Raw genomic sequence first — 55178 nt, forward strand, 5'->3', positions numbered from 1 at the left:
CCCTGCCCCGGGCGTCGTGAAGAAAGCCCCCGCACGCGTGCCCCACGCTTCGCACGAGCGGCGTGCCGGCCGGCACGCGGTCAGCTTGTTCATGGCGGCGGCCTGTCTGGGCTTGCTGGGCGCAGCGATGCTCCCGGCGGGCACCGGCAGGCCCGGGCCCTCGACGACCGACGCGTCCCGATGGGACCAGATCAAGCACGCCGTCGCCTCCGGCGCGGCGCTGGTCCGCGACGATCTTCATCATCTTCTGCACCACGGCTGACGCAGATGAGCATCCGGCTCTAAAAGCCGCGGAGTTCGTGCTCTAAAGTCGCCCCATTCGCATCCGGAGGTCAACCCATGGCAAAGCCAACCGACAAGCCCGACGACAAGACTGACGACAAGACCGACCGCATCAAGGACTCCGCCCAACAAATCTGGCTCGCCGGCCTTGGCGCCTTCGCCAAGATGCAGCAGGAAGGCAGCAAGGCCTTCGAGGCGCTGGTGAAGGACGGTGTCGGCGTCCAGAAAAAAACCCAGCAAGCCGCCGAGGAAACCCTGGCCCAGGCCCAGGCCCGCATGACCGGCTTCGCCAGCGATTTCGGCAACCGGGCCGCGGGAGGCTGGGGCAAGCTGGAATCCATCTTCGAGGACCGCGTGGCGCGCGCGCTCGAAAAACTCGGCATCCCCTCGGCGGAGGAGGTCGCGGCGCTGCAGGCGCGCGTCGAGGCGCTCGAAGCCCAACTCAAGCACAAGGAGGGCGCCGCCCGCCCCGCGCGCACCCCGCGCAAGACGGCCGCTCGCCATCCGGCCGAAGCCGCGGCGAAGCCTTCGCGGCGACGCAAGCCGAGCGGCGACGCCTGACCCCTGGCGCCCCGATGGGGCCGCCGGCGATCCCGCCGCAGTGCAGCAATCCCCCGCGGCCCGGGACTTGCGCTAGAGTCGCCTGCAGAGACAAACCGGGGGCTACGAGCACATGGCCAAGAAAGCGCCACGGCGCACCGCGCAACGCATCCTCGAAGCCGCATTGGACCTGTTCAACCGGTTCGGGGAGCCGAACGTTTCGACCACGCTCGTGGCGGGCGAGCTCAACATCAGCCCCGGCAACCTCTACTACCACTACCCCGCCAAGGACGAGCTGATCAACCGGCTCTACGAGGGCTACGAGACCGAGCTCAACGAGCTGCTCCACGCCAGCGAAGGCGTGCACGACGTGGAGGACGCCTGGTTCTTCATGCACAGCCTGTTCGAGCTGATCTGGCGCTACCGCTTCCTGTACCGCGACCTCAACGACCTGCTGTCCAAGAACCGGCGCCTGGAGACGCAGTTCCAGCTGGTGCTGCAGAACAAGGCGCGCGCCATCCGGACCCTGCTCGCCGGCATGAGCCGGGCCGGCCACCTGGACATCGACACGCGCGAGGTCGACCCGCTGGCCCAGAGCATGGTGGTGGTGCTGACCTACTGGCTGAGCTACGAGTACGTGCGCAATCCGCGGGAGGCGCTGGAGCCCGGCCATGCCCAGGGTGCCCTGTTGCGCGGCGCGCACCACACGCTGCATCTGCTCGCTCCCTACCTCGCCGCCGAACAACGGCGGCATTTGCTGACACTGAGCAACGCCTATGCAGGCGAAGATCAAGCGGCAACCGTCTGAACACCGCATGGCCCATCCCGACCTTCAACCTTTCTCGCTGTTGTCCTCCGACACGGTGCCGGGCCTGGAACCCTGGGCTGCAATGCCCTATCGGGACACGCCGCGCTTCGATGCTGCCACGGTGCTGCAGCAGTGGCGGCGACTGCATGTCGGCCACGGGATGCCGCCGCCGGCACCCGGCCCGCTGGCCGAGGGCTGGGCGCTCTACCACAGCGGCGAGTTCGAGCGGGCCGCCAACCTGGGCTTGCGGCATGGCCGCGAAGGCCTGGTGCTGGCGAACCAGGCCACGGCCATCTATGCCAACTACCTGGAGCCGCGCGAGGCATGCCGGCAGGCCCTGTTCAAGCAGGTCGCCGAGCGCGCGGCCGCCCAGGTCGAAGACGAACCGGAGAACTGGCAGGCCTTGTACTGGCAGGCCTACGCCCTGGGCCGCTACAGCCAGGGGATCAGCGTGGCAAGGGCGCTGGCGCAGGGCCTGGGCTCGAAGGTCAAGGGTGCGCTCGAGCGCGTGATCGCACTCCAGCCACGGCATGCCGCCGCCCATGTGGCGCTGGCGGCCTTCCATGCGGAGGTGATCGACAAGGTCGGGGCGCTGGTCGGGCGCATGACCTACGGCGTGCGGGCCGAAACCGCGATCGAGCTGTTCCAGCACGGCCTGGAACTCCACCCGAACTCGCCCGGCGCGCTGATGGAATACGCCCGCGGCCTGCTGATGCTGGAAGGCGAGGCACGCACGGCCGAGGCCACCGGCCTCTACGAACGGGCCGCGGCCATCGAGCCGGTCGACGCGCGCGAGCGGCTCGATGTCGAGCTGGCGCGTGCAGGCCTGTCCGACTGAATCCTGGCCGCTTTATCGACGGCATCGTCACTTAAGATGCGGGCCCCAGCCACACGATCGCCGCCATGTCCGACCTGAACGCCCTCTTCGAAGCCGCCCAAGCCAACTCCAAACTGCTCGCCGAGCGTCCGGACAACCCGACGCTGCTCAAGATCTACGGCCTGTTCAAGCAGGCGACGCAGGGCGACAACACCGAGAAGAAGCCCAGCTTCAGCGACATCGTCGCGCGCGCCAAGTGGGACGCCTGGACCGCCCAGAAGGGCCTGGGCGCCGACGAGGCCAAGCAGAAGTACATCGACCTGATCGAGTCGCTGCGCTGAGCAGCAGGCGTCGCGGCCTTACAACCAGTCCTTGTCGTTGTAGGCGTCGTCGTCTTCGTCTTCGTCGTCTTTGCGCTGGCCCAGCAGGTCGTCCAGCTTCTGCCGCAAGCGCTGCTCGATCTGCCCGCTGAAGCCGGCGAACAGTCCGGCCAGTGTCGCCTGCAGCCTGAAGCTGTCGCCGCTGACCTCGACGCTGCCATCGATGCCCGCGCGGCTGAAGCGGCCGAGGTCGCGGGCGGGGCCCTCCTCGTAGCTGCACTCCAGCCCGTACTCCTGCTCGACCTGGCGGACCCATTTGCGCGCGATGGCGCGCGCGGCGTCGATGCCGAGTTGATGGCTGCGTTCGATATGGATATCAGGCACCGGGCCCTCCCTGTCGGCTTGGCTGATGGGGTTCTTCGATCGGCTTGCGGGCCGCGGGCGCCGCGACGTCCCCGGGCCGCAGCGCCGACATTCTCTCGTCCTTGGGCAGCGCAGCCAGGCGCTTGACGGCTGCATAGAAGCGCGGCCAATCCCGGCCCTCGCGCTCGAACAGCGCCTCGAAGCCCGGCACCAGTTCGTCGTATGCGGCCTGCGCGCCGAACAGTGCATTGTTGGCGCGCGCCACCCAGCCGTCGTAGGCGCCCTGCCGCGGGCCGCTCCAGCCGGCGCGCATGGCAGCGTAGCGCTGGCGGAAGTCTTCCATCGCGGCCTTCTTTTGCGCATCGACCGCGGCCCAGTCCTGGGCCTGCGCCTCCTTCGAGGCGTAGATGTCCTTCAGCACCTGGCGCGTTTGCGCCGTGAGGGCGCGGAACTGCTGGCGCCGGCCGTCGAACTGGGCGTACTCGAGCCGCGCCGGCTCGCCGGCCTGGGACTGCAGCCAACGGGCCCCGCCGATGCGCTCCACCGCGGTCGCGAAGGACTCGTTGAACATGGTGTCCCCGGCCACGTACAGCACCTGGTGCGCCAGCTCGTGGAACACGATGCGGGCCAGCTCGCCTTCCGGATAGCCGATGAAGGTGGACAGCAGCGGGTCCCCGCCCGCCCAGTTCATCCAGCCCAGCGTGGAATAGGCCGGCACCGGGTAGGCCACCGTTTCCAGGCCCTGGGCGCTCAGGGCGGCCGCCTCTGCCCGGGCCGCGGCCTCGTCGTAGTAGCCGCGGTAGCCGACGCAGCCGGCGACCGGGAAGCACCGGGTCTTGAGGGTGAGCGAATGAGCGGGCGCCGCCACCACGTTCCAGATCGCGGCGGGCCGGTGCAGGTCGGCGTAGGCCTTGTAGCTCGGGTTGTCGGGCAGGCCCAGCTCGGCGACCGCGAAGCGGCGGATGCGCTGCGTGAGCTCCAGCTTGGCCTTGAGCGCGTCGGAGGCGGCCGGGTCCTGCAGCCACTCGGGCACCGGCCGCGCCGCGCGCATGAGCGCCAGGTGGCCGCTGGCCGACTGCCAGTAGTAGCCCAGGTCGGCGCAGCCGGCCAGGGCGAACACGGCCGTGGCCGCGAAGACCGCGCGCCTCGAGCTCATGCCGGCGCCTCAGGCATCAGGGGCCACCTCGATCAGGCAGTCGTAGAAGGTGGGCCCTCGGCCGATGTCGGTCAGCCGCTGGCTGGTGAGCTGGTTGACGTTGGTGCCGTCCACCCCGAGCTTGCGCCACCAGATGCCCAGGCCATGCACCACGCCGGGTCGGGCGCGGCGCGAGACCTCGGCGCGGCAGCGGTGCTCGCCGCGACGGTTGAAGACGCGCACCATCGCGCCGTCGACGATGCCGCGCGCGGCAGCATCGGCCTCGTGGATCTCCAGCAGCGGCTCGCCCTCGATCGCGCGCAGGCTCCTGACGTTGACGAAGCTCGAGTTGAGGAAGTTGCGCGCCGGCGGCGAGATCATCGCCAGCGGAAACTCCGTCGAGCTGCCGGCCGGCTCGTAGTTGGGCAGGTGGTCGGGCAGCCCGTCCTGGCCTTGCGCGGCGAGGCGCGTGCTGAAGAACTCGCAGCGGCCCGAGGGCGTGGGGAAGCCGCCTTCGGCGAAAGGCGCGTCGGGCAGCTCCAGGGTGCTGAAGCCCTGCGCCTGGAGCTCCTCGACATCGATCGTGCCGGGGGCGAAGGCGCTGCGGCACAAGGTCTCGTCGTCGTCGGAGAAGCACGGCTCGTCGAAGCCCATGCGGCGGGCGAGCTCGCGGAACACCCAGGCATTGCTGCGCGCCTCGCCGCGCGGCGCCAGCGCCGGCCGGTTCAGCAGCACGTCGGTGTGGCCGTAGCTGGTGTGGATGTCCCAATGCTCCAGCTGGGTGGTGGCCGGCAGCACGTAGTCGGCATAGTCGGCGGTGTCGGTCTGGAACTGCTCCAGCACCACGGTGAACAGGTCCTCGCGCGCGAAGCCGGCCACCACCTTGCCCGACTCGGGCGCGACCGCCACCGGGTTGCTGTTGTAGACCACCAGCGCTCGGACCGGATTCGCCGTGTCGAGCAAGGCATCGCCGATGGTGCTCATGTTGATGGTGCGCGGGCGCCGGCCGGCCAGCAGGTCGGGCCGCTGCAGCGCGGCGCGGTCCACCGGGAACTGGCCCGAGCTGCTCAGCAGTAGCCCGCCCGCGCGCTCCCGCCAGGCGCCGACCAGCGCGGGCAGGCAGGCGATGGCCCGCGCCGCGTTGCCGCCGCCGCGCACCCGCTGCATGCCGTAGTTGAGGCGGATCGCCGCCGGCCGGGTGGTGCCGTAGGCGCGCGCCAGCGCCACGATCTGCGCCTCGGGCACGCCGCAGACCGCGGCCGCGCGCGCCGGCGGCCATTGCAGGGCGCGCTCGCGCAGCGGCTCCCAGCCCAGGGTGTGGCGCTCGATGTAGTCGTGGTCCAGCCAGTCGTTGACGATCAGCTCGTGCATCAGGGCGAAGGCCAGGGCCGCGTCGGTGCCCGGCAGCAGCGCGATGTGCTCGTCGCACTTGTCGGCGGTCTCGGTCCGGCGCGGGTCGATGCACACCAGCCTGGCGCCGGCGCGCTTGGCAGCCTGCGCATGGCGCCAGAAATGCAGGTTGCTCGCGATCGAGTTGCTGCCCCAGATCAGGATCAGCTTCGCCTCGGCGAAGAATTGGACGCGCATGCCGACCTTAGCGCCCAAGGTAAAACTTAAGGCCTCACTCCCTGCCGTCGAGCAAATGGTGCGGTCCAGCAACGAGGCACCCATCTTGTGGAAAAAGCGACGATCCATCGACTCGCCCTGCACCAAACCCATGGTTCCGGCATAGCTGTAGGGCAGAATCGATTCTGACGAATTGTTACGCAGTAACACGTTCAGGCGTTCGGCGATGTCGGACAGGGCCGCATCCCAGCTCACCGGCTCGAAGCGGCCGCTGCCCTTGGGGCCGACCCGCTTCAGGGGCTGCAGCAGGCGCTCGGGATGGTCATTGCGCTCGATGTAGCGCGAGACCTTCGTGCACAGCACGCCGGCCGTGTGCGGATGGGCCGGGTTGCCCTGCAGCTTGACGGCCTTGCCGTCCTGCACGGTGGTCACGAGGGAGCAGGTGTCGGGGCAGTCGTGGGGACAGGCGCCGAGCACCTGGGTCGGGGAGTTCATGGGATGAGCGGGCCGGAAACGAGAAGACCGGTCAAGTCTAAGTTCTGCGCCGCAGCGGCGCTCTGGAGTTTTCACGATGATCCATCGCAGGCATTTTTCGATAGCGGCCGGTGCCGCGGCACTCGGTGGCTTCAACCTTGCGAGGGCCCAGAGCGAAGCGCCCATCGTGCTCGGCCAGTCGGCGCCCTTCAGCGGGCCGGCGGCGCAGCTGGGTATCCAGTTCCACCAGGGCGCCAAGCTGTACCTCGACCAGTACAACGCGTTGCCCGGCCACCGCGACGTGCAGATCAAGTTCCTGGACGACGGCTACGAGCCCGATCGCTGCGCCGCCAACACGAAGAAGCTGATCGACGACGACGCGTTCGCGCTCTTCGGCTACATCGGTACGCCCACCAGCCTGGCGGCCCTGCCGCTGGCGGTGAATGCGAAAGTGCCGTTCATCGCGCCCTTCACCGGGGCCATGGCGCTGCGCGAGCCCTTCCACCGCAACGTGTTCCATCTGCGCGCCTCGTACAACGACGAGACGGCGCTGATCGTGAAGCAGCTCACCCACCTGGGCCTGAAGAAGATCGCGGTCTTCTATCAGAACGACGCCTACGGCAAGGCCGGCCTGGACGGCGTGACCTTGGCACTCTCGCAGCTCGACCTGAAGCCGGCCGCCCTGGCCACGGTGGAGCGCAACACGGTCGACGTTGCCGCGGCGGTGAAGACCATCGTGGCTGCCAGGCCCGACGCCGTGGTCCAGGTCAGCGCCTACAAGTCCTGCGCCGCCTTCATCCGCGAGGCGCGCAAGGCGGGCTACGGCGGCACCTTCTACAACGTGTCCTTCGTCGGCACGCAGGCCCTGGCCGACGAGCTGGGCAAGGACGGCGCCGGGGTGGTCGTCACCCAGGTCGTGCCCTCCCCCTACTACGCCGCGAACGGGATCACGCGCGAGTTCAACGAGGCGGTGAAGAAGAGCGGCGGCTCGGTCCAGTCCAACTTCTCCAGCATGGAGGGCTACCTGGCCGCGAAGGTGCTGACCGAAGGCCTGCGCCGTGCGCCCGGCAAGCTCACGCGCGAGAGCCTGATCGCGGGGCTGGAGAGCATCGACCGGCAGCAGTTCGGCGGCTTCGAAGTCTCTTTCTCGCCGCGCAACCACGTGGGATCGAAGTTCGTGGAGCTGTCGATGATCACCGGGGATGGCCGCATCCGGACCTGAGGGACGTTAGTCCAGGCCGTCGACCGCCTGGAACATCGCCTGCCGCGCCTGGCTGATCACCTGCCCGCGCCAGGCATCGGTGTCGCTGTAGAAGGCTGCGAACATGCGCGCGCGAATGGCCTCGGCCAGCTCGGCCGGCGCCTGGGGGTGCCGGTGCAGCCAGTGGTCGCCGCGCAGCGCGGCCGTCACTTCCAGCATGGGCTCGGTGCCGTACTCCAGCGCGATCGAGGTGTGCTCGGCCTGGGGGCATTCGTCGTCCAGGGCGTAGCACATCAGCCCGGTCAGGAAGGCCGAGGTCGAGGAGCCGTCGTACATCGAAGTCACCGGCGCCGCTGAGTTGCCCCACCAGGCATTGGCCCGCGCATAGGCGGCCTTGTCGTCCCGGCCGGCGAAGATGCGCTCGCCGATGCCGTTGGGCCCGAGGCCGGTGTGCAGGTCGATCCAGCCAACGCGACTCGCCCGGCCTGCATGGGTGCGCAGCACCTCGCGCACGGTGCTGTTGCTCCAGGTCGGCGCGTTGCCGCCGTAGAACAGGCCATCGGCGAACTGGTACTGGCCGCGCGATACGGCGGCCTGGTAGAAGCCCAGGCCCTCGCGCGCGATAAGGCTGTCGATGGCGGCCTGGTTGGCCGCGGAGGGCGGCCATTGCTCGGGCAGCAGCAGCGCATGCAGGCTGGCATAGGCCTCGTTCACCGGCGGCGGCTTCGAGAAGTCGAGGAAGTTGCGGTTCAGGTCCACGTTCTCGTGCGTGACGCGCCGCCCGTGCGAGAAGCCGTGCGGATTGAGCGCATGCACGTACAGCACCGCCACGCCCTGGTCCCGCGCCTTCTCGCGCCACTCGGCGTCGTACAGCGCGAACACCTGCGCGCCGCTGCCGCAATGGCCCTCGACGCCGTGGCAGCCGCTGCTCACGATCAGCAGGCTTGCGGCATTCGCGTCGCCATCGAGCGCCACGTCCATCGCCAGCTCCTCGCCGTCGCGGCCCCGCAGCGGATGCACATGGGACTGCACAGCCAGGCCCGCGCTCGCGCACCCCTCGAGAAACTTGCGGCGGGCCTGTGCGTAGCGCGGCGCAAAAGCCTCGCCGACGCCGATCATGCGGCGCTTCCTTCGGCAAGCTTCGGACTCTTCAGGAACTCCTCGGCCAGCCGCACCCAGCAGGTCGCGCCCAGCGGGATCAGCTCGTCGTTGAAGTCGTAGCTGGCGTTGTGCAGCATGCAGGGCCCGCCGCCGTGGTGCAGTTCGCGGTGGCTGCCGTCGCCGTTGCCGATGAAGGCATAGGCGCCGGGCCGGGCCAGCAGCATGAAGGCGAAGTCCTCGGCCGTCATCGCCGGCTCCTGCACCAGCACGTTCTCCTCCCCGACGATGCCGGCCATCACGCGGCGCGCGAAGTTGGCCTCGGCCGCGGTGTTGATGGTGGGCGGGTAGTTGCGGTGGAAGTGGAAGTCGCACTCGGCGTCGTGCGCCGCGCTCACGTGCTCGGCGATTTTCTTCATGCGCGCCTCGATCAAGTCCAGCACCTCCAGCGTGAAGGTGCGCACCGTGCCCTTGAGCTCGCAGCAATCGGGGATCACGTTGCTCGCCTCGCCGCCGTGGATCATGGTGACCGAGATCACGCCGGCCTCGGTCGGCTTCTTGTTGCGGGTGATGATGGTCTGGAAGGCCTGGACCATCTCGCAGGCGATCGGCACCGGGTCGATGCCCGTGTGCGGCAGCGCCGCATGCCCGCCCTTGCCCCGGATGGTGATGGTGAACTCGTTGCTCGAGGCCATCGCCGGCCCGGGGCTGACGGCGAACTGGCCGGCCTTCATGCCGGGCCAGTTGTGCATGCCGAACACGGCCTCCATCGGGAACTGCTCGAAGAGGCCCTCCTTGACCATCTCGCGCGCCCCGCCGCCGCCCTCCTCGGCCGGCTGGAAGATCAGGTAGACCGTGCCGTCGAAGTTGCGGTTTTTCGCCAGGTGCTGTGCGGCCGCCAGCAGCATCGCGGTGTGGCCGTCGTGGCCGCAGGCGTGCATCTTGCCGGGGTGCTTGCTGGCATGGGCGAAGGTGTTGAGCTCGGTGACCGGCAGCGCGTCCATGTCGGCGCGCAGGCCGACGGCGCGGGGGCTGCTGCCGTTCTTCACGATGCCGATCACGCCGGTGGTGGCCAGGCCGCGGTGGATGGGGATGCCCCATTCAGTGAGCTTGGCCGCCACCACGTCGGCGGTGCGCTGCTCCTGGAAGCAGAGTTCGGGATGGGCATGCAGGTCACGTCGGACGGTGGCGATGCCGCCCGCCTGGGTAACCAGGGAGTCGATGAGTTTCATGGGGAAGAGTCTAGGCTTAGCAGGAAGTACTCGCAAAGCCCGTGCCTCTGGCAAAGCAGAGGCCAATTTCCTTACGGCCGCAGCACAAGTTCCGAGACAATCGCCCGCATGCCGTCCCACCACCTCTCCACCCGCAGCCTGGAGTTCGCGCAGACCCTGGTGCGCATGAATACCGTGAGCACCCACAGCAACCTGGAGCTGATCGACTTCGCCCGCGACCACCTGGCCGGCCTGGGCGTGCGCAGCCGCCTCACCTACAACGCCGACAAGACCAAGGCCAACCTGTTTGCCACCCTGGGCGCGGGCAAGCCGGGCGGCGTGATCGTCTCGGGCCACACCGACACCGTGCCCTGGGACGGACAGGCCTGGAGCGTGGACCCGCTGTCGGCCCTGGTCCAGGACTGGCCGCAGGACGAGCACGACGGCGAGGCGATGCAGGTCGAGCCCCGCCTCTACGGCCGCGGCTCGGCGGACATGAAGAGCTTCATCGCCATCGCGCTGGCCAACGCCGAGCGCTTCATCGAGAGCGACTCGCCTTTCGCGGTGCACTTCGCCTTCAGCTACGACGAGGAGGTGGGCTGCTTCGGCGTGCGCGAGCTGATCGCCGACATGAAGGACCAGGGCATCCGGCCGCTGGCCTGCATCGTCGGCGAGCCCACGATGATGGTGCCGGCCATCGCGCACAAGGGCGTCTACCGCTACCGCTGCTGCGTGCGCGGCAAGGAGGCGCATTCCTCGCTCACGCCGCGCTCCGTCAACGCGATCGAGATGGCGGCGCGCCTGGTCGGCAAGCTGCGCGACATGGCCGAGGGCTTCGAGCGCGACGAGCCCCGCTACGCCGGCTTCGACGTGCCCTTCAGCACCGCCAGCGTCGGCCAGTTCCACGGCGGCATCGCCGACAACGTGGTGCCGCGCGACGCCGAATTCCGCTACGAGTTCCGCGACCTGCCCACCGCCGACGCCCAGAAGATGCAGCGGGAGATGCGGCTGCATGCCAACCGCCTCGAGGCCGGCATGAAGAAGATCGCGCCCGAGGCCGGCTTCAGCTTCGAGACCATCTGCGAAATCCCCAGCTTCCTGACCACGGCCGACGACCCCGTCACCCGCCTCGCCCAGCGCCTGGCCGGCGAAGCGGGCACCACCCTGGTCGCCTTCGGCACCGAGGCGGGCCTCTTCAAGCAGGCCGGCATCCCGACCGTGGTGTGCGGGCCCGGCAGCATCACCCAGGCGCACCAGCCCGACGAGTACGTCACGCTGGCCCAACTCGCACGCTGCGAGCAGTTCCTGCAGGGGCTCGCGGCGACCCGGGAGATCCGCTGAAGCGCGTCGCCCTCGGCCTGCTCGGCGCCGCTGCCCTGCTCTACGCGGCGGCGACGGCGCTGGCGGCGCGTCACCCGGCCTGGGGGTACGTGGCGGCCTTTGCCGAAGCCGCGATGGTGGGCGCGATCGCCGATTGGTTCGCGGTGGTCGCGCTGTTCCGGCATCCGATGGGGCTGCCCATCCCGCACACCGCGATCATCCCGTCCAACAAGGACCGCATCGGCGCCCGGCTGGCCGGCTTCATCTGCAACAACTTCCTGAGCACGCCGCAGGTGCTGGCCAAGCTCGAGCAGCTCGATCCTGCCGCGCGGCTGGCCCACTGGCTGGCACAGCCCGCGCATGCCGCCACCCTGGGCGGCCACTTGGCGGCCGCGGCGCGCTACGGCCTGGTGGCCTTCGACGACGCGCGCGTGCGCGAATTCCTGGGCCGCGCGGCGGCGGCCGGCCTGGCCCAGCTCGACATGGCGCGGCTGGCGGGGCAGGCGCTGGATGCGCTGACCGCCCACGGACGGCACCAGGCCCTGCTCGACGACCTGCTGGCCCAGGTCGCGGCTGCGGTCGAAGGCGAGGAAGTGCAGGTGCAGATCACCGAGGCGATCGCGCGCGAGGTCCGGGCGCTGCGCTACGTCGGCCTGGACCAGGTCACGGCCCGGCTGGCCACGCGCAAGATTGTGGCCGCCGCCGCGCGCACCGTGGCCGAGATGGCGGGCGATCCCGCGCATCCGATGCGGCAGCGCTTCGACGCGTACATGCAGGAGTTCGTCCACAAGCTCAAGACCGACCCCGAGTTCCAGCGCCGCGGCGAGGCGATACGCGCGGAGCTGCAGGCGCACCCGGCCATCGGCGAGTACCTGCACGGGCTGTGGAGCGAGCTGCTGGGCTGGCTGCATGAAGACCTGGCGAAGAGCGACTCGGCGATCCGGCAGCGCATCGTCGCGATGGCGGGGACGCTGGGCGCGCGCCTGGAAGCCGACGAGGCGATGCGGCGCTGGATCAACGAGCAGATCATGGATGCGGCGCCGCGGACGATCGAGCGCTATCGGGAAGACATCCGGCGCTACATCGTGGAGCGCGTGGGGCAGTGGAACGCCGAGGAGATGAGCGTGGAGCTGGAGAAGCACATCGGGCGGGATCTGCAGTTCATCCGGGTCAATGGGACGCTGGTGGGTGGGTTGGTGGGGCTGGCGATCCACGCCGCGACCCAGGCCCTGGCTTGACTCCCTGCCATTACGCGCGGAACCGTTTGCGCGTCAACCCCAGCGCCACCCAGAACGCCGCCACCGTGTAGACCCCCAGCACGATCGCAGGCCGCCACCAGTCCTGCGGCCACTGGTCCATGAAGAGCGGCCGCACCAGCGCTACTGCATTCGCGAGCGGCAGCCAGTTCGCGATCCGGTGCACCACATCCGGCAGCTGCTCCAGCGGAAAGAACACGCCCGAGAGGAACATCATCGGCGTCATGAACAGCGTGAAGTAGTAGGTGAAGAAGTCGTAGCCCTTCGCCAACGCATTGAAGATCAGCGCGATGCACGAGAAAGTCACGCCCACCCCGGCCAGCACGAACCACGCGACCAGCAGCTTGGGGCTGTGGCTGATGCCCAGCCCCAGCATCACGAACAGGATGGCGGTGGTGGTGAAGATGGCCTTGAAGGCGGCCCACAGCATTTCGGCCAGCACCACGTCGTCCAGCCCCACCGGCGCGTTCATGATGCCGTCCCAGGTCTTCTGCACATGCATGCGCGAGAAGGCCGAATAAAGCGCCTCGAAGGAGGCGGCGTTCATCGAGCTCATGCAGATCGAGCCGCTGGCGAGGAACAGGATGTAGGGCACCTGCGTGCCTTCCACCGACACCTGCCCCACCAGCGCCCCCATGCCATAGCCGAAAGCCACCAGCCAGATCAGCGGCTCGGCGATGTTGCCGATCAGGCTGGGGATCGCAAGCTTGCGCCACACCAGCAGGTTGCGCAGGAACACCGGCCACCAGCGCATCGAGAGCTCGGGCGGCCGCCACACGGAAGGCGCGGGCGGCGGCAGGGGGCTGGAAGTAACCGGCAAGGAAGAAGATGAATTCGCCATGGCTGTTGCCCTTAACCGTCTTCCCGAATCTGGCGACCCGTCAGCTTGAGGAACAGGTCCTCCAGGTTCGCAGGCCGATGAAAGGTGCGCAGGCCCTTGTGGCCATCGAGCGCGTTCAGCAGGCCGCGCGCATCCTGCGTGTAGAAAAACACCGTCTCGCCGCTGACCTCGACGCGCGCGGCGTAGTCCTTGAGCGGCGACTGCGCCAGCCCCAGCGCGCCGTTGCCGTAGACCTCGACCACGTCGGGCTCGAGATGCTCGGCGATCAAATCGCGCGGCCTGCCTTCCGCGATCTTGCGACCGTGGTCGATCACGATCAGCCGCGAGCACAGCCGCTCGGCTTCGTCCATGAAGTGCGTGGTCAGCAGGATCGACTTGCCCTGCTGCAGCAGCAGTTGCAGGCGCTCCCACATCAGGTGGCGCGCCTGCGGGTCCAGGCCGGTGGTGGGCTCGTCGAGCATCAGGAGCTTCGGGTCGTTGACCAGCGCGCGCGCCAGCGACAGCCGCCGCCGCATGCCGCCGGACAGCTCGCCCGGCCGGACGTCGGCCTTGTGCGACAGCGAAGCGAACTCCAGCAGCTGCGGAATGCGCGGCGTGATCTCGCGCCGGCTCATGCCGAAGTAGCGCGCATAGACCATCAGGTTCTCGGCGCAGCTGAAGTCGGGGTCGAGCGTGTCGAACTGGCTCACCACGCCGAGCTGCGCCTTGATCGCGCGCGCGTCGCGCGGCATCGAGAGCCCGCCCAGCGCCTCGATGCTGCCGCCGTCGGCCGCGGTGAGCCCCAGGCACATGCGGATGGTCGTGGTCTTGCCCGCGCCGTTGGGGCCGATCACGCCCAGGCATTCGCCGGGCGCGATGGTGAACGAGAGGTCGTCGACCACGGTGGTCGCACCGTAGCGCTTATGGAGGTGATTCGCTTGGAAAAGAGGGGCGGGAGGGCTGGGCACCGGGGCATTGTGGCGCAAGGGGTTCAGCCCTGCGGTCTCAGAGGTGGAGGCCCTGGAATTCGGTCTTCATCCAGTCGATGAAGGCCCGCGTGCGCGCCGGCAGCAGGCGCGCATGCGGGTAGATCACACTCACCGGCCGCGGCGCCAGCTCGAAGTCCTCGAGCACGATGCGAAGCCGCCCCGCCCGCACCAGCGGCAGCACCTGGTAGGAAAAGAAGAAGCCGAAGCCCATGCCCGCGGCGCAGGCTTCCACCGCGGGCGCGATGTGGTTGAACTCCAGGTTGCCGCGCGCCGCGACCGCGAAGTTGCGGCCGTTCTCGCGGAAATGCACCGGTGCGCCCGGATGGATGCGCACGCAGTTGGCCTCGAGCAGTTCGCGCGGGTGCTGCGGCGTGCCGTGGGCGCGCAGGTAGTCCGGACTCGCGACGGCCACGCGGCGGATGGTGCCGAGCTGCTGGGCCACGAGCGACGAGTCCTCCAGCGGGCTGATGCGGATGCCGACGTCGATGCCCTCTTCCAGCAGGTTCACCGTGCGGTCGTGCAGCAGCACGCTGCAGCGCATCTTGTCGTAGCGCTGGAGGAAACGCACGATCGCCGGCGCCACGTACATGTGGCCGAAGAGCACCGGCGCGGTGACGGTGAGCTGCCCGGCGGGCTCGGCCGACTCCAGCGTGAGCGCGCGGTCGGCCGCGTCGGCCGCGGCCAGCACCTCGCGCGCGCTCTGCAGATACTGGCGGCCCTCCTCGGTCAGCGAGATGCGCCGCGTGGTGCGGTGGAACAGCCGCACGCCCAGGTGTGCCTCCAACGCGGCCAGCGAGCGCACCACCGCGGGCAGCGAGCTCTCGAGCGCATCGGCGGCCTTGGTCAGGCTGCCCTGCTCCGCGATCTGCACGAAGGTCTGCATGGCTTTGAGGCGGTCCATGGAAGCAATTAGACCGCAATTAGACCGATTTTCGCAGCAGTGAAATGCAGATTGCGCCATTACTCCGGAAGCCGGATCAAAGAACAATCATCCGCATTCCACCCCACCAGGAGAACATCGATGCCTGCCGCCCGCCCCATCACCGTCTATAACTCGTCCATCTCCGGCCACTGCCATCGCGTGCGGCTGTTCCTTTCGCTGCTGGACCAGCCCTTCGAGACCGTCGAGGTCGACCTGCGCGCCGGCGAACAGCGCCGCCCCGAGTTCCTGCGCCGCAACGCCTTCGGCCAGGTCCCGGTGATCGAGGACGGCGAGGTGACGCTGGCCGACTCCAACGCCATCCTGCTGTACCTCAACGAGCGCTACGCAGCCGACCCTGCACGCTGGATGCCGCGCGACGCGCTGGGCGCGGCGCGCGTGCAGCGCTGGCTCTCGGTGGCGGCCGGCCCGCTGGCGCAGGGGCCCTCGATGGCGCGCGTGATCGTGCTCCTCGGCCTGGCCACCGACCCGTCCGACGTGATCGCGCGCTCGCACAACCTGCTGCGGGTGATGGAGGCGGAACTCGCCGAGCGGCCCTTCCTCGCGGGCGACAGCGTGACGCTGGCCGATATCGCGAACTACAGCTACGTGGCCCACGTTCCCGAAGGCAACGTGTCGCTGGAGCCCTACCCGCAGGTGCGCCAGTGGCTGCGCCGCATCGAGGCGTTGCCCGGCTTCGTGCCGATGGTCGCCTCGCCGATCGGGTTGGCCGCATGAACACGCCCGCCTGGCATGAAGGCGAGCGTGCGTTGCAAGCGCGCGCGGGCATCGCCGAACGCATGGCCGAGATCGGGCCGCGCGTGCTGCGCGACCACATGCCGGAGCAGCACCGCAGCTTCTTCGCGCAGTTGCCCTTCCTCATCGCGGGCAGCCTGGATGAGAAAGGCCGGCCCTGGGCCAGCGTGCTGGCCGCCCCGCCCGGCTTTGCGCACTCGCCCGACCCGCGGCATCTGCGCGTCGATGCACTGCCCCTGGCCAACGATCCGCTGGCGGCAGCGCTGGCGGTCGGCGCGCCGCTCGGGCTGCTCGGCATCGAGCCGCATACGCGGCGGCGCAACCGGATGAACGGCACGGTCGAGGCGCTCGATGCGCGCGGCTTCTCCGTGGAGGTGGGTCAGAGCTTCGGCAACTGCCCGAAGTACATCCAGGCGCGCGAGCCGGTGTTCGTCGGCGGCGCGCCAGCCGCGGGCTTCGGGCCGCGCTTGGAGGGCCTGGACGCGGGAGCCCGGCGCATGGTGCGCGCGGCCGATACCTTCTTCATCGCGACAGCGCATCCTTCGGCGGGCAATGCACGCTCGCCGGCAGAAGGCGTGGACGTCTCGCACCGCGGTGGGCGGCCTGGCTTCGTGCGGGTCGAAGGCGAAGGCACGCTGACCGTGCCGGACTTCACCGGCAACACCTTCTTCAACACGCTGGGCAACATCGCACTGAATCCGGTGGCCGGCCTGCTCTTCGTCGACTTCGAGACGGGCGACCTGCTGCAGCTGTCTGTGAAGGCCGAGGTGCTGTGGGATGGGCCGGAAGTCGATGCATTCGAGGGTGCCGAACGCCTGCTGCGCATGGAGGTGCTGGCTGCGCAGCATGCGCCGGCCGCGCTGCCGCTGCGCTTCAGGGCGGGCAGCCTCTCGCCCTTTCTCGAAGCCACCGGGCGCTGGCCCGATGTGGGTTGAGTCTTGCTCCCTCTCCCTCCGGGAGAGGGGACAAGCCCTGTTCTACCGAAAAACAGGAATCCGGGCGTTGACCGAAGCCCGATAGTCCCAGCCGCGCTGGCGTAGTCTCGCCAAGTCCAGCCCACGCCCCAACAAGACCTCGACACCGGCCGCGGCCAGCGCGCAGGCCAGCGCCTGGCCTGGACAGCCATGGGGGCCGTGCCCGAAGCCGAGCATGCGGCGATCGCTGCGCTCGAGCATGAATCGCTCCGGCTGCGCGTTCAGCAGCGGATCGCGGTTCGCCGCGCCCATCACCAGCAGCACCGCATCGCCCGCTTCGAGCCGCGTACCCGCCACGGTGGCCGCCTCGGCGACGAAGCGGCGGGTGTTCTGGACCGAGGGGTCGTGGCGCGCCGTTTCCTCCACCAGAGCCACGACCCATTCCGCGCGCGCGGCGATTGCATCTGCCAGACCCGGCTCGCGCGCCAGCGCGACCAGGCTGTTGCCCATCAGCCCGGCCGTGGCCTCGCAGGTCTGCGACAACAGGCCGGCGAGGTTGGCCCGCAGCGCGCGCGACACATCCCCGGGTGCCTGCACGCGCACCGCTGCCAGCAGGCTGCCCTCGCGCGCCGGCCGCGCCGCCACCAGGGCTTCGAAGCGCGCCATCAGCGCGGCCGCGGCCTCGCTGGCGGCGTGCAGCTGGGCTTCGGTGGACAGCGGCGAGAGGCAGGCGACGAAATCGCGCGTCCAGTCCGCAAGCAGCGGCAGCGCCTCGTCGGCAAATCCCAACAGGTGGCCCACGCCCGCGACCGGCCAGGCAAAGCAGGCCTCGTCCAGGGTGGGCGCCGGGAGTTGCGCCGCGATGCGCGGCATGGCCGCGCGCACGCCGCCGAGATCGAGCCCACCCAGCGCGCGCTGCAGCACCGGCTTGTGGGCGGCGTGCGCCGCGCCATCGTTCATGCGCACCAGCCGGCCGAAGACTTCGCCGGCCGGCGTTCCCGCGATGGCCCGCGGCACCGGCTCGGCCGCCGGACGCACGCGCAGCGCTGGGTGGGCGAAGGCCTCCTGCAGCACCTCGGCGCGGCTCGCGACCCAGAGGCGCAGGCCCTCGTCGCGCGCAAGCGCCGGGCCCTCGCGCAGGCGCGCGTACCAGGGATAGGGGTCGGGGTGGGTGACGGCCGCGATGGCGTCGGCGGGCGGGTCGATGTGCGCTTGGTCCATGCCCGCAGTGTCGCCCTTCGCGCGCGCCCACACTTCGCTTAGCATCGAATCATGGATGCACCGAGCGCCGACACCCACCTCGCGCGCCTGGCCGGCGCGATCGCCGAGCCGGCCCGCGCCCGCATGCTGTGCTGCCTGCTGGACGGCCATGCCCGCACCGCGACCGAGCTGGCGGCCGTCGGCGAGGTCGCCGCCTCGACCGCCAGCGCGCACCTGGCCCGGCTCAAGGAGCAGCGGCTGGTGGAATCCGTCGCGCAGGGCAAGCACCGCTACTTCCGCCTCGCCGGCAACGAGGTCGCCGCGGTGCTCGAAGGACTGCTGGTGGTGGCCGGCGCGCCGCGCGGCGAGTTCCAGCCCAGCACCCCGAGCCGATTGCGCGCCGCGCGCACCTGCTACGACCACATGGCCGGCACGGCCGGCGTCGCACTGCACGACCGGCTGCACGCCCAGGGCTGGCTCGAGACCGAGGGCGATGCCTACGAACTCACCGCGGAGGGCGCGGTGGCGCTGGAAAGCCTGGGTCTGGACATCGAGAGCGCGCGCCGTTCGCGCCGCCGCTTCGCCTGCGCCTGTCTCGACTGGAGCGAGCGGCGGCCGCACCTGGGCGGCGCGCTGGGCGCGGCCTGGCTGCAGCTGTCGCTGCGCCGCGGCTGGGTGCGCCAGGCGCTGGACGGCCGCGCGCTCACGCTCACGCCCAAGGCGCAGCGCGAGATGCCGGAGCTCTTCGGGCTGGCCTGAGCGGCTGAGCGCGCCGCGCTGATTCAGGTCTTGAGCTTGAGGATGTAGGTCAGCACGCCCGCCATGGACTGATCCAGCTCGAGGAAGGACTTGAAGTCCTTGCCCTCCATCCAGTAGTTGTCCCAGTTGCTGCGCTTGAGGGCCTTCTGCCACGCCTCGGTGGCCACCCCGCGCCGCACGGCTTCGAGCAGCACGGCCTGGCGCGCTGCGGGCACGGCCTTGCCGGTGAAGACGCCGCGCCAGTTGGCGAGATCGGCATCGACGCCCTGCTGCCGCACCGAGGGCACTCCCATGAAGGCATTCCTCGAGGACACGCCAATCGCACGCAGCTTGCCGCTGGCAATGTGTTCGCTGAACTCGCTGTAGCCGGAGATGCCGGCAATGGCCTTGCCCGACTCGACGGCCGACACCACCTGCGCGCCGCCCGCGAAGGGCTGGTAGACCAGCGCGGCGGTATTGCCGGTTGCGCGCGACAAGATGCCGGCGAACATGTGGTCGATTCCGCCCGCAGAACCGCCCGCAATGGCGGCATTGGCCGGGTCGCTGCGCATCTTCGCGACCAGGTCCTTCGCGGTCATGATCGGCGAGTCGGCCTTGACCACCACGACTTCATAGTCGCTGGTCAGGCGCGCGACGGGCGCGATGCGGCTCATGTCGACCGCGGGCTTCTGCAGCGCGACGGCGCCGACCATGACCATGCCGCTCATCAACAGGGTGTCGGGGTCGGCGTCGTACTTCTCGACGTAGCGCGCCAGGCCGATGGTGCCGCCCTTGCCGCCGATGTTCTCGTACTCGATTTGCCCCACCGCGCCGGCGGCCACCATGGCGGCGCCGAGGGCACGGCCGGTCTGGTCCCAGCCGCCGCCCTCGTTGGCGGGGATGACGATGCGCAGCTTCGGCAGGGTCGCCGCTGCGGCCGGGGCCGGACGTGTCGCCTGGGCCGAGGCCACGGCCGGCAAGACGCCGGCGGCCGTGGCGGCGAGCCAGGAGGTGAAAAGGCGCCGCGTCGTCTGGACCATGATGTCTCCCGAAGTTTCGATCGTGGAAATCGTAGCCACGCATCTCTGCGTCCGGCCGGCGCCTGTGGCCGGAAAACGTCGCTCGGGGTTCAGGAAGTCACGAAACCGCGTGCCGGCAGCTACTGGAACGCCACCTCGGCAAAGCTGCGCAGCTTGCGGCTGTGCAGCCGGCTCGATCCCTCGCGCCGCAGCACCTCGATCGCGGCCATGCCGATGCGCAGGTGCTGCTCGACGCGCTCGCGGTAGAAGTGGTTGGCCATGCCCGGCAGCTTGATCTCGCCGTGCAGCGGCTTGTCGCTCACGCACAGCAGGGTGCCGTAGGGCACGCGGAAGCGGAATCCGTTGGCCGCGATGGTGGCGCTCTCCATGTCCAGTGCCACCGCCCGGCTCTGGCTGAAGCGGCGCTGCGGCTGGTTGCCGGGCAGCAGCTCCCAGTTGCGGTTGTCGGTGCTCGCCACCGTGCCCGTGCGCATGATCTTCTTGAGCTGGGTGCCCTGCATGCCGGTGACATCGGCCACCGCCTTCTCGAGCGCGAGCTGGATCTCCGACAGGGCCGGGATCGGCACCCACAGCGGCAGCTCCTCGTCGAGCACATGGTCCTCGCGCACGTAGGCATGGGCCAGCACGTAGTCGCCCAGTTGCTGCCCCTGGCGCAGGCCGGCGCAGTGGCCCAGCATCATCCAGGCGTGCGGCCGCAGCACGGCCACGTGGTCGGTGATGGTCTTGGCGTTGGCCGGGCCGACGCCGATGTTGACCATGGTGATCCCGCTGCAATCCTCCCGCACCAGGTGGTAGGCGGGCATCTGCGGCAGGCGCCCGGGCGGCGTGCCCTGGCTGCCGTCGAGCATCGAGCCGTAGAAGGTGCTCGAGCCCGCCGCCAGCCCGCGCCGACGCGTGACCACGTTGCCGGGCTCGATGAAGGCGATGTATTCGCTGCTCTCGTCGGCCATGGCCTCGCGGCCCAGGCGCACGAACTCGTCGATGTAGAACTGGTAGTTGGTGAAGAGCACGAAGTTCTGGAACCACTCGGGCGCGGTGCCGGTGTAGTGGCGCAGCCGGTGCAGCGAGTAGTCCACCCGCGCCGCGGTGAAGAGCGACAGGGGCTGCGCCTCGCCCGGCCGGGCCTCGAAGGTGCCGTTGGCGATGCCGTCGTCCATCGCGCCCAGGTCGGGCAGGTCGAAGACGTCGCGCATCAGGGCGCGCCGCTCCGGGCTCAGGTCGCCCTCGATGTGCTCGTTCTCGGCGAAGGAGAAGTGGATCGGGATCGGCTGGGTGCTGGTGCCGACCTCGAGCTCGACCTCGTGGTTCTCCAGCAGCAGGCGGAATTGCTCGCGGTAGTAGCGCTCGAAGAGGTCGGGCCGCGTCAGCGTGGTCTCATAGCGGCCCGGGCCGGCCACGAAGCCGTAGCTGAGCCAGGCGTTGGCCACCGGGGTGCGGCGCGAGACGGTGTGCGTGTGCACCCGCACGAAGGGGTAGCAGGCCCGCACCCGGCCCGGCATGCTCTCGCCGGCGACGAAGCGCTGCATTGCGTCGCGCAGGTGCGTGAGGCCGCTGTCGTAGATCAGCCGCACCTGCTCGAGCGCGGCAACGGGGTCGGTGAAGCGGGCCGGGGCGATGAAGGTGGGCATGTAGGGCATTCAGCGATTGTGCAGCTTGCCGCCGATGCCCGACGCGACAGCCGGCCTACCCTGGCATGGGTTCCCGCATGGTCACGAACTCCTCCGCCACCGTTGGATGGATGCCGATGGTGCTGTCGAACACCCGCTTGGTCGCGCCCGCGCGCATCGCGACCGCGAAGCCCTGCACCACCTCGCCGGCATCGGGCCCCACCATGTGCAGGCCCACCACGCGGTCGGTGTCGCGCTCGACCACCAGCTTCATGAAGGTGCGCTCGCCGCTTTGCGAGAGCGTGTGGCGCAGGGCCTTGAACTCGCTCGAGAACACCCGGACCTTGCCGAACTTCGCGCGCGCCTCGGCCTCGGTGTAGCCGCAGGTGCCGATATTGGGGTGAGTGAAGACGGCCGTGGGCGTGAACTCGTAGTCGAGCTCGCGCGGCCCCTGGCCGAACAGGGTGTCCACCACCACCATGGCCTCGGCCAGCGCCACCGGCGTCAGCTGCTGCTTCGTCGACACGTCGCCCACGGCGTAGACCGAGGGCACCGAGCTGCGGTAGTGCGCGTCGACCACCACACCGCCGCGCTCGTCGAGCGCCACACCGGCGGCCTGCAGGCCCAGGCCTTCCGTGTTGGGCGCGCGGCCGGTGGCATAGAGGATGACGTCGGCCTCCACGCGCTGGCCGCGCGAGAGCAACGCGCACAGGCCGCTGTCCAGGCGCGTGATCATGTCGATCTCGCTGTTGAAGCGGATGTCGACGCCGGCGCGGCCCATCTCCCTGGCCAGGAACTGGCGCAGGTCCTCGTCGAAGCCGTTGAGCAGGTGCGGCCCGCGGTACAGCTGCGTGACCTGCGCGCCCAGGCCTTTGAAGATGGAGGCGAACTCGCAGGCGATGTAGCCGCCGCCCACCACCAGCAGGCGCTTGGGAAAGGGGTCGAGGTCGAACATCGCGTCCGACACCACCACGTGCTCGCGCCCCTTGAATTCAGGCACGAAGGGCATGCCGCCGGTGGCCACCAGGATGTGGCGCGCCGTGTGCTTCTTCTGGCCGACCTGAACCGTGTGGGCATCGGCCAGGCACGCCCAGCCCTGGATCAGCGTGACGCCCGCGCCTTCGAGGAGGCTGCGGTAGACGCCGTTGAGGCGCGCGATCTCCCTGGCACGATTGGCCTTGAGCCGGCTCCAGTCGAAGCGCGGCGGGCCGTCGAGCGTCCAGCCGTAGCCGGCCGCCTCCTCGAAGGACTCCGCATAGCCGGCCGCGTAGCTGTAGAGCTTCTTGGGAATGCAGCCGACGTTGACGCAGGTGCCGCCCAGCTCGGCGCATTCCGCGAGCGCCACGCGGGCGCCGCGCTGGGCCGCCATGCGTGCCGCGCGCACCCCGCCGCTGCCGCCGCCGATCACGAAAAGGTCGAAGTCGAATGTGCGCATGGAAGGCCCGCTCCTTGCGGCCGACTGTAGCCGGCCGCGGGAAGGGCTGCTGCGCGCCGCGATCCAGCGTCAGGGCCGGTCGTTCTGCTGGGCGGAATCCCTCGACATCATGCGCTGCTGCTGCTGGGCCCGCGCATCGGCGCCACGCTGCTGCATCTGCTGGATCTGCTGCTGCGCGCGCTGCTGCTGGTTCTCCTGCGCCTGGCGCACTGCGTTGTGCTGCTGCATCTGAAGCTGCTGGGCCTGTTGCTGGGCCTGCTGTTGCGCCTGCATCTGCTGCTGCCGCAGCGTCTGTTGCTGCTGCATCTGCTGCATCTGCTGCATTTGCTGGATCTGCTGCAGCTGCTGGGCCTGCGCCGCTTGCGCCGCCCGTTGCTGCATCTCCTGCTGGGCGCGCAGGGTCTGTTGTTGCTGTTGCAGCTGGAGTTGCTGCTGGGCCTGGGCCTGCGCGGCGCGTTGCTGCTGCTGGGCTTGCTGCAGCTGCTGGGCTTGCGCCGCCTGGGCTGCGCGCTGCTGCAGCTCCTGCTGCGCACGCACGCCCTGCTGCTGCTGCTGTTGCAGCTGGAGCTGCTGCTGTTGCTGGGCCTGGACGGCTCGCTGCTGGAACTGCAACTGCTGCTGAACCTGCTGGGCCTGTTGTGCCTGCTGCAGCTGCCGCGCCTGCAGCTCCTGAATCTGCCGTGGCCGCAGGTCGGGCGGCGGCAGCGCCGCGGCCGAGCGCCCGACGCCGCCGAAGTGCCGCTCGCCGCGCGGCGAGATCGGCACGGCCGTGGTGATCGGCAGCTGTGCGACGCGATCCTCGGGCACGCGCAGGAAGTCGCGGCGGGCGATCGGCCCGCGGCCGAAGATGTCGACCGGCACCAGCGAAAGCGCCCCGGGGGTGTTGCGGTTCAGGTAGTCGGCGCGCGCGAGTTGCCGCTGGTGGGCGATGGCGCGGTTGACTGCATCGATGTAGTGCTGGCTGGCACGATAACCCGGCCGCCAGGGCTCGCCGGGCGCAAGCGGAAACCAGCCCACGCCCGGACGGCCGCCGGCCACCACATTCGCATGGCCGCCGCCGCCCACGAAGCCGACCAGCGCCGGCGCATACACCGGCCGCGCGGTCGACCGCCCCGGCACCCAGCCCCAGCGCGGCCCGATGCGCGCCCAGCGGCCGTAGTGCGAAGTCGCGAAACCCCAGGGCGCCGCGTCGATCCAGGTCCAGCCCCAGGGCTGGATGTCGGCCCACTGGCCGTCGCGGTAAGGGGCCCAGTCGGCATCGACGCTGCGCGGAACCCAGACGCTGCCGTAGGTGGGGTCGTTCTGCCACTCGCCGTAGCGGTCGAGCTGCTGGTAGCCGAGCATGTCGCGCGAGACATAGCGCGCCGAGATCGACTGGTCTTCCAGCCGGTCGCGCTCCGCCACCCAGCGGTCGAAGGCGTTGTCGCCGGCGCGCACCGCCGCGCCGCTCACGGCCGCCAGCTGACGCCCCGAGACGGTGAGCTGCTGATGGGCGCCCAGCGCCACCGATTCCCCGTTCTCGCCGAAGAGCGTGACTCCGCCGGCAGCGACCGCCACGCGCGTGGTGCCGGCGGCCGGGTCGACCTCGATGCGATAGTCGCCGGCGGCGTCGACCACCATCGCGAGGTTGGCGGTGCCGATCTCCAGGCGCTGCCCGGCCGGGGCCTCGCGCACGCGCAGCTGCAGGCGGCCCTGGGTGGCGGTGAAGCGGGCGCTGTCGTCGTCGAGCTCGTTGACCACCAGCTGCGTCTGATCGTCCAGGCGCAGGGCGGTCGAATCGACGTAGAGCTCGGCGCGGGCGTTGCGGTCGGTCCAGAGGCGGTCGCCGGTGGTGATCGGCCGGTTGGGCACCGCGTCGTACCAGCTGTCGTCGCCGGCCGGCGAGAAGCTGACGGTGCCCTGCTGCTCGTTGATGCGGGCCACGCGGCCCGGCGGGTCCTGCTGCGCCCAGGCCGCGGCGCCGGCGGCGAACAGCAGCACCAGGCCCAGCAGCCAGCCGGCAGCGCGGCGGATGGCGTGTGGATGGGTGCGATGTTTCATGATCGGTCCTCGTGTCCAGACCCTGCAACGCGCCAGCGGGGGCCGGCGCTGGCATCTGCTTTGCAAAGCTTTGGAACTACTTTGGAACTATCCTGCGTACCGCGCAACCGCGTGTAAGCAAGGGACTTATCGCAGCCTCGGATGGCTGAGGAAGAAGCGCAGCATCTCGGCGCTGGCGTCCGGCCCCGCGGGGTCGGTGAAGGAGCCGTCGGCGCTGCCTCCGGCCCAGGCATGACCGGCACCGTGCAGCAGCCAATGTTCGACCGCGATGCCGCCGCGGGTATCGGCATAGGTCCAGCGGGTGAAGGCGCGACCGCCCTCGGAGCGACCGCGCATCTCGTGCGCGGGCGGATGCTCGCCCCCCGCCAGCAGCCCCGCCACCGCATCCGCCGCCACCTGCTCCCCGTTGCGCGGATGCACCGTCTCGTCGGCATCGCCGTGGAAGACGATGGTCGGGCACATCGGAAGCACCGGGCCGTTGGCCGTGGGCTTGCCGGGGCCGTTCTTCATTGCGCCCATGGCGGAGACGAGGTTATGCGCCGCGCCGCCCGGCAGACCCGAGTGCACGCCGACAGCGGCGAACAGTTCGGGATGAACGCGCCCCAGGATATCGGCCATCGAGCCGCCGGCGGACAGCCCGGCCACGTAGACGCGCACCGGATCGGCGCCGTGCTCGCGCATCACCGCCTGCGTAAGCGCGGCCAGCAGCGCGGGCTCGCCGCGCCCGGCCTGCTGGTGCTGCGGCAGGAACCAGTTCCAGCATTTGCCCGCGTTGTGCTTCTGGGTCTGCGTCGGATAGAGCACGAGGAAGCCGAGCTCGGCGGCGAGCCGGTTCATCTGCGTGCCGGTGGCGAAGTCCTCCGGGTCCTGGGTGCAGCCGTGCAGCATCAGCAGCAAGGGGCGGGGCCTGCCCGTGCCGCGCCCGGGCACGAAGAGCTTGTAGTCCACGCTGCGGTGCTGGTGCTCGAAACGGCCGTCGAGCCACTGGTCCGGCGCCACGGGCGGCAGCAAGCCGAGGCGCCGGAAGGCGCGCGGCACGGCGCGCATCCAGCGCGCCAGTCGTTCGAGCAAGGTTGTCACGTCGGGTATGCGCAAAAGGGGCCGATTGTCGGCCCTCGCCTCCGCCCCGCCGGCCTACTTGTAGAGCAGCTGCGGCAGCCACAGCCCGATCTGCGGCCAGATGTACAGCAGCAGGATCGCCAGCACCTGGATGCCCATGAAGGGCAGCATGCCGAGGAAGATCTGGTTGAGCGTCACATGCGGCGGGCTCACGCCCTTCAGGTAGAAGGCCGCCATGGCCACCGGCGGCGACAAAAAGGCCGTCTGCAGGTTCATGGCCACCAGCAGCCCGAAGAACAGCGGATCGACGCCGAAATTGTCCAGGAGCGGGATGAAGATCGGCATGAAGATCACGATGATCTCGGTCCACTCGAGCGGCCAGCCCAGGATGAAGATGATCACCTGGCTCAGCACCAGGAACTGCACCTTCGAGAGGTTCATGCTCAGCACCCACTCCTCGACCAGCTGCTGGCCGCCGAGCAGCGCGAAGGCCGCCGAAAAGATGGCCGAGCCCACGAACAGCCAGCACACCATGGCCGAGGTCTTGGCCGTGAGGAACACCGATTCCTTGAGCACGCCCAGCGTCAGCCGGCGGTAGGCAGCCGCCAGCAGAAAGCCTCCGAGGGCGCCCATGGCGGCGGCCTCCGTGGGCGTGGCCAGGCCCAGCACGATGGACCCGAGCACGGCCAGGATCATGATCATCAGCGGGAAGAACGAGGCCAGCAGCATCTTGAAGATCTCGAGCCGCGCGAAGCTCAGGAACAGATAGAACAGCGCGACGATGGCGCCGATCACCGCGAAGCAGACCCACCACCAGGTGGGCGCCGGCCGAATGGAGGCGCCATCCGCGGCTGGCGCGGCACCAGGCTCCGCGGCGGGCTCGGCGACAGCGCTGCCGGGCGGCACCTGCGCGGCGCTCTCGGCCGCTCCCGGGGGCTCCTGCACACCACCCGCGCCGGGAGGCTCGGCGAGCCCGCCTTCGCCCTCGCTCGGCGGCTCCTGCAAGCCACCTTGGTTCTCGGCCGGCGGCTCCTGCAGGCCGCCCGAGGCCGCCTCGGGCGCGCTGCGCCCGGCGCCGATCTCCTGGATGTCGTACTTCGCCGCCGCCGCCACCGTCGTCACGGCTTCGTAGCTGGTGACGGCCAGCAGCGCGAAGAGCAGGCCGGGCAGCAGCACGATGCCGAGCTGCCGCAGCAGGAAGCCGGTGGGCACCTCGGCATTGCGGCGGCCCTTGAGCGCACCGACCAGGCCGGCGAGCGCATGGCGATCGGAATCGGCGGTGAGCCGCTGCGTCAACGGCGGCAGCGCCACCGCGCGGTCGGCGGCCGACAGCGGCGGCGCCCAGGCCGGCTTGAGCTTGGCCACCAGGATCACGTAGACCACGTAGAGCGAGGCCAGCATCAACCCCGGAAAGAAAGCGCCCGCGTAAAGCTGCACCACCGACACGCCGGCGGTCGCGCCATAGACGATCAGCAGCACCGAGGGCGGGATCAGGATGCCGAGGCAGCCGCCCGCCGTGATCGAGCCCGCGGCCAAGGGGATGCTGTAGCCCGCGCGCAGCATGGCCGGCAGCGCCAGCAGGCCCATCAGCGTCACGACTGCGCCGACGATGCCGGTGGCGGTGGCGAAGATGGTGCAGGTCACCAGCGTGGCCACCGCCAGCGCGCCGGGGAGCCGCGCCAGCGCGAGGTGCAAGCTCCTGAACAGCGTCTCGATCAGGTTGGCCCGCTCCACCAGGTAGCCCATGAAGACGAACAGCGGCACCGCGATGAGCACGTCGTTCGCCATCGTCTTGTAGGCCGCCTGGACCATCAGGTCGAGCGTGTGCGTGGTGTTCCGGTCGTAGGCGAACCAGGTGAAGATCATGCCCATGCCCATCAGCGTGAAGGCCGTGGGAAAGCCCAGCATGATCGCGACCACGACCAGCGACAGCATCAGCAGGCCGAGGTGGCCGTTGGTGATGGTCTCCACGCGCAGCAGCATGATCCCCGCCGCGGCAACGATCAGCACCATGAAGGACAGGCCGAACCAGAGCTCGCGGCGGATCATGGCTTCGCCTCCTTCGAGACGACCACTTCGTCCAGGGCGCGGATGTCGGCATCGTCGACGTGCACCATCTCCTTGAGCTTCTCGACGTCCACTTCCTCGACGTCCTGCTCGCGCGAGGGCCACTCGCCGTCGCGGATGCATTGCACGCAGCGCACGATCTCGACGATGCCCTGCAGCAGCAGGGTGAGGCCGGCGAGCGGGATCACGTACTTGAAGGGATAAAGCGGGATCGGATCGGCGGAGAAGGTCTGCTCGCGGATCGACAGCGACTCGCCGGCGTAGACCCAGCCGGCCCAGGTCAGCGCGACGATGCCCGGCAGGAAGAAGAGGATGTAGAGCGTCAAGTCGATGATCGCCTGCGTGCGCGGCCGGAAGAAGCCGTAGAGCACGTCACCGCGCACATGGCCGTTCTTGGCGAGCGTGTAGGCGCCGGCGGTCATGAACAGCGTGCCGTACAGCATGATCTGCAGATCGAGCACCCAGGCGTGCGGCCGGTTGAGCGCGTAGCGGCAGAACACCTCCCAGCTGATCAGCACGGTGAGCAGCACCGCGCACCAGGCGAAGGTCTTGCCGATCCAGGTCGAGAAGCGATCGACCCCCAACAGAATGGATTGCATGAAGATTCCTGCAGAGCCTCGAAAAAAGAGGGGCACCCCTGGTGCCCCTCGCTGGTGGAACCTGGATCTCAGGACTTCTTGGTCTGGCGGCCGAAGTAATGGTTGTAGGCCATCTTGAAGTCGACGGTGTAGTCGTTGTACCACTGGCCCGCGCGCTCCGCGAAGGACTTCTGCGAATCGAGCACCTTCTTGAACATCGGGTTCTCGGTCGCCTTCTTGGCCACCGTCTTGTCCCACGAGGCCAGCTGCGCGCGCAGGATCGCGTCGGGCGTCTTGTAGAACTTGACGCCGGCCTTCTTGAGCTCGATGTAGTCCGCCGAATTGCGCTCGATCGCCTTCCAGCTCATGTCGGCGCTGGCCGCCTGCACGCCGTATTCGATGATCGCCTTCAGTTCGGGCGGCAGCGCATTGAGCTTGGCCCGGTTGAACAGGATCTCGAACTGCTCGCCCGACTGGTGGAAGCTCTGCAGCATGCAGTTCTTGGCGACGTCGGGGAAGCCGAGCACACGGTCGCTGGAGGCGTTGTTGAACTCGGCCGCGTCGATCAGCCCGCGGTCCAATGCCGGCACGATCTCCCCGCCCGGCAGCGGATTGACGGCCGTGCCCATGTCGGTGAAGACATCCACCGCCAGGCCCACGGTGCGGAACTTCAGGCCCTTCATGTCCTCGGCCTTGGCGACCGGCTTCTTGAACCAGCCCAGCGGCTGGGTCGGCATCGGGCCGTAAAGATAGGAAGCGACGTCGAGGTTGAGGCCCTTGTAGATCTCGTCCAGAAGCGCCTTGCCGCCGCCGTAGTTGTGCCAGGCGAGCACCATGTTGGCGTCCATCCCGTAGCCCGGGCCCGAGCCCCACAGCGCGAGGGCCGAGTTCTTGCCGTACCAGTAAGCCACCACGCCGTGGCCGCCATCGAGCGTGCCCTTGGCCACGGCATCCAGCAGCTGGAAGGCCGGCACCACGGAGCCGGCCGGCAGCACCTCGATCTTGAGACGGCCGCCCGCCATGTCATTGACCTTCTTGGCGAAGTCCTGTGCGTATTCGTGGAAGATATCCTTCGCTGGCCAGGTGCTCTGGAAGCGGAACGACGTGGTCTGCGCCATGCTGATCATGGGCGCGGACATGGCGCCGGCCGCCACGGCGGCGCCCTTGAGCAGGCTGCGGCGGCGGTTCGGTTTGGTGTCTGTCATTGCGTGTGACTCCGTAGGTGGACTGGAAAAACCCCAGACTTCCATCTTTGGACATGTGAACAAGCGTGACAAAGAGGGTTTTCACGAACTGGTGAAAAATCATCGATCGGGCCGGGCGCACCCCTACGCACTAACCCTGAAACCCTAGCGACTTGAAGGAAAGAAGCCTTATGACTCAAGCAGTCCAGATCCCGGCGGGCGCGGGCAACGCACCGGCCGGTGAACAGCAGGCCGTCCGGCCCGCCGAGGGCTATGCCGGCGACGTGCTGCCCGAGCTGGCCCATGCCTGGATGACGAACGGCGAGGCCGTCGTGGTCGACGTGCGCAGCGACGCCGAGCGCGAGTGGGTGGGCTATGTGCCCGGCGCCATCGGCCTGGCCTGGAAGCAATGGCCTGGCATGGCCTTCAACCCCGGCTTCGACACCGGCCTGCGCACCGCCGTGCCGGCCGGCAAGAAGGCGCTGATGCTGTGCCGCAGCGGCGTGCGCTCGATCGCGGCCGCCCGGCGCGCCACCGAGCTGGGCTTCGAGGCCTACAACATCCTCGAGGGCTTCGAGGGCGATGCCGACGCGGAAGGCCACCGCGGCCGCAAGGGCGGCTGGCGCTTGCGCGGGCTGCCGTGGAAGCAGAACTAGCGGCTCAGGCTGCGGCGGCAGCGTGAACCCTGGGATCCGATCCTTCGAGGCTACTTCTGGGGCGGAATCCTGAGCTTCTGCCCCGGATAGATCTTGTCCGGATGCGTCAGCATCGGCTTGTTGGCCTCGAAGATCGCGTTGTACTTGTTGGCGTCGCCGTAGTACTTTTTCGAAATGGCCGAGAGCGTGTCGCCCTTCACCACGTCGTGGAACTGCGCCGGATCGGCCGCGGGCGCGACCAGCTGGTTGTCGACCTTGGTCACGTTGGACACGTTGCCGGCCGCGAGCGAGGCCTTCTCGCTGGCTTCCTGCGAGGGCGCGTTGCCCTTGAGCGTTACCAGCCCCTCGGCAGCGACGTAGCTCACTTCGAGGCCGGTCAGGCCGAGGTTCTGGGTCTCGATGTAGGTCTTGATGGCGTCACCCGCCACCTTGTTGGCATCGGGCTCTGCGGCCTGCGCGGAAGAGCCTCCGAACAGTTTTTCGCCCGCTTCCTTGATGAAACTCAGCAATCCCATGGGGTTCTCCTTGTGCCGGTTGAGGGAAGGCCACTGTAATGGCAGGACGTGACGGCCACGCGTAGGCCGCGGTCGCGATTGCAACCATCCGGGAAGACAAATCGCAATAATCCCGCGCATGGCATTCCTCGCGATCGACATCGGCAACACCCGGCTCAAGTGGTCGCTCTACGATGCGGCCCGGCCGGGCGCATCGCTGCTGGCCCACGGCGCCGAGTTCCTGGACCACATCGAACGGCTGGCCGACGGGCCCTGGGCCGACCTGCCCGCCCCCGCCTCGATGCTGGGCTGCGTGGTGGCCGGCGATGCCGTTCGACGACGGGCGGAAGAACAACTGACCGAGCGCTTCGACTGCGCCGCGCGCTGGGTGGTGTCCAGCGTCGCCGAGGCCGGAATCGTCAACGGCTACGACCACCCCACGCGGCTGGGCGCCGACCGCTGGGTCGCGATGATCGGCGCTCGCCACCGCATGCTCGCCGAGGGCCCGGCGCGGCCGATGGTGGTGGTGATGATCGGCACCGCGGTCACGGTGGAGGCGGTGGACGTGCATGGCAAGTTCCTGGGCGGCCTGATCCTGCCCGGCCACGGCATCATGCTGCGCGCGCTCGAGTCGGGCACGGCGGGCCTGCATGTGCCGACCGGCGATGTGCGCGAATTCCCCACCAACACCAGCGATGCGCTGACCAGCGGCGGCACCTATGCGATCGCCGGCGCGATCGAGCGCATGGTCCAGCATGTGCGCGCCCATGGCGGCGCCGAGCCGGCCTGCTACATGACAGGCGGCGCGGCGTGGAAGATGGCGCCGAGCATGAACGGGAACTTCGAGCAGGTGGACAGCCTGATCATGGATGGGTTGCTGGTGATCGCGCAGGAGCGTTTGCTGGCGTCTTGAGCAATACAAGGAGTCCAGAGTGCCACGTGCCTTCGCCGCTGCCCTGCTCTCTTGCGTGCTCGCCCTCGGCGCCTGCACCGCCCCGGCTCCTTTGCGCACCGCTGCCGCCCCGCCCGCCCGCCCAGCGGCCTGGGGCCCGCCCGAGGCGCTGGTCGCGCCCTCCTCCTTCTCCGGCGTCCACGGCCTCGCCGTCGACCGCCAGGGCCGGCTGCTCGCCGGCACGGTGGTCGGCAACCAGCTGTGGCAAGTCGACCGCAGCACCGGCGCCGCGCGGGTGCTGATCGATGCGCCCGACGGCCAGTCCGACGACATCGCGATCGGCCCCAGGGGCGAACTGGCCTGGACCAACTACCTGATGGGCCAGGTGCGCCTGCGCGAGAACGACAGCGCGCCCATGCGCGTGCTCGCCAAGGACCTGCCCGGCATCAACTCGCTCGACTTCGACCGCCGCAACGGCAAGCTCTACGCCTCGCAGGTCTTCCTCGGCGACGCGCTGTGGGAGATCGACGTGGCCGGCCAGAAGCCGCCGCGCCTGATCAAGAAGGACATGGGCGGCTTCAACGGCTTCGAGGTCGGGCCGGACGGCCTGCTCTACGGCCCGCTGTGGTTCAAGGGCCAGGTGGTGAAGATCGACCCGGCGGACGGCCGGCTCACGGTGATCGCCGAGGGCTTCCAGATCCCGGCCGCGGCCAACCTGGACGGCAAGGGCAACCTGTGGGTGATCGACACCCGCAGCGGCGAGCTGGTGCGCGTCGAGCTGGCCAGCGGCCGCAAGACCATCGCCAAGCAGTTCAAGCCCTCCATCGACAACCTCGCGATCGCGCCCGAGGGGACGATCTACGTCTCGAACATGGCCGACAACTCGGTCGAGGCCTTCGAGCCGGAGACCGGCACCTCGCGCCTGCTGACCGGTGGCAAGCTCGCCGTGCCGGCCGGCCTCAAGATCGACGGCGACACGCTTTTCGTGGCCGACATCTTCGGCTTCCGCCAGGTCGACGCGCAGACCGGCGAGGTGCGCGACATCTTCCGCATGCAGCGCGACCCGGAGCTCGACTACCCCTTCGGCGTGGGCCTGTCGGCATCGACGATTGCGCTGTCCTCCTGGTTCACCGGCTCGGTGCAGCTGGTGGATCGCAAGAGCTTCAAGACCACCGCGGTGCTGCACGGCCTGAAGGCCCCGGTGGATGCGATCCCGATGCCCGACGGCAGCCTGGTCTACGCCGAGATCGCCACCGGCAGCGTGACGCGCGCGAGCGGCCCGAAGTTCGAGAACCGCCAGCTGATCGCCAGCGGCCTGGGCGGGCCGGTGCAGATGGTGCTCGGCCGCGACGGCGCGCTGTACCTCACCGAGGCCGCGGGCAAGCTCACGCGCATCCCGCTGGATGCCAGCGCGCCGCTGCGCGTCGTCGCCGACGGGTTGGCGCTGCCCGAAGGCCTGGCCCAGACGCCCTGGGGCAGCTTCATCGTCGCGGAGAGCGCGGCGCGGCGGCTGGTCGAGATCGATCTTGCGAACGGCACGCGCCGCACCGTGGCCGAGAACCTGCCGATCGGCCTGCCCGGCGGCCCGGGAATGCCGCCGCCCTATGTGCCGACCGGCGTGGCGGTGGGCGCCGACGGCACCATCTACCTCTCGGCCGACCGCAACAACGGGCTGTACAGGATCCGGCCGCAGCGCTGACCGCTGGCCCGAAAAAGCGGAACAAAGTCACACCTGCACCCGCCTTTGAGTAACAAGCGCTTAATTTACTTGCGGCAACGTATGTAACAGACTCGTGACGCCTCCGGGCATCACGCCGGCCCCGTCCAGGCGGCCGGTCTTTTTCTCCACTCGTCGGAAAGGAAAGAAGTCATGGACCCTCTCGTCGGTCAAGTGCTGAATCCCACCTACGCCATCGGCACCGTCTTGCTGTCGTACGTGATCTCCTTCTTCGGCTCGCTGCTCGCGCTGCTGTGCACGCGCAAGATGGTGCGCAGCGACGGCAGCGTGGACTTCGCGATGCTCGCCGGCGGCGCGGTGGCGCTGGGCGGCATCGGCATCTGGTCGATGCACTTCATCGGCATGGTGGCCTATCGCCTGCCGGTGCCCGTCGCCTACAACCTGCCGCTGACGGTGGTGTCGCTGGTGGCGGCGATCGTCATTTCCGGCCTGGCGCTCTACCTCGCGGGCGGCAAGCGCTTCAACAGCAAGGGCTGGGTCATGGGCAGCCTGCTCGCCGGGCTGGGCGTTTGCGTGATGCACTACATGGGCATGTACGCGATGAGCCTGCGCGCGACGATGAGCCTGGACTGGGGCATCGTGGCCGGTTCGGTGGCCATCGCGATCATCGCGGCGGCCTCCGCGCTGTGGCTGGCCTTCAACCTGACCGAGCTGACGCACCAGGTGGTCGCCGCCGCCGTGATGGGCGTGGCGGTCTGTTCGATGCACTACGTGGGCATGACGGCGGCCACCATGGTCTGCACCGCGCCCACGCCGCCCGGCAGCCTGAGCTTCGGCGGCAGCAACCTCGGCCTGGGCGTTTTCGGCACGGCCGGCGCGGTGCTGATCTTCATCCTCTGGGTGGTGACCGGGCGCGCGCTGGACGAGCCCAAGGTCGTCACGCCCCGCCACGTAGCCACTTGGCGCAAGCGGCGCGCCGCAGGGCACGCCTAGAGTCGGGCATGCAGTACACGCATGAGCACCTCGAGATCCAGAAGACGCTGCGGCGCTTCATCGACGAGGAGATCAATCCGCACGTCGACGAATGGGAGGCGGCGGAAAGCTTCCCCGCGCACGAGGTGTTCGGAAAGCTCGGCGCGCTCGGCCTGCTGGGGCTCAACAAGCCCGAGGACTACGGCGGCGCCGGCCTCGACTACTCCTACGCGATGGCGATGGCCGAGGCCCTGGGCCATGTGCGCTGCGGCGGCGTGCCGATGGCCATCGGCGTGCAGACCGACATGTGTACGCCGGCGCTGGCGCGCTTCGGCAGCGACGCGCTCCGGCGCGAGTTCCTGGCCCCGGCGATCGCGGGCCAGACCGTGGGCTGCATCGGCGTCAGCGAGCCCGGCGCCGGCAGCGACGTGGCAGGCCTCAAGAGCCGCGCGCGCAAGGACGGCGACGACTACCTCATCAGCGGCCAGAAGATGTGGATCACCAACAGCCTGCAGGCCGACTGGATGTGCATGCTGGTGAACACCGGCGACGGACCGAGCGCAGCGGGCGAGAGTCCTCATCGCAACAAGTCGCTGGTCATCGTGCCGATGGACAGCCCCGGCATCGAACGCGCGAAGAAGATCCGCAAGATCGGTATGCATTCGAGCGACACCGGCCTGATCTACTTCGACGAGGTGCGCGTGCCGCAGCGCTATCGCATCGGCGAGGAGGGCCAGGGCTTCGTCTACCAGATGCAGCAGTTCCAGGAGGAGCGCCTGTGGTGCGCCGCCAGCTCACTCGAGCCGATGGAGGACTGCATCCGCGAGACCATCGCATGGGCGCAGGAGCGCCGTCTCTTCGGCGGCACCCTGGCCGACCAGCAGTGGGTGCAGTTCAAGCTGGCCGAGCTGCAGACCGAGGTCGAGGCGCTGCGCGCGCTGACCTACCGCGCCTGCGACCTGCATGTGCAGGGCGAAGACGTGACCGCGCTGGCCTCGATGGCCAAGCTCAAGTGCGGCCGCCTCACGCGCGAGGTGGCCGACACCTGCCTTCAGTTCTGGGGCGGCATGGGCTTCACCTGGGAGAACCGGGTGTCGCGGCTGTACCGGGATGGGCGGCTGGGGTCGATCGGCGGCGGGGCGGATGAGGTGATGCTGGGGATCCTGGCGAAGACGATGGGGATCGCGAAGCGGCCGCCCGTTTGACTCCCTCTCCCTTTGGGAGACCTCGCCCCCCGCTACGTGGAAGTCCGTACAGCACTGGTCAGCCAGCAGTCAGCCGGCGCGAACGACCCTCGAAGGCTCCAAAACGAGGGTAGAGACAATGCGTATCAAGAGTCAGGCCGACTTCTATTCGGGAGTCATGTTCACGGCGGTGGGCGGCGCGTTCGCCATCGGCTCCACCAGTTACAACATCGGAGACGGCGCCCGCATGGGTCCCGGCTATTTCCCGCTCATGCTGGGAATCCTGCTGGCGATCCTCGGGGCCGCCATCATGTTCGAGGCGCTCGTGGTCGAAACCGTCGACGGCGAGAAGATCGGCAAGTGGGCCTGGAAGCCGCTCGCCTACGTGCTCGGCGCCAACCTCGCCTTCGGCGTGCTGCTCGGCGGTCTGCCTTCCATCGGGCTGCCGGCCATGGGCATGATCCTCGCGATCTATGCGCTGACCATCATCTCCAGCATGGCCGGCGCGCATTTCAAGCTGCGCGACGTGCTGGTCCTCGCGACCATCCTGGCGGCCGGCAGCTATGTGGCCTTCATCTGGGCGCTCAAGCTTCAGATCCAGGTCTGGCCCACCTTCATTTCGGGCTGAGGACGAGAACGCCATGGACCTGATCCACAACCTGGCGACCGGCTTCGGCGTCGCCTTCACCTTCACCAACCTGCTCTATTGCCTGGTCGGCTGCATCCTGGGCACGCTGATCGGCGTGCTGCCGGGCATCGGCCCGGTCGCCACCATCGCCATGCTGCTGCCGGCCACCTACGCGCTGCCGCCGGTGTCGGCGCTGATCATGCTGGCGGGCATCTACTACGGGGCCCAGTACGGCGGCTCCACCACCGCCATCCTGGTCAACCTGCCGGGCGAATCGTCCTCGGTGGTGACTTGTATCGACGGCTACCAGATGGCAAGGCAGGGACGCGCCGGCCCCGCCCTCGCGGCCGCCGGCCTGGGCTCCTTCTTCGCCGGCTGCGTGGGCACGCTGATCCTGGCCGCCTTCGCGCCGCCGCTGACCGAGCTGGCCTTCAAGTTCGGCCCGGCCGAGTACTTCTCGCTGATGATCCTGGGCCTGATCGGCGCGGTGGTGCTGGCTTCCGGCTCGCTGCTCAAGGCGGTGGCGATGATCGTGCTGGGCCTGCTGCTGGGCATCGTCGGCACCGACGTGAACTCGGGCGTGGCGCGCTTCAGCTTCGACATCCCGGAGCTGACCGACGGCATCGGCTTCGTGGTGATCGCCATGGGCGTGTTCGGCTACGGCGAGATCATCGGCAACCTCTCGCAGCCCGATGACGAGCGAGAAGTGTTCACCAACAAGGTCAAGGGCCTGTGGCCGACGAAGGAGGACTTCAAGAACATGGCGCCCGCGGTTCTGCGCGGCACCACGCTGGGCTCGGCGCTGGGCATCCTGCCCGGCGGCGGCGCGCTGCTGGCGGCCTTCGCGGCCTATGCGCTGGAGAAGAAGATCAAGATGCGCCCCGGCGAGATCGCCTTCGGCAAGGGCAATATCCGCGGCGTGGCCTCGCCCGAGTCGGCCAACAACGCCGGCGCGCAGACCTCCTTCATCCCGCTGCTGACGCTGGGCATCCCGCCCAACGCCGTGATGGCGCTGATGGTCGGCGCGATGACCATCCACAACATCCAGCCGGGCCCGCAGGTGATGACCAGCAACCCGGAACTGTTCTGGGGCCTGATCGCCTCCATGTGGATCGGCAACGCGATGCTGATCATCCTGAACCTGCCGCTGATCGGCATGTGGATCAAGCTGCTGACGGTGCCCTACAAGTTCCTGTTCCCGGCCATCGTGCTGTTCTGCGCGATCGGCGTGTACTCGACCAACAACAACACCTTCGACGTCTGGATGGTCGCGATCTTCGGCTTCATCGGCTACCTCTTCCTCAAGCTGCGCACCGAGCCGGCGCCGCTGCTGCTGGGCTTCATCCTGGGGCCGATGATGGAAGAGAACCTGCGCCGCGCGCTGCTGCTGTCGCGCGGGACCTGGAGCGTGTTCGTCACGCGGCCGCTGTCGGCCGGCCTGCTGGTCGCGGCGGCGCTGCTGCTGGGGATCGTGCTGCTGCCTTCGATCAAGGCGAAGCGCGAGGAGGCGTTCGTCGAAGACTGAGCGCATGCACGCATGCTTCCGACAAGCCGCCTATCCAGCGAAGGTCGTTGGGTTGGCTTCGCGCACATCGCTTCATGCTTCATCATGGTTGCTCCAGCCCTAGGAGGCGCCGGGCCAGCGCATGGGTTCGTGAACCCGGGTCAGCCAACTCGTGCAGCACGTCCATGTGGTTGCGCGCGGGCACGCGTTCCGCCGCAGTGACGCGCGGCCCCCAGGCACGTCCGATCAGCTCAACCTGGCGAAGGAACTCCTCGCTTTCATCGCCGCCGACCACTGTAACGAGCGAGCCTTGCAAAGGCGCGGGCATGCCCGCGGGGCTGAGCCGCAGCGCCGTCGCAGCAGTCAGGCCGATGTCGGCGGCCAGGAAGGGCGCGTGCCGCAGCGGTTCGAGCTCGTACAGGCCGGAAATCGACAGCGCCGATTTGACGAGGTCCGCAGGCAAATCCGGCGCTACCGCCCTCCAGTCGCAGGCCAGCAGCATCGTCGCGAGGTGCCCGCCCGCGGAATGGCCGGCCACCACGATGCGCTCGGGGTCGCCGCCATGCGCGCGCGCATGGCGATGGACCCAGGCCAGGGCCTGCACCAGCTGCAGCACGATGCGCTCGATCGTCACCGCCGGGCACAGCGCGTAGTTGGCCAGCACGACCATCGCCCCCGCGTTGGCAAAGGGCGGCGCCACGAAGCTCTGGTCGCGCTTGTCGAGCGCGCGCCAGTAGCCGCCGTGGATATAGACCAGCACCGGGGCGCCAGACCGCCTTGCAGGCAGCACGTCGAGGCGCTCGCTGGGGTCCTCGCCGTACGCGAGATCGAGCACCCAGCCCGGCCGCTCGTAGGCCCGGGCCGAGGCCTCGGCCCAGTGCGCAAGGATCTCCGGATGCTCGGGAATGCGCGCGCGGTTGTTGTACTGCGCGTCGTACCAGGCGGGCGGCGGCGTGGCTTCGGTCATCTTCAGGCGCAACTCCGGCCGAACTTCGGCCGCGTTCAGCGTCGCTTCGCGGCGGCCGCCGCCGGGACCCGCGCGCCGTTGGGCTTCGGCCTGCCGCGCGGCGCGGGCTTCTGCTCCGATTCGCGCAGCGCCGCGTCGATCAGCGCGTCGGCCATCCACAGCGCAGTGCGCTCCACTTCGCGATCGCGCAGGCCCCAGATGTCCTTGAGGATCACGTAGGGCTCGATGCCGTAGACCACCGAGAGGGCATGGTGCAGGCGCTTGCGCACATCCGGCCGCAGCTGTGGCACCAGCGGCTCGATGGCATGCTCGAGGATGCGCACACGGTGCCCACGCCGGTACGGCTCCTCCTCCAGCAGCCCGGCGCGCTCCAGCCCCCACTGCTCCAGCGACAGCTGCGCCGCGGCGCGCAGCTGCGCCTCGAACTCCTTGAAGCGCGGGAAGGTCTGCAGGAACAGTTCGTGCACCCGCTCGCGGCCGCTGGGGTTGTCGGAAGCGAGCTTGCGCACCGGCCCCAGCGAGCTGTCGATGACGGCGGTGACCAGCGCGCTGCGGCTCGGGAAATAGCGGTACGCGGTCGCGCGAGAGACCTTCGAGCGCGCCGCGGCCTCCGCCACCGACGGGATGTGGCCGCTCTGCCGGATGATCTCCATGGCGGTGTCGAGCAACAGCTTGAAGGTGGCGGCCTTGACGCCGCGCTCGGGCGGCACCGGCGGTTCGCTCAGCTTGTGCTTCAGTCGCGCCATGGGGTTATTACGGAGTGCCGAAGGGCCGGGCTTGCTTGTGAAGGTCCGAGGTCGGCACGTATGATGCACCGATCCCGATTTGAGACGCAAGTCTCAAAAACGACAGTTCCCTGATCTCGCGGCAGCCGGCACGAGCGGCATGACCACGAGACGAGCCGGAGACAAAGGCGATGCGCTTGGCCAGCTGGAGTTGGGGTGGACGCGAGCACGTGGGCACGATCTCTGCCGACGGGCGCGAAGCCACGCCGCTCGCGCTGCGCGACGCCTCGCTCGGCGCCCTGCCCTTGATCCAGGCGCTGGCGCGCGGCGAAGCCCTGCCCTCGCCCGCCGGCGCGCGGCTGCCGGTCGAAGTCCTCACGCTGCGCGCGCCGTTGCCGCGCCCGCTGCGCAGCCTGTTCTGCATCGGCCGCAACTACCACGCGCACGCCAGCGAGCTGGCCGGCACCGTGTTCCGCGAGACCATGCCGCAGAGCGACCCGTGGCCCATCGTCTTCGGCAAGCTGGGCGACTGCGTGATCGGCCCGCGCGACGTGGTGCGCCTGCCCTCGCCCGCCACCTCGGTACAGATCGATTACGAGTCGGAACTGGCCGTGGTCATCGGCCGCGGCGGGCGCGACATCCCGTGCTCGCGCGCCATGGACCACGTGTTCGGCTACACCGTGGTCAACGACGTGACCGCGCGCGACGTGCAGATGCGCCACCAGCAATGGGAGCTGGGCAAGAGCTTCGACACCTTCTGCCCGATGGGGCCGTGGATCGTCACGGCCGACGAGCTCGACGGCCGCGCCACCCGCGTGCGCGGCTGGGTCAACGGCGCGCTGCGCCAGGACGGCCAGACGAAGGACATGATCTTCGACATCCCCACGCTGATCGAGACCTGCTCGCGCGGCATCACGCTCTACCCCGGCGACGTGATCGCCACCGGCACGCCGGCCGGCGTGGGCATGGGGCAGACGCCGCCGCAGTGGCTGAAGTCCGGCGACGTGGTGCGCATCGAGGTCGATGGCGTTGGCGTCATCGAGAACCCCTTCGAGTAGGCCGATCCGACGATGTCATTCCAACTGATCGACCGTGTCGCGGTGGAAGAAGAAGGCGATGGCCCGGCCGTGGTCTGCGTGCATGGCTTGGGCGGCAGCTCCAACAGCTTCACGCCGCTGATGCCGGCGCTGGCGCGGCACCGCGTGGTGCGCGTGGACCTGCCCGGCAGCGGCCGTTCGCAGCGGGCCGAGGGCGAGCTCTCGATCGAGCGCTACGTCGAGGCGCTGCTGCGGGTCTGCGATCGCCTGGGCATCGCGCGCGCCCACTGGGTGGGGCATTCGATGGGCACCATCGTCTGCCAGCACATCGCCGCAGCCCATCCGAAGCTGGCGGCCAGCGTGGCGCTCTTCGGCCCGCTGATCGCCCCGCCGGAGGCCGCGCGCACGGCGATGAAGGCACGCGCCGCCAAGGCCCGCGAAGGCGCGGCCGGCATGCACGAGATCACGCAAGGGCTGCTCCAGGCCGCGATCTCCGCCGACACGCGCCGGCGCCTGCCGCTCGCCGTGGCCTTCGTGCGCGAGAGCCTGATGCGGCAGGACGGCGAGGCCTACGCGCGCAGCTGCGAGGCGCTGGCCGGCGCGCAGGGCGCGGCGGTGGATCGCATCGAGGCGCCGGTACTGCTGGTCACCGGCGACGAGGACGGCGTGGCACCCCCGCAGTCGGTGCGCGCCATGGCCGACCGCCTGCACAACGCGGCCAGCAAGCGCGTGGTGGTGCTGTCGCGCTGCGGCCACTGGACGCCGGTCGAGCGGCCCGAGGAATGCCAGCGCGAGCTGAGCGACTTCCTGGCCGCTCACGCAAGGAGCTGAACCGATGGCCGATGTGATGTTCACCAACGTCCGCATCTTCGACGGCGGCGGCGAAGCGCCCTTCACCGGCGACGTGCTGGTGCAGGGCAACCGCATCGCGCGCGTCGTCAAGACCGGCTACGGCCAGCACGCGGCGCCGGTGATGGGCGCGCAGCTGATCGACGGCGCCGGCGCCTTCCTGATGCCCGGCATGGTGGAGGCGCACACGCACTTCTCGTGGAACGACCAGCCCAGCCTGGACGCCATCCAGCGCATGCCGCCGGAGGAGCACATCCTGTGGTGCGCCGAGGTCGCGAAGCGCTATTTGGACATGGGCTGGACCAGCTGCGTCGGCGCCGCGGCGGCCAAGCCGCGGCTGGACGTGGTGATCCGCAACGCGATCAACGACGGCACCATCGTCGGCCCGCGCTACCTCGCGGCCAGCCAGGAGATCACCGTGCCCGGCGGCCTGGGCGACACCACGCAGCCGCACCTGCCGCAGCCCGAGTTCGCCTTCGGCGCGGTGGTGAGCGGCGCCGAGGAGATGCGCCGCTGCGTGCGCATGTTCGCCAAGTACGGCGTCGATTCGCTGAAGATCAACCTCTCGGGTGAGTCGATCACCGGCATGCCCAGCGAGATGAGCCAGTTCACCGAGGAAGAGGTCACGGTGTGCGTGCAGGAGGCCAAGGCCTGGGGCAAGCGGGTGGCGGCGCATGCGCGCTCGACCTGGTCGATCAAGCAGTGCGTGAAGCAGGGCATCGAGGTGATCTACCACGCCAGCTTCACGGACGAAGAGGCGCTGGACCTGCTCGAGGAGCACAAGTTCGAGCACTTCATCGCGCCGGGCCTGGCCTGGCTCATCAACACCTGCCACCACGCGAGCGAATGGGGGCTGACGCCGGAGGTGACGCGGCGCATGGGCTACCACCGCGAGCTCGAAGCCGCGGTCGAGAGCATGCGGGCGATGCGCAAGCGGGGCATTCGCATCCTGCCGGGTGGCGACTACGGCTTTGCGTGGACGCCGCATGGGACCAATGCGAAGGACCTGGAGTACTTCGTCAAATACGTGGGCATGAGCACGATGGAGGCGCTGCTGTCGGCCACGGCGTGGGGCGGGCCGATGATGCGCATGGGCAAGGTGCTGGGCTACGTGCGCGAAGGGTACCTGGCCGACCTGCTGCTGGTCGATGGCGATCCGCTGGCGGACATCACGGTGCTGCAGGACAAGGCGCGGATCCTGGCGGTGATGAAGGATGGGGAGTTCCACCGTGCGCCGCCCGTGCGGCGGTCGCACATGACACGCTGGGCCGCCTAGGAGAAGTTCATGAGCGACGTCGTCTTCACCAACGTCCGGATCCTCGACGGCACCGGCCAGAACCCCTACACCGGCAGCGTGCTGGTGCGCGGCAACCGCATCCGCCAGGTGGGCCGCAGCACGGCGCCGATCGCACCCGGCGGCGCGATGGTGGTCGACGGCGCCGGCGCCACGCTGATGCCGGGGATGTGCGAGGCCCACACGCACTTCTCCTGGAACGACGCGGCCACGCTCTCGGCGATCCAGCGCATGCCGCTGGAGGAGCACGTGCTCTGGTGCGCCAAGGTCGCCAGGCGCTACCTCGAAGCCGGCTTCACCTCCTGCGTCGGCGCCGCCTGCGCCAAGCCGCGGCTGGACGTGGTGATCCGCAACGCCATCAACGCCGGCCAGATCCCCGGCCCGCGCTACCTGGCCGCGAGCCAGGAGATCACCGTCCCCGGCGGCCTGGGCGACGAGACCCTGCCGCACCTGCCCTTCCCCGAGTTCAGCTTCGGCGTCAACGTGAACTGCGCGGACGAGATGCGCAAGGTCGTGCGCATGTTCCTCAAGTACGGCGTCGACTCCATCAAGCTCAACCTCTCGGGCGACAACTTCACGCCCGACTCGCCGGCCGACACCACCTGGATGAGCGACGCCGAAGTGGCCGCCGCGATGGAGGAGGTCCGCGTGCGCGGCAAGCGCGGCACCGCGCACGCCCGCTCGGCGGCCTCGGTCAAGCAGGCGCTGCGCCACGGCATCGAGGTGATCTACCACGCCAGCTTCACCGACGAGGAAACGCTGGACATGCTGGAGGCCGCCAAGGACCGCGTCTTCGTCGCTCCGGGCATCGCCATCCTCTACGCCATGCTGCACGAGGCTGAGCCCTACGGCATCACGCACGAGAAGGCGGTGGCGATGGGCTACCAGATCGAGTGGGACGCCGCCCTCGAATCGCTCAAGGCCATGCACCGCCGCGGCGTGCGCGTGCTGCCCGGCGGCGACTACGGCTTTGCCTTCACCCCGCATTGCCAGAACGCGCGCGACCTGGAGTTCTTCGTGCGCTACCTGGGCTTTACGCCGATGGAGGCGATCCGCTGTGCCACGCTCTACGGCGGCCAGATCATGAAGCGCGGCGACGAGTTGGGCACCATCCAGGACGGCTACCTGGCCGACCTGCTGCTGGTGGACGGCGATCCGCTGGCCAACCTCGCGATCCTGCGCGACCCGAAGCGCATCCTCGCGGTGATGAAGGACGGCGAGTTCGCCAAGGCGCCGGAGATCGCGTCGCAGCGGGCGTGGGAGCGGGCCGCATGAGGCGCCGGGCCGCTCCCAAGGCGAATAGCACCGCAGCCGAAGGCGAAGGTACTCCAATGAGGCGCCGGGCCGCTCCCAAGGCGAATAGCACCGCAGCGCGTAGCGCGGAGGCTACCCAATGAGCCGAGAGGCGCGCTGGCTCGTGTGGCTGCTCGTCGGCGGCCCCATCCTCGCGTTCTCGCTCTGGGCGCTGTTCGACAACGCCCGCCTCTACCTGGTCACGCTGCTCAACGGCATCACCCTCGCCTCGCTCTACTTCATCGTGGCCAGCGGCTTCACGCTGGTCTTCGGGCTGATGCGCAACGTCAACCTCGCGCACGGCTCGCTGTACCTCCTCGGCGGCTATGTGGGCTACGTGGTCGCGAACCACACCGGCTGGTGGATCCTCGCGGTGGCGGCCGGCTTCGCCGCGGCGGCCGTCGCCGGGCTGCTGATCCAGTGGCTGATCCTGCGCCACATGCAGGGCGAGGAGCTGCGCCAGACGCTGGTGACCATCGGACTGTCGATCGTGATCGCGGACGTGCTGCTGTGGATCTTCACCGGCCAGGTGCACCAGATGGAGGCGCCGACCTGGCTGCAGGGGCCGATCCGCGACATCCCGCTGATCCGCGCGTTCTCCGCCTACCGACTCAGCCTGCTCGGCTTCGGCCTGCTGATTGGCTTCGGGCTCTGGTGGCTGCTGAACCGCACACGCGTGGGCGCGATGATCCGGGCCGGCGTGGACGACCGCGCGATGCTCTCCGCCGCCGGCGTCAACGTGAACCGCGTGTTCGCCATCACCTTCATGCTGGGCGCCGGGCTGGCCGGCTTCGGCGGCGTGATCGGCGCGGTCGAGCTGTCGATGGTGCCGGGCGAGGACATCCGGCTGCTGCTCGCCTCGCTGATCGTGGTGATCGTCGGCGGCATGGGCAGCGTGGTCGGCGCCGCCATCGGCGCGGTGATCCTCGGCCTCGCGGAGACCTACGGGCTCGCCTACGCGCCGACCTACAGCGTCGTCTTCACCTTCGGCATCCTGATCCTGGTGCTGGCCTTCCGGCCGCGCGGGATCATGGGGAGGGCGACATGAGCGCAGCCAAGTGGCGAAGGGCAATGAATGGGCGCGGCGCGTCCGCGGCGGCACCACCGCTGCGCCCGGTGCCGGCCACGGCCGCAAGGGTGGCTCCCTCGCAACCCGCGCGCCTCGCGCTGCGCTGGTTCGATTCGCTGCGAGCGCACCTCGGCCCGCATCACATCGTCGTGCTCGCCGCCCTGCTGGTGCTCCCCTTCGTCGCCTCGCCCTTCCTCACCTTCCAGGTCGCGGCCCAGTCGCTGGTGCTCGGGCTGATCGCGCTGTCCCTCAGCTTCCTCGCCGGCTACGGCGGCATGGTGTCGCTCGCGCAAATGACGGTGGCCGGCATCGCCGGCTATGCGCTCGCGGTGCTCGGCACCAGCAGCAGCGCCGACATCAGCCTGGGCTGGCCGTGGTGGGCCGCGGTGCCCTTCGCGCTCCTGATCGCGACGCTGGCGGCGACGCTGATCGGCTGGCTGTCGGTGCGCACCGAGGGCATCTACACCATCATGATCACGCTGGCGATCGGCGTCGCCTTCTACTACCTCGTGCTGCAGAACTACAGCCTCTTCAACGGCTTCCAGGGCCTGCGCGAGCTGAAGGCGCCGACCGTGCTCGGCATCGCCTGGCGCGACCCGGTTCCCTTCTACTTCCTGGCGCTGACCTGCTCGCTCGGCGGCTACCTGGGGGTGCACTGGATCGTGCGCACGCCCTTCGGCATCGCGCTGCAGGGCATCCGCGACAACCCGCGGCGCATGCGGGCGCTGGGCTTCCACGTCGTCGCACACCGCGTGGCCGCCTATGCACTGGCCGGCGCGATCGCGGCCGTCGGCGGCATCCTGCTCGCCTGGTACAACGCGCTGATGTCGCCGGGCTCGGTCGGCACCTCCTGGCTGATCAACATCCTGGTGATCGCGGTGCTCGGCGGCCTGCGGCGCCCGATCGGCGCCTTCCTCGGCGCGCTCGTCTTCGTGCTGCTGCAGACCTTCGCGATCGACCTGATCGACCGCGAGCGCTTCAACCTCGTGATCGGCGGCGTGTTCCTCGCCATCGTGCTGTTTTCCCCCGACGGCCTGCTCGGACTGTGGGCGATGCTGCGCGCGCGCCTCGGCCCGAAGCCAGGCTTGATTTCCAACCAAAGGAGACAACCGTGAACGTGAACAAGCGACTCTGGGTTCGTTCGATGGTGGGTGCGGCCGCGGTGGCGGCGCTGGCGGGCGGCGCATGGGCGCAGGGCCAGCCGGTGAAGATCGGCCTGCTGGCCACGCTCGAGGGGCCGTTCGCGGCCGGCGGCGCGGACGGCATGCGCGGCGCCGAGCTGGCGGTCAAGCAGCGCGGCGGCGTGGTGGCGGGCCGCAAGATCGAGGTCATCAAGGCCAGTTCGGACGCCAAGCCCGACGTCGCGGTCAACGCGACGCGCAAGCTGGTGGAGCAGGACAAGGTCGACATCATGGTCGGCCCGCTGTCGGGCGGCGAGGGCATCGCGGTCAAGGACTACTCCAAGACCCAGCCGCAGGTGACCTTCATCAACGGCGGCTCGGGCGCGCAGGCGACCACGCTGGTCAACCCCAGCCCGAACTTCTTCCGCTTCAACACCGAGGGCGCGCAGTGGATGGTGGGCCTGGGCAAGGCCGCGCTGGCCAAGGGCTACAAGCGCACCATGGTGATCGCCGAGGACTACGCCTTCCCCTACTCGCAGGTGCAAGGCTTCATGTCCGAGTACTGCAAGGCCGGCGGCAAGGTGCCCGAGAAGGCCTGGGTGCCGCTGGGCGGCAAGGACTACTCGTCGGTGATCGCGAAGATCCCGAAGGACGTCGACGCGCTCCTGGTCGTGCTCGGCGGCGCCGACGCGGTGAACTTCCTCACCCAATACGAGAACTCGGGCGGCGACAAGCCGATGCTGGGCGGCTCCATCACCGTGAGCCAGGACGTGCTGAACTACAAGGGCAAGCGGCGCGAGTCGCTGGTGGGCACGCTGTCGGCCGGCCCGCTGGCCGACGCCTACGACGGCGCGGACTGGAAGGCCTTCGTCGCCGACTATCAGAAGAACTATCCCGTCTCGGCCGGCGGCTTCCCCAGCCCCAGCCTGTTCGCCTTCGTCTACTACGTCAACATGAAGGCGGCGCTCGACGGGCTGGACGCGGTGAAGGGCGATCTGTCGAACAACCAGGCCAAGTACCGCGAGGCGCTGTCGAAGATGACGCTGAAGACGCCCAACGGCGACGTCAAGCTCGACGCCAATCGCCAGGCGATCGGCACCACCTTCGTCACCGAGGTGGTGAAGGACGCGCAGGGCAACCTCTTCAACAAGGTGCACAGCAAGGTCGACAACGTCAACCAGCTGCTGGGCATGAGCCCGGACGAGTTCAAGATCGGCTCGCGCGACGTGCCGAGCTGCCCCTGAGCGAAGGGCACCGGTGGCCTCCGTCACGTCCATCGCCCGGGTGCCGGCGCAGCGACCGGCGCCAGGCCGGGGCGGGCCGGCGCCGCTCGCCTCCAGCGACGCGCTGGTGCTGAGCGGCGTGACGCGCACCTTCGGCGCGCTGCGGGCGGTGGACGACATGTCGCTCTCGGTGGCCGCGGGGCAGAAGTACGCGGTGCTGGGCTCGAACGGCGCCGGCAAGACCACGCTCTTCAACGCCATCACCGGCGACTTCCCGCCCACCGCCGGGCGGATCCATTTCTTCGGCGAGGACATCACCGGGCTGCCACCGCACGAGCGCATCCGCAAGGGCCTGCGGCGCACCTACCAGTCCTCGCTGCTGTTTCGCGAGCTGACCGTGCGCGACAACCTGTTCCTCGCGGTGCGTGGCGTCGCCAACGGCCGCTTCAGCTGCTGGCGGCCGGGGGCCGGCGATGCGTCCATGGTCGCGACGCTGGACCTGCTGGAGCGCGCGCGCCTGGCCCATATCGCGGAAGAACGCGTCGCCAACCTGGCGCACGGCCAGCAGCGCCAGCTGGAGATCGGCATGGCACTGGCCGGCGCGCCGCGCCTGATCCTGTTCGACGAGCCGGCGGCCGGCCTGTCGCCGGCCGAGCGCCGCGAGCTGGTGGCGCTGCTGCGCTCGCTGCCGGCGCACATGAGCTTCGTCCTGATCGAGCACGACCTCGACATCGCCCTGCGCGTGGTCGACCGCGTCACCGTGATGCACAACGGCCGCGAGCTTCGCACCGGCAGTCCCGCCGAGATCGAGAACGATGCGCAAGTGCAGGCGATCTACATGGGGAGCCGGCACTGATGGCCTGGTTCCGCCGCACCGATCGCGACTCCCCGGACAGCACCGCCGCGCCGGCGTTGGTGATCGAGCAGCTCGACGTCTTCTACGGCCGGGCGCATGCGCTGCAGGGAGTGAGCCTCAGCCTGGAGCGCGGCGTGCTCGGCATCGTCGGGCGCAACGGCATGGGCAAGACCACGCTGTGCAACGCCATCACCGGCCTGGTGCCGGCGCGCGGCAGCATCCGGCTCGCGGGCGAGGAGATCCTCGGCCTGGCGCCGCACGAGATCACGCGGCGCGGCATCGCCTATGTTCCGCAGGGCCGCCGCGTGTGGCCCTCGCTCTCGGTCGACGAGACGCTACGCCTGGTCGCCGGCCACAAGCGCGATCTCGACCGCATCTACGCGATGTTCCCGCGTCTGGCCGAGCGCCGCGGCCACGGCGGTGCGCAGCTCTCGGGCGGCGAGCAGCAGATGCTGGCGATCGGCCGCGCGCTGCTGCTGAGCCCGAAGCTGCTGGTGATGGACGAGCCCACCGAGGGCCTGGCGCCGATCATCGTCGAGCAGGTGGCGCAGTCGCTGCGCACGCTCGCGGCCGAGGGGCGGATCGCCGTGCTGCTGATCGAGCAGAACCTGGGCGTCGCGATCTCGGTGGCCGACCGCATCGGCGTGATGGTCAACGGCCGGATCACGCAGGAGATGCCGGCGGCGCAGCTGGGCGGGGACCGCGAGCTGCAGGAGCGGCTGCTGGGGGTGCGCTCGAACGGGCATGACGAAGAGATGGCCAAGCCCGCCGCGGCCGGCGACGCAGAGGGCGCGGCGCCCATGCAGGTCTTCACCGTGCGGCGCGCGCATGGCGAGGGCGCGCCTACGCTCGACGACCCGGCGCCGGGCACGGTGCGTGGGTTTACGCGCTGGAATGCGGGCGCCGCGGCGGCGCCGGTGGTGGATATCGTGCGCGCGGGGTCGACGGTCTTGCCCTCACCCGAGGCCTCTCCCGCGAGCGGGAGAGGGAGTGCGGGCGCGGAGCTTGCGGGCGAAGACCGCAACGCCGGGCGGCTCTTCGACTTTCCGGTGGCTGCGAGCAGCACCCGGGCTGCCTATGTCGCGGGCACCTTCGACACCAAGGCCCGCGAGCTCTTCTTCCTGCGCCAGTGCCTGGAGCGGCTGGGCCTGCGCGTGGTGACGGTGGACCTCTCGACCTCCGGCCGCACCTCGCCGGCCAGCGTGCATCCGCGCGAGGTGGCGCGCCACCATCCGCAGGGCGAAACAGCCGTCTTCAGCGGCGACCGCGGCAGCGCGACTGCCGCCATGGCACAGGCCTTCGAGGCCTTCGTGCGCACGCGGCGCGACCTGGGCGGCATCATCGCCGCCGGCGGCTCGGGCAACACCTCGATGGCCACGCAGGGCATGCGCGCGCTGCCGATCGGCGTGCCCAAGGTGATGGTCTCGACCATGGCCAGCGGCGACACGCGGCCCTACGTGGGGCCGAGCGACATCTGCATGATGTATTCGGTGACCGACGTGCAGGGCATCCATCGCATCAGCGAGCGCGTGCTGGCCAATGCGGCGCATGCGCTGGCGGGGATGATTGCGCATCCGCCGCTCGTCTCGGCCGAGAGCAAGCCGGCGCTCGGCCTCACCATGTTCGGCGTGACCACGCCCTGCGTGCAGGCCGTCGCCAAGCGCCTCGAGGAGGCCTACGACTGCCTGGTCTTCCATGCCACGGGCGTGGGCGGCCAGTCGATGGAGAAGCTGGCGGACTCGGGCCTGCTGGCGGGCGTGATCGACGTCACGACCACCGAGATCGCGGACGAGATCGCAGGCGGCGTGCTCTCCGCCGGCCCCACCCGCCTGGACGTGTTCGCGCGCCACGCCCTGCCCTACGTGGGTTCCTGCGGCGCGCTGGACATGGTGAACTTCGGCGCCTGGGACAGCGTGCCCGAGCGCTTCCGCGCGCGCAAGCTGGTGCGCCACAACCCGACGGTGACGCTGATGCGCACCACGCCTGCGGAGTGCGAGGCGATCGGCCGCTTTATCGCCGCCAAGCTCAACGCCATGCGCGGACCGCTGCGCTTCCTGATCCCCGAGGGCGGCGTGTCGGCAATCGACCGCCCCGGCCAGCCCTTCCACGACCCCGAGGCCGACCGGGCGCTCTTCGCCGCCATCGAGCAGTCCTTCCGGCCCGGCGCGGATCGCAAGCTGCAGCGCCTGCCCCTGCACATCAACGACGAGGCCTTCGCCGACGCGCTGGTCGGCGCCTGGCACGAGCTCTCGACGACCACCCCGCGCGCGCGACGCGCCTGACGCCCATGCCCCGCATCGCCCGCACCACTTTGCTCGAACGCTTCCGCGCCAAGATCGCCGCCGGCCTGCCGATCGTCGGCGGCGGCGCCGGCACCGGCCTGTCGGCCAAGTGCGAGGAGGCCGGCGGCATCGACCTGATCGTGATCTACAACTCCGGCCGCTACCGCATGGCCGGCCGCGGCTCGCTCGCCGGCCTGCTGGCCTACGGCAATGCCAACGAGATCGTCTGCGAGATGGCGCACGAGGTGCTGCCGGTGGTGAAGCACACGCCGGTGCTGGCGGGCGTCAACGGCACCGATCCCTTCATGATCCCGGAGGAGTTCCTGCGGCGGCTGGTGGGCCTGGGCTTCTCGGGGGTGCAGAACTTTCCGACCGTGGGGCTGATCGACGGCACCTTTCGCGCCAACCTCGAAGAGACCGGCATGGGCTACGCGCTGGAGGTCGAGCTGATCGCGCGTGCCCATGCGATGAACCTGCTGACCACGCCCTATGTGTTCGGCGAGGCCGATGCGCGCGCCATGGCCGCGGCCGGCGCGGACATCATCGTGTGCCACATGGGCCTCACCACCGGCGGCGCCATCGGCGCGGAAACGGCGCTCACGCTGGACGACTGTGTGACGCGCATCAACGCCTGGGCGGCGGCGGCGCATGCGGTGAACTCCGAGGCCATCGTGCTGTGCCACGGCGGCCCCATCGCCACGCCCGAGGACGCGCGCCGCGTGCTGTCGCGCTGCCCTGCCTGCCACGGCTTCTACGGCGCCAGCTCGATGGAGCGGCTGCCCACCGAGACCGCGCTGACCGAGACCACGCGGCGCTTCGTTCAGATCACGCGATAACTGGAGACGACCTTATGTCAGGTTCTCAATTCGGCAGCTTCATCCTCGGCCTGATCGTCGTCGCGATCGTGGTCGCGCTCGCCGTCTGGCTGCTGCACTGGCTCTACCTGCGCAGCTCGAAGGAGCGGGCCTTCGTGCGCACCGGCCTGGGCGGGCAGAAGGTGGTGCTCGACGGCGGCGCCTTCGTGCTGCCCATCGTGCATGACGTGATCCCGGTCAACATGAACACCCTGCGGCTCGAGGTGAGCCGCGGCCGCGACAAGGCGCTCATCACCAAGGACCGCATGCGGGTGGACGTGATCGCCGAGTTCTACGTGCGCGTGGCGGCCCATCCCGACGCGGTGGCCGCGGCCGCGCAGACCCTGGGCCTGCGCACCATGGAGCCCGAGCAGCTCAAGGAACTGGTCGAAGGCAAGTTCGTCGACGCCCTGCGCACCGCCGCCGCCGAGATGACCATGGAGGAGCTGCACGAGAAGCGCGGCGCCTACGTCAAGCGGGTGCGCGAATCGGTGGCCGAAGACCTGACCAAGAACGGCCTGGAGCTGGAGGCCGCCTCGCTCACGCAGCTGGACCAGACCGGCATGGAGTTCTTCAACCCCAGCAACGCTTTCGACGCCGAGGGCCTGACGCGCCTGACGGAGCAGATCGAGCGCCGCAAGAAGCAGCGCAACGACGTGGAGCAGGACACGCTGATCGCCATCCGCAACAAGAACCTGGAGGCCGAGAAGCTCTCGCTGGAGATCGACCGCGACGGCGAGCATGCCCGCCTCTCGCAGCAGCGCGAGGTGGAGATCGCGCGCGCCCGCCAGCGCGCCGAGCTGGCGACCGAGCGCGCCCAGCGCGAGCAGGACGCCGAGGGCGCGCAGATCGCGGCCAAGCAGAGCATCGACGCGGCCCGCATCCGGGCCGAGCAGACCATCGAGGAGGAGCGCATCGCCAAGGAGCGCGCCATCCAGGGCGCCGAGATCGAGCGCCGGTTGTCGCTGGAGCTGGCTGAGCAGCAGCGCTCGATCGCGGTGGCGCGCGAGAGCAAGGCGCAGAGCGAGGCCCAGGCCGAGGCCGAGTCCGCGCGCGCGCTGGCCGTCTCGGCCGAGGAGAAGGTGTTCACCGCGCGCGAGGTGGAGATGGCCGAGCGCAAGAAGGCCATCGATCTGATCTCCGCGGCCCAGGCCGCCGAGCGCGACGCCCTGCGGCTGACTTCTGCGGCGCAGGCCGAGAAGGAGGCCAGCGCCGACCGCGGCGCCGCGCTGCGCGCCCAGGCCGAGGCGGATGCCGACGCCGACAAGATCAAGTCGATGGCGATGCGCGTGCGCGCCGAGATCGAGGCCGAAGCGCAGCGCATGATGAACGAGGCGCACAACATGCTGTCGCCCGAGGCCCGCATGTCGGCGCTGCGCATGAAGCTGGTGGAGAAGGCCGAGGCCATCATCCGCGAGTCGGTGCGGCCGATGGAGCGCATCGAGGGCATCAAGATCCTGCACGTGGAAGGGCTGGGCGGCGGCGGCCACGGCGGCGTGCCCAACGGCGAGTCGAACGGCGGCTTTGCGGACGGCCTGGTGAACTCGGCGCTGCGCTTCCGCGCGCAGGCGCCGCTGGTGGACCAGCTGCTGCGCGAGATCGGCATCGAGGGCGGCGACATCCAGCGCCTGGTGGGCGAGCCCGCGGGCACCCAGGCTGCGCTGCCTTCGGGCGGCCCGAAGAAGAAGGAATGACGGATGGTGCAGGTCTATGTTTCCAGCGTCATCGATGCCAGCGCCGACAACGTGTGGTCGCGCATCCGCGACTTCAACGGCATGCCGCAATGGCACCCGTCGATCGCCGACAGCCGCATCGAGAACGGGCAGCCGGCCGACCGTGTGGGCTGCATTCGGCAGTTCCACACGAAGGACGGCGGCACCATCCGCGAGCGGCTGCTGGCGCTGTCGGACTACGAGTACAGCTGCAGCTACGAGATCCTGGAGAGCCCGATGGGGGTGGCGAACTACATCGCCACGCTCAAGCTCACGCCGGTGACGGACGGGGGGCGCTGCTTCGCGGAGTGGAGCGCGGAGTTCGAGTGCGAGGAGGGGCGCGAGCGTGAGCTGGCCGAGACGATTGGGCAGGGGGTTTTTCAAGGCGGCTTCGATGCCTTGAAGCGCCACTTCGGAAGTCGCTGATGCTCCAGCGGGTGGTGCGCTCGACCATCATCGACGCGCCGATCGAGCGCGTCTGGGCGGTGCTGCGCGATTTCAACAGCCACGACCAGTGGCACGAGGTGGTGGCGACCAGCCGCATCGAGGGCGGGGAACGCAGCGACCAGGTGGGCTGCGTGCGCAGCTTCACGCTGCGGGACGGCAACCGCATCCGCGAGCAGCTGCTGACGCTGTCGGACCGCGAGCACAAGAGCACCTACTGCATCGTCGAGGCGACGGTGCCGCTGCAGCGCTACGTGGCCACCGTCACGCTGAAGCCGGTGACCGACGGCAACCGCACCTTCTGGCATTGGGAATCGAGCTTCGCCACGCCGCCCGGCCGGGAGCGCGAGCTGCACGACATGGTGGCGCAGGGGGTGTACGAGGCGGGCTTCGAGAACCTGCGGCGCTACCTGCGCCAAGGCGGCGATCTGCGCGCGAGCGGCACGGCCGAGGCGATGCCGGCCGCCCTGCCCCTGGCCACGCGCCGCGTGGTGGTCGAGCGCCATGGCGGGCCCGAGATGCTGCGAGCGCAGGAGGGCGAGGCCCCGGCGCCGCGCGCGGGCGAGGTGCGCATCCTGCAGCGCGCCATCGGCGTCAACTTCATCGACATCTATCTGCGGCGCGGCTGGATCCCCGCGGCCCTGCCGCTGGTGCCGGGCATGGAGGCCGCGGGCAGCGTGCTCGATGTCGGGCCGGAGGTCGGCGGGCTGCTGGCGGGCGATCGCGTGGCCTACCTCGGCCCAGTGCCCGGCGCCTATTGCGGCGTGCGCTGCGTGCCAGCCGAATGGGTGGTGCGGCTGCCCGCGGCCATCGAGGACGAGGTGGCCGCTGCGCTGCTGCTCAAGGGCATCACCGCCGATTACCTCTTGCGTGACCTGGGCCGTGTGCAGCGCGGCACGCGGCTGCTGGTGCATGCAGCGGCCGGCGGCGTGGGCCTGCTGGTGTGCGCCTGGGCGCGCCGGCTGGGCGCGACGGTGCTGGGCACGGTGTCCAGCGAGGAGAAGGCCCGCGTCGCGCGCGAGCATGGCTGCGAGGATGTGATCGTGACGCGCGACTACCGCTTCGCCGACGCCGTGCAGCGCGCCTGCGGCGGCGCCGACGTGCTGATCGACGGACTTGGCGATGCGGCCCGCGACGAGAACCTGGCGGCCCTGGCCCGCCGCGGCCACTGGATCAGCCTGGGCCAGGCCAGCGGCCCGCTGGCGCCGCTGCCGCCCGATGCGCTGGTCGCCAAGTCGCTGAGCTTCTCGCGGCCGGTGGTGTTCGACTACGTGGCGACGCAGCCGCAGCTGGCCGAGCGGGCGCAGCGCGTGTGGGATGCGCTGGCCGACGGCAGCATCAGGCTGCCGCCGATCGAACGCCATTCGCTCGAAGCGGCGGCGCAGGCGCACGCGCGGCTCGAATCGCGCGCCACCCTCGGCGCGCTGGTGCTGCTGCCCTGAACAACCAAGAAGGAGCCATTCCATGATCGTCGGCATGAACCACTTCACCGTGACCGCGGAGGACGAGAAGAAGACGCTGGACTTCTACACCGGCCTGCTCGGGCTGCGGGTCGGCCCCCGGCCCGACCTCGGCTTTGCCGGCGCCTGGCTCTACGGCGAAGGGCCGCAGGCGCTGGTGCATCTCTACTTCGGCCGCCCGGTGCCGGCGCAACGCACGGGCGTGATCGACCACATGGCCTTCACGGCGCGCGACCTGCGGGCGGTG

Annotated in this window: 52 protein-coding genes and 1 pseudogene (2 of these 53 cut by a window edge); 33 read left to right on the forward strand and 20 right to left on the reverse strand. The window is 69.6% G+C overall.

Going from position 1 to position 55178, the window contains the following annotated elements:
• From AC3A6X_RS14110 to AC3A6X_RS14130, 5 genes are all read left to right on the forward strand, one after another.
• Positions 1-262: the 3' end of a hypothetical protein gene (locus AC3A6X_RS14110; protein ID WP_487842764.1), read on the forward strand. It extends 1520 nt beyond the left edge of the window; only the last 262 of its 1782 coding nucleotides appear in the window; its start codon lies off the left edge, out of view; the stop codon is at positions 260-262.
• 77 nt (positions 263-339) lie between these two features.
• Complete coding sequence (locus tag AC3A6X_RS14115; protein WP_487842765.1) at positions 340-843, forward strand: phasin family protein; 504 nt, start codon at positions 340-342, stop codon at positions 841-843.
• 112 nt (positions 844-955) lie between these two features.
• Positions 956-1630, forward strand: a complete 675-nt coding sequence (locus AC3A6X_RS14120; RefSeq protein ID WP_487842766.1) for a TetR/AcrR family transcriptional regulator — start codon at positions 956-958, stop codon at positions 1628-1630.
• 7 nt (positions 1631-1637) lie between these two features.
• A complete protein-coding gene (locus tag AC3A6X_RS14125) occupies positions 1638-2468 on the forward strand; it encodes a hypothetical protein (protein ID WP_487842767.1) in 831 nt (276 codons plus the stop codon).
• Positions 2469-2533: 65 nt separating this feature from the next.
• Positions 2534-2788 (forward strand): acyl-CoA-binding protein, encoded by a 255-nt coding sequence (locus AC3A6X_RS14130; protein WP_214691904.1) that lies wholly within the window; start codon positions 2534-2536, stop codon positions 2786-2788.
• Positions 2789-2806: 18 nt separating this feature from the next.
• Here AC3A6X_RS14130 and AC3A6X_RS14135 read toward each other — a convergent pair whose 3' ends face one another.
• Genes AC3A6X_RS14135 through AC3A6X_RS14145 form a run of 3 tightly spaced genes read right to left on the reverse strand, consistent with a single transcriptional unit; the run spans position 2807 to position 6326 of the window.
• Complete coding sequence (locus AC3A6X_RS14135) at positions 2807-3151, reverse strand: polyhydroxyalkanoic acid system family protein (RefSeq protein WP_487842768.1); 345 nt, start codon at positions 3149-3151, stop codon at positions 2807-2809.
• Positions 3144-4286 carry an aminopeptidase gene (locus AC3A6X_RS14140; protein ID WP_487842769.1) on the reverse strand — a complete coding sequence of 381 codons (1143 nt, stop codon included), beginning with the start codon at positions 4284-4286 and terminating at the stop codon, positions 3144-3146. Before AC3A6X_RS14140 ends, AC3A6X_RS14135 begins: the two co-directional genes overlap by 8 nt.
• Positions 4287-4295: 9 nt before the next feature.
• A complete protein-coding gene (locus AC3A6X_RS14145) occupies positions 4296-6326 on the reverse strand; it encodes a molybdopterin-containing oxidoreductase family protein (RefSeq protein WP_487842770.1) in 2031 nt (676 codons plus the stop codon).
• 76 nt (positions 6327-6402) lie between these two features.
• Here AC3A6X_RS14145 and AC3A6X_RS14150 point away from each other — a divergent pair, with 76 nt between their 5' ends.
• Positions 6403-7527: an ABC transporter substrate-binding protein gene (locus AC3A6X_RS14150; protein WP_487842771.1), complete on the forward strand. Its 1125-nt coding sequence runs from the start codon at positions 6403-6405 to the stop codon at positions 7525-7527.
• 6 nt (positions 7528-7533) lie between these two features.
• Here the strand turns inward: AC3A6X_RS14150 and AC3A6X_RS14155 are convergent, their stop codons facing one another.
• Positions 7534-8625 (reverse strand): M14 family metallopeptidase, encoded by a 1092-nt coding sequence (locus AC3A6X_RS14155; protein ID WP_487842772.1) that lies wholly within the window; start codon positions 8623-8625, stop codon positions 7534-7536.
• Positions 8622-9836, reverse strand: coding sequence for a M20 aminoacylase family protein (locus AC3A6X_RS14160; protein WP_487842773.1), 1215 nt, complete (start codon positions 9834-9836; stop codon positions 8622-8624). Before AC3A6X_RS14160 ends, AC3A6X_RS14155 begins: the two co-directional genes overlap by 4 nt.
• A 108-nt stretch (positions 9837-9944) precedes the next feature.
• Here AC3A6X_RS14160 and argE point away from each other — a divergent pair, with 108 nt between their 5' ends.
• Both argE and AC3A6X_RS14170 read left to right on the forward strand, forming a co-directional pair.
• Positions 9945-11156, forward strand: a complete 1212-nt coding sequence (gene argE / locus AC3A6X_RS14165; RefSeq protein WP_487842774.1) for an acetylornithine deacetylase — start codon at positions 9945-9947, stop codon at positions 11154-11156.
• An 89-nt stretch (positions 11157-11245) separates the two neighbouring features.
• Positions 11246-12373: a DUF445 domain-containing protein gene (locus tag AC3A6X_RS14170; protein WP_487842775.1), complete on the forward strand. Its 1128-nt coding sequence runs from the start codon at positions 11246-11248 to the stop codon at positions 12371-12373.
• Positions 12374-12383: 10 nt separating this feature from the next.
• On the opposite strand, the gene AC3A6X_RS14175 is transcribed toward AC3A6X_RS14170, so the two are convergent.
• The 3 genes from AC3A6X_RS14175 to AC3A6X_RS14185 are packed head-to-tail and all read right to left on the reverse strand — an operon-like array spanning position 12384 to position 15101.
• Complete coding sequence (locus tag AC3A6X_RS14175) at positions 12384-13232, reverse strand: ABC transporter permease (protein ID WP_487842776.1); 849 nt, start codon at positions 13230-13232, stop codon at positions 12384-12386.
• 11 nt (positions 13233-13243) lie between these two features.
• A complete protein-coding gene (locus tag AC3A6X_RS14180; protein ID WP_487842777.1) occupies positions 13244-14197 on the reverse strand; it encodes an ATP-binding cassette domain-containing protein in 954 nt (317 codons plus the stop codon).
• A 19-nt stretch (positions 14198-14216) separates the two neighbouring features.
• Positions 14217-15101, reverse strand: a complete 885-nt coding sequence (locus AC3A6X_RS14185; protein ID WP_487842778.1) for a LysR family transcriptional regulator — start codon at positions 15099-15101, stop codon at positions 14217-14219.
• Positions 15102-15221: 120 nt separating this feature from the next.
• On the opposite strand from AC3A6X_RS14185, the gene AC3A6X_RS14190 reads away from it, so the two are divergent.
• A complete protein-coding gene (locus AC3A6X_RS14190; protein ID WP_487842779.1) occupies positions 15222-15857 on the forward strand; it encodes a glutathione S-transferase family protein in 636 nt (211 codons plus the stop codon).
• Entirely contained in the window at positions 15854-16810 is a 957-nt protein-coding gene (locus AC3A6X_RS14195; protein WP_487842780.1) for a flavin-nucleotide-binding protein, read from the forward strand. The genes AC3A6X_RS14190 and AC3A6X_RS14195 overlap by 4 nt, the downstream gene beginning before the upstream one ends.
• A gap of 42 nt (positions 16811-16852) precedes the next feature.
• On the opposite strand, the gene AC3A6X_RS14200 is transcribed toward AC3A6X_RS14195, so the two are convergent.
• Positions 16853-18010, reverse strand: a complete 1158-nt coding sequence (locus tag AC3A6X_RS14200) for a cytochrome P450 (protein ID WP_487842781.1) — start codon at positions 18008-18010, stop codon at positions 16853-16855.
• 51 nt (positions 18011-18061) lie between these two features.
• Between AC3A6X_RS14200 and AC3A6X_RS14205 the strand changes: the two genes are divergently transcribed.
• The gene (locus AC3A6X_RS14205) at positions 18062-18748 is read left to right on the forward strand and encodes an ArsR/SmtB family transcription factor (RefSeq protein WP_309966568.1); all 687 of its coding nucleotides are present in this window, start codon (positions 18062-18064) and stop codon (positions 18746-18748) included.
• Positions 18749-18771: 23 nt separating this feature from the next.
• Here the strand turns inward: AC3A6X_RS14205 and AC3A6X_RS14210 are convergent, their stop codons facing one another.
• The 8 genes from AC3A6X_RS14210 to AC3A6X_RS14245 form a co-directional block, all read right to left on the reverse strand.
• Positions 18772-19767, reverse strand: coding sequence for a Bug family tripartite tricarboxylate transporter substrate binding protein (locus AC3A6X_RS14210; RefSeq protein WP_487842782.1), 996 nt, complete (start codon positions 19765-19767; stop codon positions 18772-18774).
• Positions 19768-19886: 119 nt separating this feature from the next.
• Positions 19887-21404 carry an AMP nucleosidase gene (locus tag AC3A6X_RS14215; protein WP_487842783.1) on the reverse strand — a complete coding sequence of 506 codons (1518 nt, stop codon included), beginning with the start codon at positions 21402-21404 and terminating at the stop codon, positions 19887-19889.
• A gap of 46 nt (positions 21405-21450) precedes the next feature.
• Positions 21451-22809, reverse strand: a complete 1359-nt coding sequence (gene gorA / locus AC3A6X_RS14220; RefSeq protein WP_487842784.1) for a glutathione-disulfide reductase — start codon at positions 22807-22809, stop codon at positions 21451-21453.
• Between the two features lie 69 nt (positions 22810-22878).
• Complete coding sequence (locus tag AC3A6X_RS14225; RefSeq protein ID WP_487842785.1) at positions 22879-24849, reverse strand: DUF6600 domain-containing protein; 1971 nt, start codon at positions 24847-24849, stop codon at positions 22879-22881.
• A gap of 126 nt (positions 24850-24975) precedes the next feature.
• Positions 24976-25929: an extracellular catalytic domain type 1 short-chain-length polyhydroxyalkanoate depolymerase gene (locus tag AC3A6X_RS14230; RefSeq protein ID WP_487842786.1), complete on the reverse strand. Its 954-nt coding sequence runs from the start codon at positions 25927-25929 to the stop codon at positions 24976-24978.
• 54 nt (positions 25930-25983) lie between these two features.
• Entirely contained in the window at positions 25984-27957 is a 1974-nt protein-coding gene (locus AC3A6X_RS14235; RefSeq protein WP_487842787.1) for a TRAP transporter large permease, read from the reverse strand.
• A complete protein-coding gene (locus tag AC3A6X_RS14240; protein WP_487842788.1) occupies positions 27954-28574 on the reverse strand; it encodes a TRAP transporter small permease subunit in 621 nt (206 codons plus the stop codon). The genes AC3A6X_RS14235 and AC3A6X_RS14240 overlap by 4 nt, the downstream gene beginning before the upstream one ends.
• A gap of 68 nt (positions 28575-28642) precedes the next feature.
• On the reverse strand, positions 28643-29758 hold the full coding sequence (locus tag AC3A6X_RS14245) for a TRAP transporter substrate-binding protein (RefSeq protein ID WP_487842789.1): 1116 nt from the start codon (positions 29756-29758) through the stop codon (positions 28643-28645).
• A gap of 170 nt (positions 29759-29928) precedes the next feature.
• Between AC3A6X_RS14245 and AC3A6X_RS14250 the strand changes: the two genes are divergently transcribed.
• Positions 29929-30393 carry a rhodanese-like domain-containing protein gene (locus AC3A6X_RS14250; RefSeq protein WP_487842790.1) on the forward strand — a complete coding sequence of 155 codons (465 nt, stop codon included), beginning with the start codon at positions 29929-29931 and terminating at the stop codon, positions 30391-30393.
• Between the two features lie 50 nt (positions 30394-30443).
• On the opposite strand, the gene lysM is transcribed toward AC3A6X_RS14250, so the two are convergent.
• Positions 30444-30908 carry a peptidoglycan-binding protein LysM gene (gene lysM / locus AC3A6X_RS14255; RefSeq protein WP_487842791.1) on the reverse strand — a complete coding sequence of 155 codons (465 nt, stop codon included), beginning with the start codon at positions 30906-30908 and terminating at the stop codon, positions 30444-30446.
• Positions 30909-31026: 118 nt separating this feature from the next.
• On the opposite strand from lysM, the gene AC3A6X_RS14260 reads away from it, so the two are divergent.
• The 6 genes from AC3A6X_RS14260 to AC3A6X_RS14285 all read left to right on the forward strand — a co-directional run bounded on the left by AC3A6X_RS14260 (position 31027) and on the right by AC3A6X_RS14285 (position 37766).
• Positions 31027-31800 (forward strand): type III pantothenate kinase, encoded by a 774-nt coding sequence (locus AC3A6X_RS14260; RefSeq protein WP_487842792.1) that lies wholly within the window; start codon positions 31027-31029, stop codon positions 31798-31800.
• 19 nt (positions 31801-31819) lie between these two features.
• The gene (locus tag AC3A6X_RS14265) at positions 31820-33478 is read left to right on the forward strand and encodes a Vgb family protein (protein ID WP_487842793.1); all 1659 of its coding nucleotides are present in this window, start codon (positions 31820-31822) and stop codon (positions 33476-33478) included.
• 171 nt (positions 33479-33649) lie between these two features.
• A complete protein-coding gene (locus AC3A6X_RS14270) occupies positions 33650-34450 on the forward strand; it encodes an MHYT domain-containing protein (protein ID WP_487842794.1) in 801 nt (266 codons plus the stop codon).
• 8 nt (positions 34451-34458) lie between these two features.
• Entirely contained in the window at positions 34459-35634 is a 1176-nt protein-coding gene (locus tag AC3A6X_RS14275; protein WP_487842795.1) for an acyl-CoA dehydrogenase family protein, read from the forward strand.
• Positions 35635-35752: 118 nt separating this feature from the next.
• Complete coding sequence (locus AC3A6X_RS14280) at positions 35753-36241, forward strand: tripartite tricarboxylate transporter TctB family protein (RefSeq protein WP_487842796.1); 489 nt, start codon at positions 35753-35755, stop codon at positions 36239-36241.
• A 13-nt stretch (positions 36242-36254) separates the two neighbouring features.
• On the forward strand, positions 36255-37766 hold the full coding sequence (locus tag AC3A6X_RS14285; RefSeq protein ID WP_309966598.1) for a tripartite tricarboxylate transporter permease: 1512 nt from the start codon (positions 36255-36257) through the stop codon (positions 37764-37766).
• A gap of 82 nt (positions 37767-37848) precedes the next feature.
• On the opposite strand, the gene AC3A6X_RS14290 is transcribed toward AC3A6X_RS14285, so the two are convergent.
• Both AC3A6X_RS14290 and AC3A6X_RS14295 read right to left on the reverse strand, forming a co-directional pair.
• Positions 37849-38712 carry an alpha/beta hydrolase gene (locus tag AC3A6X_RS14290; RefSeq protein ID WP_487842797.1) on the reverse strand — a complete coding sequence of 288 codons (864 nt, stop codon included), beginning with the start codon at positions 38710-38712 and terminating at the stop codon, positions 37849-37851.
• Positions 38713-38747: 35 nt separating this feature from the next.
• Positions 38748-39458, reverse strand: coding sequence for a TetR/AcrR family transcriptional regulator (locus AC3A6X_RS14295; protein ID WP_487842798.1), 711 nt, complete (start codon positions 39456-39458; stop codon positions 38748-38750).
• A gap of 170 nt (positions 39459-39628) precedes the next feature.
• Between AC3A6X_RS14295 and AC3A6X_RS14300 the strand changes: the two genes are divergently transcribed.
• The 15 genes and pseudogenes from AC3A6X_RS14300 to AC3A6X_RS14370 form a co-directional block, all read left to right on the forward strand.
• Positions 39629-40495 (forward strand): fumarylacetoacetate hydrolase family protein, encoded by an 867-nt coding sequence (locus tag AC3A6X_RS14300; RefSeq protein WP_487842799.1) that lies wholly within the window; start codon positions 39629-39631, stop codon positions 40493-40495.
• A 12-nt stretch (positions 40496-40507) separates the two neighbouring features.
• Positions 40508-41305 carry an alpha/beta fold hydrolase gene (locus AC3A6X_RS14305; RefSeq protein ID WP_487842800.1) on the forward strand — a complete coding sequence of 266 codons (798 nt, stop codon included), beginning with the start codon at positions 40508-40510 and terminating at the stop codon, positions 41303-41305.
• A gap of 4 nt (positions 41306-41309) precedes the next feature.
• Positions 41310-42599, forward strand: coding sequence for a metal-dependent hydrolase family protein (locus AC3A6X_RS14310; RefSeq protein WP_487842801.1), 1290 nt, complete (start codon positions 41310-41312; stop codon positions 42597-42599).
• Between the two features lie 9 nt (positions 42600-42608).
• The gene (locus AC3A6X_RS14315) at positions 42609-43892 is read left to right on the forward strand and encodes a metal-dependent hydrolase family protein (RefSeq protein WP_487842802.1); all 1284 of its coding nucleotides are present in this window, start codon (positions 42609-42611) and stop codon (positions 43890-43892) included.
• Between the two features lie 118 nt (positions 43893-44010).
• Positions 44011-44958 carry a branched-chain amino acid ABC transporter permease gene (locus tag AC3A6X_RS14320; protein WP_487842803.1) on the forward strand — a complete coding sequence of 316 codons (948 nt, stop codon included), beginning with the start codon at positions 44011-44013 and terminating at the stop codon, positions 44956-44958.
• Positions 44955-46094, forward strand: a complete 1140-nt coding sequence (locus AC3A6X_RS14325) for a branched-chain amino acid ABC transporter permease (protein WP_487842804.1) — start codon at positions 44955-44957, stop codon at positions 46092-46094. Before AC3A6X_RS14320 ends, AC3A6X_RS14325 begins: the two co-directional genes overlap by 4 nt.
• Entirely contained in the window at positions 46091-47344 is a 1254-nt protein-coding gene (locus AC3A6X_RS14330) for an ABC transporter substrate-binding protein (protein WP_487842805.1), read from the forward strand. Before AC3A6X_RS14325 ends, AC3A6X_RS14330 begins: the two co-directional genes overlap by 4 nt.
• Before the next feature lie 13 nt (positions 47345-47357).
• Entirely contained in the window at positions 47358-48179 is an 822-nt protein-coding gene (locus AC3A6X_RS14335) for an ABC transporter ATP-binding protein (protein ID WP_487842806.1), read from the forward strand.
• A pseudogene (locus AC3A6X_RS14340) lies at positions 48179-48679 on the forward strand (ABC transporter ATP-binding protein); the annotation flags it as partial. The gene AC3A6X_RS14335 and the pseudogene AC3A6X_RS14340, both read left to right, overlap by 1 nt.
• 549 nt (positions 48680-49228) lie before the next feature.
• Positions 49229-50461 carry a Tm-1-like ATP-binding domain-containing protein gene (locus AC3A6X_RS14345; protein ID WP_487842877.1) on the forward strand — a complete coding sequence of 411 codons (1233 nt, stop codon included), beginning with the start codon at positions 49229-49231 and terminating at the stop codon, positions 50459-50461.
• Positions 50462-50466: 5 nt separating this feature from the next.
• Positions 50467-51297: a phosphoenolpyruvate hydrolase family protein gene (locus AC3A6X_RS14350; protein WP_487842807.1), complete on the forward strand. Its 831-nt coding sequence runs from the start codon at positions 50467-50469 to the stop codon at positions 51295-51297.
• A 14-nt stretch (positions 51298-51311) separates the two neighbouring features.
• Positions 51312-53009: a flotillin family protein gene (locus tag AC3A6X_RS14355; RefSeq protein WP_487842808.1), complete on the forward strand. Its 1698-nt coding sequence runs from the start codon at positions 51312-51314 to the stop codon at positions 53007-53009.
• Positions 53010-53012: 3 nt separating this feature from the next.
• On the forward strand, positions 53013-53453 hold the full coding sequence (locus tag AC3A6X_RS14360) for an SRPBCC family protein (protein WP_487842809.1): 441 nt from the start codon (positions 53013-53015) through the stop codon (positions 53451-53453).
• A complete protein-coding gene (locus AC3A6X_RS14365; RefSeq protein ID WP_487842810.1) occupies positions 53453-54913 on the forward strand; it encodes an SRPBCC family protein in 1461 nt (486 codons plus the stop codon). The genes AC3A6X_RS14360 and AC3A6X_RS14365 overlap by 1 nt, the downstream gene beginning before the upstream one ends.
• Before the next feature lie 22 nt (positions 54914-54935).
• Positions 54936-55178 carry the 5' portion of a VOC family protein gene (locus AC3A6X_RS14370; protein WP_487842811.1) on the forward strand. It continues 135 nt past the right edge of the window, so only the first 243 of its 378 coding nucleotides appear in the window; the start codon lies at positions 54936-54938; its stop codon lies off the right edge, out of view.

This window comes from Variovorax sp. Soil_C_12 (genome assembly GCF_057657375.1).

What these genes read in the sequence shown, in the direction of transcription:
- AC3A6X_RS14120 (WP_487842766.1), top strand. Translation starts at nt 956, where the DNA reads ATGGCCAAGAAAGCGCCACGGCGCACCGCGCAACGCATCCTCGAAGCC.
- AC3A6X_RS14295 (WP_487842798.1), bottom strand. Translation starts at nt 39,458, where the DNA reads ATGGCGCGACTGAAGCACAAGCTGAGCGAACCGCCGGTGCCGCCCGAG.
- AC3A6X_RS14365 (WP_487842810.1), top strand. Translation starts at nt 53,453, where the DNA reads ATGCTCCAGCGGGTGGTGCGCTCGACCATCATCGACGCGCCGATCGAG.
- AC3A6X_RS14175 (WP_487842776.1), bottom strand. Translation starts at nt 13,232, where the DNA reads ATGGCGAATTCATCTTCTTCCTTGCCGGTTACTTCCAGCCCCCTGCCG.
- AC3A6X_RS14225 (WP_487842785.1), bottom strand. Translation starts at nt 24,849, where the DNA reads ATGAAACATCGCACCCATCCACACGCCATCCGCCGCGCTGCCGGCTGG.
- gorA (WP_487842784.1), bottom strand. Translation starts at nt 22,809, where the DNA reads ATGCGCACATTCGACTTCGACCTTTTCGTGATCGGCGGCGGCAGCGGC.
- AC3A6X_RS14130 (WP_214691904.1), top strand. Translation starts at nt 2,534, where the DNA reads ATGTCCGACCTGAACGCCCTCTTCGAAGCCGCCCAAGCCAACTCCAAA.
- AC3A6X_RS14350 (WP_487842807.1), top strand. Translation starts at nt 50,467, where the DNA reads ATGCCCCGCATCGCCCGCACCACTTTGCTCGAACGCTTCCGCGCCAAG.
- AC3A6X_RS14210 (WP_487842782.1), bottom strand. Translation starts at nt 19,767, where the DNA reads ATGGTCCAGACGACGCGGCGCCTTTTCACCTCCTGGCTCGCCGCCACG.
- AC3A6X_RS14240 (WP_487842788.1), bottom strand. Translation starts at nt 28,574, where the DNA reads ATGCAATCCATTCTGTTGGGGGTCGATCGCTTCTCGACCTGGATCGGC.
- AC3A6X_RS14275 (WP_487842795.1), top strand. Translation starts at nt 34,459, where the DNA reads ATGCAGTACACGCATGAGCACCTCGAGATCCAGAAGACGCTGCGGCGC.
- AC3A6X_RS14145 (WP_487842770.1), bottom strand. Translation starts at nt 6,326, where the DNA reads ATGAACTCCCCGACCCAGGTGCTCGGCGCCTGTCCCCACGACTGCCCC.
- AC3A6X_RS14290 (WP_487842797.1), bottom strand. Translation starts at nt 38,712, where the DNA reads ATGACCGAAGCCACGCCGCCGCCCGCCTGGTACGACGCGCAGTACAAC.
- AC3A6X_RS14320 (WP_487842803.1), top strand. Translation starts at nt 44,011, where the DNA reads ATGAGCCGAGAGGCGCGCTGGCTCGTGTGGCTGCTCGTCGGCGGCCCC.
- AC3A6X_RS14185 (WP_487842778.1), bottom strand. Translation starts at nt 15,101, where the DNA reads ATGGACCGCCTCAAAGCCATGCAGACCTTCGTGCAGATCGCGGAGCAG.
- argE (WP_487842774.1), top strand. Translation starts at nt 9,945, where the DNA reads ATGCCGTCCCACCACCTCTCCACCCGCAGCCTGGAGTTCGCGCAGACC.
- AC3A6X_RS14300 (WP_487842799.1), top strand. Translation starts at nt 39,629, where the DNA reads ATGCGCTTGGCCAGCTGGAGTTGGGGTGGACGCGAGCACGTGGGCACG.
- AC3A6X_RS14205 (WP_309966568.1), top strand. Translation starts at nt 18,062, where the DNA reads ATGGATGCACCGAGCGCCGACACCCACCTCGCGCGCCTGGCCGGCGCG.
- AC3A6X_RS14360 (WP_487842809.1), top strand. Translation starts at nt 53,013, where the DNA reads ATGGTGCAGGTCTATGTTTCCAGCGTCATCGATGCCAGCGCCGACAAC.
- AC3A6X_RS14150 (WP_487842771.1), top strand. Translation starts at nt 6,403, where the DNA reads ATGATCCATCGCAGGCATTTTTCGATAGCGGCCGGTGCCGCGGCACTC.
- AC3A6X_RS14195 (WP_487842780.1), top strand. Translation starts at nt 15,854, where the DNA reads ATGAACACGCCCGCCTGGCATGAAGGCGAGCGTGCGTTGCAAGCGCGC.
- AC3A6X_RS14280 (WP_487842796.1), top strand. Translation starts at nt 35,753, where the DNA reads ATGCGTATCAAGAGTCAGGCCGACTTCTATTCGGGAGTCATGTTCACG.
- AC3A6X_RS14245 (WP_487842789.1), bottom strand. Translation starts at nt 29,758, where the DNA reads ATGACAGACACCAAACCGAACCGCCGCCGCAGCCTGCTCAAGGGCGCC.
- AC3A6X_RS14270 (WP_487842794.1), top strand. Translation starts at nt 33,650, where the DNA reads ATGGACCCTCTCGTCGGTCAAGTGCTGAATCCCACCTACGCCATCGGC.
- AC3A6X_RS14310 (WP_487842801.1), top strand. Translation starts at nt 41,310, where the DNA reads ATGGCCGATGTGATGTTCACCAACGTCCGCATCTTCGACGGCGGCGGC.
- AC3A6X_RS14190 (WP_487842779.1), top strand. Translation starts at nt 15,222, where the DNA reads ATGCCTGCCGCCCGCCCCATCACCGTCTATAACTCGTCCATCTCCGGC.
- AC3A6X_RS14125 (WP_487842767.1), top strand. Translation starts at nt 1,638, where the DNA reads ATGGCCCATCCCGACCTTCAACCTTTCTCGCTGTTGTCCTCCGACACG.
- AC3A6X_RS14260 (WP_487842792.1), top strand. Translation starts at nt 31,027, where the DNA reads ATGGCATTCCTCGCGATCGACATCGGCAACACCCGGCTCAAGTGGTCG.
- AC3A6X_RS14355 (WP_487842808.1), top strand. Translation starts at nt 51,312, where the DNA reads ATGTCAGGTTCTCAATTCGGCAGCTTCATCCTCGGCCTGATCGTCGTC.
- AC3A6X_RS14140 (WP_487842769.1), bottom strand. Translation starts at nt 4,286, where the DNA reads ATGAGCTCGAGGCGCGCGGTCTTCGCGGCCACGGCCGTGTTCGCCCTG.
- AC3A6X_RS14215 (WP_487842783.1), bottom strand. Translation starts at nt 21,404, where the DNA reads ATGCCCTACATGCCCACCTTCATCGCCCCGGCCCGCTTCACCGACCCC.
- AC3A6X_RS14155 (WP_487842772.1), bottom strand. Translation starts at nt 8,625, where the DNA reads ATGATCGGCGTCGGCGAGGCTTTTGCGCCGCGCTACGCACAGGCCCGC.
- lysM (WP_487842791.1), bottom strand. Translation starts at nt 30,908, where the DNA reads ATGGGATTGCTGAGTTTCATCAAGGAAGCGGGCGAAAAACTGTTCGGA.
- AC3A6X_RS14250 (WP_487842790.1), top strand. Translation starts at nt 29,929, where the DNA reads ATGACTCAAGCAGTCCAGATCCCGGCGGGCGCGGGCAACGCACCGGCC.
- AC3A6X_RS14235 (WP_487842787.1), bottom strand. Translation starts at nt 27,957, where the DNA reads ATGATCCGCCGCGAGCTCTGGTTCGGCCTGTCCTTCATGGTGCTGATC.
- AC3A6X_RS14115 (WP_487842765.1), top strand. Translation starts at nt 340, where the DNA reads ATGGCAAAGCCAACCGACAAGCCCGACGACAAGACTGACGACAAGACC.
- AC3A6X_RS14160 (WP_487842773.1), bottom strand. Translation starts at nt 9,836, where the DNA reads ATGAAACTCATCGACTCCCTGGTTACCCAGGCGGGCGGCATCGCCACC.
- AC3A6X_RS14200 (WP_487842781.1), bottom strand. Translation starts at nt 18,010, where the DNA reads ATGGACCAAGCGCACATCGACCCGCCCGCCGACGCCATCGCGGCCGTC.
- AC3A6X_RS14285 (WP_309966598.1), top strand. Translation starts at nt 36,255, where the DNA reads ATGGACCTGATCCACAACCTGGCGACCGGCTTCGGCGTCGCCTTCACC.
- AC3A6X_RS14305 (WP_487842800.1), top strand. Translation starts at nt 40,508, where the DNA reads ATGTCATTCCAACTGATCGACCGTGTCGCGGTGGAAGAAGAAGGCGAT.
- AC3A6X_RS14315 (WP_487842802.1), top strand. Translation starts at nt 42,609, where the DNA reads ATGAGCGACGTCGTCTTCACCAACGTCCGGATCCTCGACGGCACCGGC.
- AC3A6X_RS14325 (WP_487842804.1), top strand. Translation starts at nt 44,955, where the DNA reads ATGAGCGCAGCCAAGTGGCGAAGGGCAATGAATGGGCGCGGCGCGTCC.